The sequence below is a fragment of the Verrucomicrobiia bacterium genome, from assembly GCA_036405135.1.
Lineage (GTDB): Bacteria > Verrucomicrobiota > Verrucomicrobiia > Limisphaerales > JAEYXS01 > JAEYXS01.
This window is the reverse complement of sequence record DASWYF010000013.1, coordinates 115343-172570: the sequence shown is the minus strand read 5'-3', so window position 1 is coordinate 172570 and position 57228 is coordinate 115343. Positions and strand designations below refer to the sequence as shown.

The window sequence follows — 57228 nt, the reverse complement described above, 5'->3', positions numbered from 1 at the left end:
TTACCCGGATACCGGCGATCGCCTGGCCGCAAAGAAAATCAACGATGGTAGAAGTGGCCAACAAGGCGAGAAAACGCACATCCCAGACACCGTAAAAGAAACAGCTCGCGAGCAACAACAACAAGAGCCGGGCCCGATGGCCGATGGCCCAATACACAGCCAGTACTAGCGGCAGGAACAGTGCGTATTGCCAGGAGATGAAGGACATGGCAGCGGGTTGTCTTTTATTTGCTGCCCATGGATGAACCAGGGTAGATGCCTTGACGACGGGCCATGTCCGCGAAGCGCCCGCCAGAGGTCAGCAGCCCTTCAAAGGTCCCATCTTCCACGATCCGGCCTTCATCCATCACGATGATCCGGTCCATGCTGGCCAGCGTTGCTAAACGATGAGCCACGCAGATCACCGTGCGATTTTCTTCCAACCGGTCGATGGCCACCTGCACTTCACCCTCTACGCGGGGATCGAGGTTTCCGGTGGCTTCATCCAGCACCAGGATAGGTGCATTGCGGACGAATGCACGGGCGATGCAGATGCGGGCGCGTTGTCCGCCGGACAACGTCACGCCACGTTCTCCCAGGCGGGTGTCATAGCCTTGCTCCATCGCCATGATGAAATCGTGCGCATAAGCCGCTTTCGCTGCGGCTATGACTTCTTCCCGCGTCGCGCCTTGCTTGCCACAAGCGATATTTTCCGCCACCGATTGGTCGAAGATCACGACCTCCTGGCTCACCAAGGCCATCTGTTCACGCAAGCTGCTGATCGTCACGTCCCGGACATTATGACCATCGATCAACACCGCACCGCTGGTGGTATCGTAGAACCGACACACCAGATTCAGGAGCGTGCTCTTGCCGGAACCGCTCTCACCCGCGATGCCCAGTTTGGTGCCGCGCGGGATGGCCAGCGTCAGGTCATCGATTACAATTTTATCCTTATAGGCGAACCGAACGTGCTCAAACCGCATTTCATGGTTTAAGCCGGTCAGCTTCTTGCCCTCGGCCAGTTCCTTCACGCTTGGTTGCTCGGCGAAGAGTTGTTGCAGACGTTCAATGCCTACACTGGCCTGTTGGAAGAGCACATGCACCGCTGCCAGCTTTTTGACGGGAGTGAACATGAGGATGACACCCATCAAGAAAGCGACCAGTTGCGGCAGTTGCGTGCCGGAAACGAAGATCACCACGATGAGCAGGCCCAACCCCAGCATGGAAATGATCTCCACTAACGGATTCACCAGTTCGCGCGCCTGTACGCTCTTCATGTCGTGATGGATGATCTGTTTGCAGTAATCGCTGAATCGTTTCAGTGAATCTTTCTCCAAGCCGAAAGCCTTGATGACGCGGATGCTGGTGATGACTTCCACCAACTGGCTGGACTGGGAGATGTTCGCCGAGAGGCTGGCCTTCACCGCTTTGCGCACCTTCTTGCCCAAGATCACCAGCGGGATGATGCACAAAGGCAGGAACACGATCGCCACCAACGTCAGTTTCCAATCAAGCCACATCAAAGTGAGCAGGGCACCGACGATGGTGAAGGGCTCCTTGACGATGTCCGAAAGACCGTTGGTCATCGTCTTATGCAGCACACTGGTATCATTGTTGATGCGGGTAAGGAGATCGCCCGTGGTCGAGCGGTTGAAGAAATCAAGCGAGAGTTGGTAGAGCTTGGCCAGCACGTCATAGCGCAAGTCATTCATCATGCGCTCACTCACCCAGTTCATACAGTAACTGCTGAAGTAACCGAGAAAACTGCGGATGGCGACCAGGACCGGTAACAGCAAAAAACCGCCTAAAACCTGCCGCCAATCAATGGGGCGCCCGGCTAAAGGCAACCATGGGTCTAATGCTTTTTCAATCCGGGCAGATAATTTACCTGCCGCATCTTCCACATCCCCTTTTAGGTTTACCCCGCCTATCGCGCTCTTCTTTTCGGCAGCCGTTACTGCCAGGCTGGCGGCCTCCCCCGGAGGCAGCGTTCCGGTGGAAGGATTGATGTTAAACGAACTGTTCGTCCCTACAGACCAGTTCAATTTCGCCGGCCCTTCATTGGTCAGGACAATGGCGGATTTGCTGGAGTGATCCGCATCCAGCCGTTCAAAAATGGTCTTGGTGGCCCAGACAAAAGTACCATTCGACAGACCGAACAGCGCACCCAAAATGATACCTGCCAAAAAGCGGCCCCAATACCTTTGCAGGTAGGGCTGCCCAAAACGCAAGATCGAAAGGATACGACGAAACATTTCGGGGTTACTCTCCGTTGCAGGGCTTCACTCCGTCAAGGCTGTATGACTGTAAAGGAAAAAGGCGGCCAGGGCCCGGCCGCCTTCCACCTTAAATACTTAGGATAAGCTTACAGCGCCGCGTAAACGTGATGTACGTCATCGTGGTCGTCCAGCGTATGCAGGAATTCAATCACTTCCTTGCGATGCGCATCGGTCAGTTCGGTGGAATTCTTGGCCACATAACGCATTTCGCTCGCCGTGATCTTCCAGCCGGCCTTGGCCAGCCACTTGGAGACTGCTGCCAGCTCTTTCGGCTCGGTGGTGAAGCGGAAGCCGATATGGCCCTCATCCGCTTCCCCGGCTTCCAAAGGCTCGACGTTCTGGGCACCTGCCTCGATGGCATCTCCCTCGGCGTCCTTGGACTTGTCCGTATGGGTGGCTTCCACAATGCCGACATGCTCAAAGAAAAAGCCGACACTGCCCGGAGCGCCCAAGGCACCCGCGCGGAATAGATGGCGGATCTCAGGGGCGGTGCGGTTACGATTGTCCGTCAGGCACTCGACGATGACCGGCACCTTGTGCGGAGCGAAGCCCTCGTAAACCACCGTCTCGAACTCCACCTTTTCTTCCGTCTGGCCGGAACCCTTCTTGATGGCACGCTCGATGGTGTCCTTGGTCACAGAGTTCTTCTTGGCCTTATCGATGGCCGCAGCCAGACGGGCATTAGTCTCGGGCTCCGCACCGCCCAGCTTGGCGGCGACGATCAGTTCCCGGACGAGTTTGCCAACGACTTGGCCTTTTTTCTGCGCGGCGGCCTCGCGGCCAGCCTGTTTCCATTGAGCACCCATGGTTTATCTCTTTAACTAAAGGTTGAGGGGCAAAGATAATTCGGGTTTTCAAGGCAAACAAGTCTTTAGAAAAGCGTAACACATGCAGCTCAGAACGGTCTAATTTGTTGATAGTGTTGAAAGCAGATATCACCAGTAAGCTTACCGGATGCTTAATCGGACAAGCAGTCGGAGATGCCGTCGGCCTGCCTTGCGAACGGCTTTCCTTGGCACGCCAGAAACGGCTGTTCCCTGATCTGTCACGGATGCATTTCGTAATGGGTCGCGGCATGTGCTCGGATGATACGGAACACATGTGCCTCACTGCCCAAGCCCTGATTGTTTCCGGCGGAGATCCGACACGGTTCACCCGTGCCTTGGCCAAACGCCTGCGTTGGTGGCTGATCGGCCTTCCGGCAGGAACAGGCATGGCCACCTTGAAGGCAAGTGCCCGGCTATGGCTGGGAATTTCACCATCACACAACGGTGTTTACTCCGCTGGCAATGGTCCAGCCATGCGCGCTCCCGTATTAGGTGCAGCCATGGCGGATGACTTGGCGAGCATGCAAACGCTCTTACGCATCTCCACCCGGCTCACGCATACCGATCCCAAGGCAGAGCATGGTGCTGCCTTGGCCGCATTTGCCGCCGTCTGGTCGGTAAAAGGTGATTTTTCAGACGGCTGGCAGGCCCGCTTCATCGAGTTTTATCATACCCATCGCCTGACTCATGATTCGGAATTGGATGCCTTGCTGGAACATGTGTTCACCAGCGCTGGCAAAGGAGAAACGGTGCAGCAGTTCATGGCTTCACTCGGCATCAGCTATGGTGTGACAGGTTACATGTATCACACCGTGCCTGCTGTGTTGCATGTGTGGTTCCGTTATCCGCTGGATTACCGTCGTGCCATTGAAGAGATGGTGCGGGCGGGTGGCGATGCTGATACTACCGCTGCCATTCTAGGTGGCATCATCGGCACCGCTGTAGGCAAGGAAGGCATTCCTCTCGAATGGCGCACCGCTATCTGGGAATGGCCGCGTTCACTCATCTGGATGGAAGACCTGTCGCGCCGCTTGGCTGAATCACGCCAGCTCAAACAGGCATCAGCCCCCGCCCCTTACTTCTGGCCGGGTTTGATTGTGAGAAATCTCTTCTTCCTGCTGGTCGTCGTTTTCCATGGCTTCAGACGGATGCTTCCACCTTTTTAACCATTCCACGCTCCCACTGATTTGTTTCGTCTTTTTCCTGTTCTCCGTGCAATTTCAAGGGCGCAACAAGAAGATGAGCATGGAATTGGTAATCGATGGCCGTAAGGTCGGGCCGGGATATCCGGTGTATGTGATCGCGGAACTCTCCGCGAATCACGGGCAGGACTTTGACCAGGCGGTGCGGATCATCCGCGCGATGAAGGAATCTGGTGCGGACGCCGTGAAGGTGCAGACCTACACGGCGGATACGCTCACCATCCCATGCGATAACGAATACTTTCGCATCGGCGGTGGCACGCTTTGGGATGGGCGCACGCTGCATGATCTGTATCAGGAAGCCTACATGCCGTGGGATTGGCAGCCGAAGCTGCAAGCGGTGACGGAAGAGCTGGGCATGGATTTCTTCTCCACCCCGTTCGATGATTCCGCCGTGGATTTCCTCGAGGCGATGGATGTGCCGGCACACAAAGTCGCTTCGTTTGAACTGGTGGATATCCCTCTACTCAAAAAGATCGCCGCGACAAAAAAGCCCGTCATCGCGTCCACAGGCATGGCCACGCAGGAAGAGATTGCCGAAGCCGTGAAGACATTGCGTGAAGGCGGTTGCTCGCAACTGGCCCTCCTGAAATGCACCAGTGCCTACCCTGCCCTGCCGGAGGAGATGAATCTGCGGACGATCCCTGACATCAGTGCGCGTTATGGTGTACCTGCGGGATTATCTGATCATACGATGGGGTATACAGTGCCCGTTGCCGCAGTCGCTTTGGGTGCGTGCATCTTAGAGAAGCATTTCACGCTGGATCGCAAGGTGCCAGGACCGGATTCGAGCTTTTCCATGGAGCCGCAGGAGTTTCGCGCAATGGTGGATGCCATCCGCGTCACCGAACGCGCTCTCGGCAAGGTGAACTACGAGGTGAGCGCGAACGAGAGCAAGAGCCGGCAGTTCCGCCGTTCCCTGTTTGTGGTGGCGGATGTGAAGGCGGGTGAAATTTTCACAGCACAGAATATCCGCTCTATCCGGCCGGGGCATGGGCTGCATACCCGCCACCTGGCTGAAGTGATGGGCAAACAGGCGGCGAAAGATTTGAAGGCAGGCACGCCGCTGGATCGGGCTTTGATACGGTAAGATAATTGCATTGTCGCCCGCCAAGGCGCGGCAAATAATGAATCACATGCGAACTGTAAAAATTGGGAACCGCCTCGTGGGCGAAGGTCATCCGGTGTTCATCTCGTTCGAGGCCGGAGCGACTCATAGCGGCTTGGACAGCGCGAAAGCACTTTGCAAAGCCGCCGCCGAGGGCGGCGCGGATGCGGTGAAGTTCCAGACCGTGCGCGTAAAAGACTTGCTGGTGACGAAAGAGACACTGATCGAATTCGAGAACGCCCAAGGCAAGCAGAGCGAGACGGTTTATGATGCGCTGGAACGCCGCGAACTGTCCTTCGACGACTGGCGTCGTTTGAAAGAATATTGCGACAAGCTTGGGTTGCTCTTCGTCTCCACACCGAGCGGTCCTGAGACAGTGGATCTGCTCGCGGAGATCGGGGCGCATGCCATCAAGGTTTCTAAATCGGACATCAATCACCGCCAGCTCATCGAGCATATGGCCAGCAAGAAGCTGCCCATCATCCTCGATGGCCGTGAACGCTTTGAAGACGTGGAACAGGCCGCACGTATCTGCGAGGCCAAGGGGATGTATGACATCGTGATCATGCATTGCCCGTCCGGTTACCCGGCGGCGCATGCGGGCATCCATCTGAAGGCCATCCGCCATATCAAAGATATTTTCGGTTACCCGGTCGGTTACTCGGATCACTCGGTGGGCACGGCGATGAATTATGCCGCCATCGCGCTCGGTGCAGACTTCATCGAGAAGACCATCACACTGGACCGCAACACGAATGCGGTGGAGCATTACATGTCATTGGAGCCGCATGAACTGGCGGATTTCGTGAAACAGGTTCGCGCGGTGGAAGCCGCCATCGGCGATCCGCGCATCATCTTCAACTCCCGCGTGAAAGCGGAGCATCGTCGCAGCTTGATTATGCGTCGCCCAGTGCCAGCCGGTCAGGCCATCACGGCGGCGGATGTGGATTATCGCCGTCCCGGCACACACATCCCGGCGGATCGTTATGAAGAGGTGATCGGGCGCAAAGCGAAACGGAATCTGGCGACCGGTGAGTTCCCACAGTTCGGCGATATCGAGTAGCGATGAAGGAACCCGCTGACATATTGCGCGCGCACTATGCGCAACGATGCCAGGGGGAACTGTTCCTCGAAGCGGCCAAAGGTGGCGGGGTCAATTCGCAGAACTATTTGGTGCGGGTGGGCTCCACCAGCAGTACGCCAAGTTACGTGCTGAAAGCGGAGACGTTGGCGGTTAATGCGAGCGGCTGGAAAGACCGGCTCACGTTCCAGCAGCAAGTGGCTCTGCGTGAACCATTGGCTCCGCCCACCATCCCGGCGGATCGCGGAGCCTTGGGACTGGAAGTGGACGGCAAGGTTTGGCGGTTGTTGGAGTTCCGCACGGGCGAAGCTTTTACCGGCAGCCTGTCAGAACTCACCAGTGCGGCGGCGGGGCTGGCACAGTTACACAATCTCATCCGCAGTCTGCCCGGCACTAGAACCGTCTCGCCGTTGTATGATCATCTCACGGACGAGGAGACACAGGAGATTCTGGAAAAGTTGAAGGGTTCATTGGGTGCAACTCCCTTTGGTCAAACGGTAACACGGCTTCTCACGGAAGTTCTGCCCCCCATCACCGCCAAGATCAAGGAAATCGAGCAAAGCCAGTTCCTCCCGGTGGATTGGGTGCACCGGGATTTTCATCCGGGCAATGCGCTGTTCGCCCAAGGAAAATTAAGCGCGATCTTGGATCTGGATTCCTTGGCCACCGATTTCAGGATGCAAGCGGTCGCCTTTGCCGCAAGCCGGTTCGCCGGTCATGATCTTGAAAAAATTTGGAAGTTTCTCGCGGCTTATCACGCCATTGATCCGCTTATGGCGATGGAATTGAAGCGGGTGCCCGATTTTATCCGGCGCGAAGCGCTGAGACGCGCGAACTGGATCATCCGGGTGAATATCCTCCAAGAACAGGACTTGTGGTGTGGAGATCTGAACAAACAGGTGGGCATCTTAGAGCAGGCCCGGGAGCTAGACGCGGCCTTTGAGCCAAGTCACGGGGCTCTCCTCAAAACTATCAACCGGCAATCCTCAACCAGCCTTTCAGGAAAGCCTTGACCCTGCATGACGCTCCCCGTTTATTCCCCGCCTGTGGCAGCACGCGTGGCTATCATTGATTATGGCATGGGGAATATCTGGTCCGTGCAGAACGCTCTCGTGGAAGTCGGTGCGGTTTCCGAGGTGATTCAGCATCCGGACCAGCTCAAAGGCTTTGATAAGATCATTCTGCCCGGTGTCGGCGCGTTCGGTGATGCCATGCGCCTCCTCCGGCAGGACGGCATGGATCAGGCGCTGGGCGAGAAGGTCAAGCAAGGCGTGCCCACCCTCGGTGTCTGTCTGGGCATGCAACTCATGTGCAAAAGCTCGACAGAAGGCGGCCTGAACCAAGGTCTTGGCTGGTTCGATGCTGAGGTCGTGGCGCTCACCCCTGCTCCAGGAATCAAGATCCCGCACATGGGATGGAACGCAGTCACCTTCACGCGCGATATCCCGTTTACCAAAGGCATCCCCAGCGGCACGGACTTTTATTTCGTCCACAGCTATCATGTCGTCTGCCGTCAGGCCGCTGACATTCTCGGGACATGCCAGCATGGGCAGACGTTCACCGCCATGGTCGCGCGGGACAATCTCTTCGCCGCGCAATGTCACCCGGAGAAGAGCCAGCGCGGCGGGTTGCAACTGGTGAAGAATTTCGTGGAGATGCCCTGATGCTGAAGAAACGCCTCATAGCCGTCCTGATCATCCGCGATGGCGCGGTGGTGCAGAGCGTGCGCTTCAAGCACACGAACTCCATCCACTACGACCCAGTCCACGCCATCGAGTGTTTCAACAAATGGGCGGTGGATGAGATCGTCATCCTGAACGTCTCGCGCGACGCCGCTTCTCGTGAAGGCTTTGCCGACGTAGTGAAACGCATCTCGCGTAAATGCTTTGTGCCGGTGGCGGTGGGCGGTTGGGTGACGGATGCCGACTTCGCTCGCAGCCTGCTCAATGCGGGTGCAGACAAACTGGTGCTGAACACGGCCCTGGCCGACAACCCGCCTTTGGTGGAAGCGCTCTCCAGCCGTTTCGGCCGCCAGTGCATCGTCGCCTCCATGGATGTGAAACGTGATGAGAGCGGCAACCCGCTCGTCATCGTGGATCGCGCGCAACGCAGCACCGGGAAATCACCCGTAGAATGGGCCCAACACGCGGTAGCTTTGGGTGCCGGTGAAATCTTTTTTAACTCCGTAGACCATGATGGTGCCCGGCGCGGGTATGACCTGGAGTCACTCCGCCAAGTTTGCGCAGCCGTGGATGTGCCGGTCATCGCCTTCGGCGGGGTCTTCCAATGGAAGCATCTGGTGGAAGGTATTGAGGCTGGCGCGGAAGCCGTGGCTGCGGCTAATATCTTCCATTATACCGAGCACGCCACCATCAAGGCCAAGAAACATCTGACCGAGGCCGGGGTGGACGTCCGAACAGGAACTTTTAAATGAGATACTGCAAGCGCTGTCTTTACCCGGAAAACGCGAAACCGACGATCATCTTCGACGATGAATGCGTCTGCAGCGGCTGCCGCTACCACGAGAGCCGCCAAAAGCTGGAGATCAATTGGGAAGAACGCGAGAAGATGCTGGAGGAAATCGTGGATGAGGCCAAGAAGATGGCCAAGAAGCGCGGTAACAGCCATGATTGCATCATCCCCGTCAGCGGTGGCAAAGATTCTCATTTCCAAGTGTGGAAGCTGAAGCACAAGTATGGGATGAACCCCTTGCTGGTGTTCTTCAATCACGCCTTCAATCAACCCGCTGGCCTGCGTAACCTGGAAAACCTCGCTGCCAAATCCGGTTGCGATCTCATCACTTACAATGCCGGTCTGGACTCGGTGCGCCGTCTTTCCGGGCACATGCTCAAGACGGTGGGCGACCTGACGTGGCACTATCACGCGGGCATCCGCACGTTTCCTTTCCAAGTGGCGGTGCAACATAACATCCCGCTCATCGTATGGGGTGAGCATGGTTTCGCCGAATTGACGGGCATTGTTTCATTGGAAGACTTCGTGGAATTCACTCGCTGGACGCGCAAGGAGCATGACATGCGCGGGTATGAACCGGAGGATTTGATCGGCAAGGGCGGCATCACGCGCGGAGATATCCATCCCTATATTTATCCTACGGATGAACAGATCCAGCAGACCGAAGTGCGCGGCATTTATCTCAGCAACTTCTTCTATTGGGATGCGAAGCAGCAGGGTGAATTGATGATCAAGGAATGGGGTTTCAACACCGTTTCCTTCAAGCGTGACCGCACTTTCAACATCTACGCCAAGCTCGATGATCATGCCAATGATGTGCATGATTATCTGAAGTATCTGAAGTTCGGCTACGGCCGCACGACGGATGACGCCAGCATGGAGATCCGTCATGGCCGCCTCACGCGTGAAGAGGGCCAGGCTTTGGTGAAGGAATACGACGCCACAGAACCCAGTTCCCTCGGTTATTACTGCGATTTCCTCGGCATCACGAAAAAGCATTTCTACGACCTCGTGGAGCCGATGCGCGACCCGAAGATCTGGGAAAAGAAAAACGGCGAGTGGGTGGTGAAGGACGCTGTGTGGATGCAACCGACCGATGACGCCGTGGAAAAAGCGCGTCCGCCGCAATCCGCTGATCGAACCTTCGCTCCGCACAACCGGCATCTTTACTACAATCCCGCGCTGCCGCCGTTGCCCAAGGGTGATCCGGCGCTGGACCAGAAGAGCATTCACTTCAAGGTGATGTGAACATGAGCAACTCCGGCGAACTCGGTCCCGTCCTCGGCCTTATCCCGGCCAAGCGCGGCTCCACCCGACTGCCGGAAAAAAACATCCGCCCGCTGGCTGGCAAGCCCTTGCTCGGTTGGTCCATTGATGCGGCGAAAGCCAGTGGTGTGATTGATCGCCTTATGGTTTCCACGGAGGATGAACTCGTCGCCAAAGTGGCCCGCGATTGTGGCGCGGAGGTGCCCTTCTATCGTCCGATAGAATTGGCTCGCGATCCTGCTGGCGTGGTGCAGGTAGCCTTGCATGCCTTGCAGACATTTCGTGGGATGGGCGAGGAGTTCCGCACGCTGGTCATCCTGCTGCCCACTTGCCCTTTTCGCACGGGTGAAGATGTGCGTGAGGCGTTTGAACTGTTCCGCCGGAAGAAGGGCCAGTTCCTCATGAGCGTCAGTCCGTATTCTCATCCGCCCTTCTCCGCGATGAAGCTGGACGGTGAAGAACTGTTGCAACCGTTCTTTCCGGAATACATCGGTAAGAAATCGCAAGAATTACCGACCGCCTACCGCGCGAACGGCGCGGTGCATGTGCTGGACGTTGCTGCCTTTGAAAAAGCCAAATCTTACTATGCGCAACCGTTGATCGGTTACCCCATGCCGCGTGAGCGCTCGGTGGATATCGACAACGAGGAAGATTGGCAGGAAGCAGAGCAGATGCTGCGTAATCGGAAAAGCGTTTGAACCACGATGAGCACCACCATCACAGCCAAAGTCGCCCGTTTGCTTGGCCCACGGCAATTGGTGTTTGAGGAACAGGTGCTGGCGGCGGACAAGCTGGGACCACAAGAAGTTCTGGCAGAGACCATTTGCTCTGCCATCTCACCGGGCACCGAACTCTCCGCTTATCTCGGGGAACCGCCTTTGCGGCCCGGCCCGATTTATCCCCGCGTGGTGGGTTACTGCAATGTCGCCGAAGTCAAAGCCGTAGGCGCCGAGGTGAAAGAGTATCAGCCCGGCGATCGCATCCTCAGTTTTCAATCCCATCGCAGCGCGTTCATCTGCCCGGCGGAAAAAATCGTGTTGAAACTGCCAGCCACCGCGGATGCCGAACTGGCCGTCACGACGTATCTCTTTCACTTGGGCTACAACGCGCTACTCAAAGGCGGATTCACACCGGGCCACAAAGTTGCCATTGTCGGTTTGGGCATGTTGGGGCTTGGAGCCGTTGCTCTAGCTGCCAATTCCGGCGGACAAGTCAGCGCTTGTTCGGAACAGGCTGACGCCCGCGCCTTGGCTCAAGACTTGGGCGCACTGACGGTAAGTTCAAAAGCCGAAGCCACCCAGAACAACGCAGCTAACGTGGACCTCGTGATCTCCACATCGAATCGCTGGGACGACTGGCAGCTCTGCCTGCAACTCGCTCGTAAAGAAGGCACCATCGCTGTGCTGGGTTTCCCCGGACGCGGCCAAGCCCCCGCCCCGTTCAATCCGCTGGATTCACAATATTTTTACGACAAACAGTTGCGCATTATCGCCTGCGGCATGTCGCCAGACTTGCCGGTGGCACCGCATGAACTGCGCTTCACGGTGAAACGGAATTGCGAATTCCTGCTCGGCCAAATATTGAATGGCAAACTGCCTGCGGCGAAACTCATTGGGCAACGCTGCAACTGGGCTGAGTTACCCTCCGTTTACGAAGCGATGGCAGCCAGCCGGTCTACGCGCCTCACCGCCCTTCTCCGCTGGAAATGAGTTCTTACTCACCATCACGTTTGCGTGCCGCTCTCATCGGTTGCGGCCGCATCGGCGCGCACACACCGGACCGTTTGCGTCAGACCATTCCAGCGGGGTGGATCCCCGTCAACCATGCCGAAGCCATGCAGGCAAACTCCGGACTGGAACTGGTGGCCGTATGTGATGCGCGTCAGGAATCTGCGGAAACCACGGCCAAGGAAATGGGCGTGGCTGCGGCCTTCACCGATTACCGGCAGATGATCCAGACGGTTAAGCCGGATATTGTCAGCATCGCCACGCGCACCGAAGGCCGCTGCGAGATCGTCGCTTACGCCGCGCAACAAGGCGTACGCGGCATCCATGTGGACAAACCTTTGGGCCGTTCCATGGTCGAATGCCGGAAAGCGTTACAGTCCGTCGAACAACACGGCACGAAACTGAGCTATGGCACTACCCGCCGGTGCATGGATGTCTTCCGGCTCGTGAAAAGCCTGATCGCGGCGGGAGAGATCGGTGAATTGCGCCAGATCACCATCGAGCTAGGGCGCGCAGCTTTGCTTTGGAGTCATCCGCATTCGTTCGATCTGATGGTTTATTTTGCGACCGGACGCGAAGCACTAGGCGTGCAAGGTGCTTGCGAGATCGCTCCTGACGCCGTGAAAGATCACCTCATCGATGCCGACCCTATCATCGAGAATGCTTCGGTGCGGTTTTCCGGCGGCTTGAATGCGGTCATCACGACTGCGCCCGGATTGAATGTACGTTTTGCGGGTGACTTGGGATTGCTCACCGTCGGTGCGGATGGAAGCTGGCTCACGCGTGAAAAGCGCACGCACACGGACCGGCCTTATCACGGGCTGCCGGAACGCATTCCCTTCACACCGCAAGCCAGCGGCACACAGCGGGCCTTCGCTGAATTGATTGCCGCTGTGAATGGAACAGGTCAGCCGTCTATCACCCCCGCAGAAGTGCTGCTTTCCAATCAACTTAGCTTTGCCGTAGCATGGTCGGCTCTGAACGGGGGGCAGCAAATGACCTTGCGGGACATACCGGAAGATTTGACCATCACGGGTCGTCAGGGGCAGAATTACGCCTGAGCGAAATCTGGCAGGCAACTGCCGGTATCCTCTATTGCACATGAAGTCCGCTACATCGAAATCGGAACCGAAAAAAGTCGTCCTGCTGGTGGATGACCGCCGTCGTGACTTGCTCGTCGCCTCTTTGCTCGCCTTTCAATTGCGCGAACGCGGCGTGGAGTGCCTGCTGGAACCGCTCGAGGCCTATCAGGGCGTACTCGCGGCCCATCGTCCGGACATGATGATCTTCAACCACGTCACGGCCAGCCATCTCGTTGCCTACACGCAACGGCTCGGCAAGATGAACATCCTCACGGGCGTGGTGCTGAATGAAGGTCTCTGCTACGATGAAGAGGAACGCGCTTTCAACGCCCAAAAGCATCATAAGGGCGCGCATTTGGATTTCTTTTTCTGCTGGAACCAGCCCTTGAAGGATTCACTGCGGCAGGCGGGCTTCGAGGGCACGCAGATCGAAGTGGTCGGCAATCCACGACATGACTTCTATTTCCCTCCATGGTCGGAAGCTTTTTCAGGCTATCAAAAACCGGCCAATGGCAAACCGCTCGTCTTGCTCTGCACGAACTTCGGTCTGGCAGATTTCTATGATTTACCGCGCAGCGAGGTGGATAAGTTCTTCGCTCCTTGGAAGGACCGCATCCCCTATCTGAAAGATTACATGGGCATCGTTTCCGCCCATCATCGCTACCGCGAAGGTGTGCTGAAACATCTCGGAGCTCTGCTCGCTTCCGAGAAATTCAACGTCATCCTGCGGCCGCATCCGCGCGAACGTCTGGATTATTACGACTCTTGGATCTCAAAGCTGCCGGAGAAACAGCGCGAGCTGCTCGAAGTGGATGGCGAGACGAACATCACTTCCCTGCTCATGGCGTGCGATCTCGCCATCGGTTGCGAGAATTGCAATACCACGATGGAAGCCTGGATCGCGGGCAAACCGGCGGTGGAACTGATCTTCGAGAAGCACCCGGTGCTCTATACGGAGGAGGTCGCCAAACTCAGCCCGCATTGCGAAGACCCCGCCAAGCTCGTGGGCATGGTGGAAGAATATCTCCGTAACCCCGCCCAGAAGATTTACGCCGAAGGCCGCAAAGCCCATCTTACCAAGTGGTGCAACAACCCTTCCGGTCACACTACAGACCGCATCGCCGATCTGATCGCCGAGGCCGTGAAACGCAAGCCCGCGTCTGATTTCAGCCAGTTGACGCTCACGGATCATCGCCGGGCGATGAAGCTCAAGCTGGCCCAAGTCGTGGACGAGCCCTATCACTACAATCCGTTTCAGAAATTAAAAGCCAAGCTGGCCGGACGCCATAAGACGAAGCTGAAAGCCTATAACAAGGCCATCCGTCCTAGCGACGTGAAGAAGGCACGCAAGCAATTGGAAGAGTATTACGGCAAAGGCAAAGCCAAGTCGGCCAGCAAGGCCAAAGGCTAACCGATCAAGCCGTGTGCGCTTTCTCCTCGTCAAACTCAATCACCTCGGCGACACGCTGCTGCTGACGCCTACCACGCGTTTCTTACGGCAGCAATATCCGCAGGCGGAGATCGACGTGCTCGTGCGCGCTGGTTGCGAGGACATGCTGCGGGGTAATCCAGATATCACCCGCGTCATCCCTCTCGCCCGTCCGGAGAAACATCAGCGTTCCTTCGGCAATTCACTGGAAGAGTTTGGCCGCACATTTCCGAAGCTCTTCCTGCGTCGTTACGATTACGCCTTCGACCTTTCGGATTCTGATCGTGCAAAGACGTGGATTCTGCTCTCCGCTGCGAAAGTCCGCGGCATCAACAACGCCTACGCTTCCCTGAACTGGAAGGGCAAACTTTTCAACCGGTTCTCCGCCTTCAAGTGGGGCAGCGAACATCAGGTGTTACGCGATTTTCGCACCGTCACGGATGTGATCGGGACCGAGGCCAAGGCGGGTGCCTTACGGTTTGAACCACAGGCGACGTTTGCAGAATTGCAGGCTCTTTTTCTCAGCCTTACGCCGGAGACGAAGTATGCCGTGATTCACCCCACGAGCCGTTGGGCGTTCAAGCAATGGTTTCCCGAGCGCTGGGCCAAGGTGGCGGATGAACTGCATGAGCGCCACGGTTTGACGGTCATTTTCTCCTGCGGCCCGGATGCGCATGAGAAGGCTTATGTGCAAAGCATCATCGCACAATGCCGGACCAAACACCTCAGCAGTGATGGTCAGCTTTCCTTGCATCAGTTCGGCCTCCTGATCCAGAGAGCAAAAATATTCCTCGGTGTGGATACGGTGGCCATGCATCTCTCCGCCGCCGTGCAAACGCCCACGCTGGCTTTGTTCGGCCCCTCTTCCGAGTGGAGCTGGCATCCGTGGCAGGTGCGGCATGAACTGGTCTTGGGCGATTGCCCGTGCAAGCAGACGCGCCAGTTTACTTGCGACAAGAGCAAGCCCTATCCCTGCATGGGACGCATCACGGAAGAGCAAGTGCTGGCAAAGGCAGAACTGCTGCTGCGTCCGTCTTGATCAGGCCTTTCGTGCTGACGGCGTCAGCTCGAACATGACCGCACGGGCAGTCAGCTCCGGCCAGAATCCCAACGGCAGATATTTGGCATTCACACTACGGCGGGCCACCGGACGGGCGTCATAGCCCATGGCAGCACTCCAGACCACGAAGCTCTGCATGGTCCAGCGTTTGTTGAACCAGTTGGGCGAAAACTCCAAGTTACCCTTGGTCAAAGAACCCCGCGCATTCGGCAGTTCAGTATCGATTCCCCTTATAGCGCGCCAGCGATTACGGATGTGACCGGCATTGTTCAACGTCACAAAGATCCGTTGGCAGCGGTCGCTCAAAGCGGCCAACACCACGGAGGGACACCGCCAGTAAACTAACGTATCGATGATGATCACGGTATCCCACTGCTGGCTGCAGGCGTAGCGCAAGGCCGGGTCGCTCAAATCGTTAAAATCTGCGAGCAGCGCCTTGATCCCAACCGAATGACATGAAGCCAGATGGCCTGGATCACGCTCGAGACCGAGATACTTCACCTTACGCTCACGCTCCAAGAAATGGAGTATCTCGCCGCGTCCGCAGCCGAGATCCAGCAACCGGCTGCCGGCAGGGATCCGTTCCGCGAGCCATTGAATACGTTGTGTGTAGGCCGTGTCCGGCAAAGGCCGTCCATGGGACGTATTAGGCATCACCGGTTCGTAATTCTCCGGCGCAGTACGCAGCAGTTTGACAGCTGACTCGAAAGCCGCATCGCGGCTGAATTTGATGGTCTTCACTGAAGGAGGGAAGCGAACTCAGATCACGGATATCTGACTGGCCTCGATCTTGAACTGTTTGCCGCAACGCTCGCACATCACCTGGCCGTCGCGCTTGTTTTTATAGTCTACAGCGAGGCGTTTGCCACAGGCACAAACATAACCTATAACCCTCGCTGGATTCCCCACGACCAAGGCATAGTCGGGAACGTCTGTGGTCACCACGGAACCTGCGCCTACCATGCAATAGTTCCCGAGGGTGACGCCGCACACGATGGTGGCATTGGCACCGACCGAGGCGCCTTTTTTCACCAGTGTGGGTAAAATTTCATAACTGTCGTTGAACGCACGCGGATACAAGTCGTTCGTGAAGACCATGTGTGGCCCCAGCAGCACATCATCCTCCACGGTCACGCCCTTATAGACCGAGATGCCGTTCTGAATCTTGACGTTGCTGCCGATCTGCACCCCGGAGTCCACATACACGGACTTGCCCAGCTTGCAGTTATCTCCGATCCGCGCACCGCCCATGATCTGACTTTGATGCCAGATCTTTGTGCCCGTCCCGATGACAGCCGAAGTCGCCACCTCCGCCGTGGGGTGGACAAAGTAAGGCAGTTCAGCTTTTGGTTCGGACATAATCGTGCGATTACAACAGTTCGGTATAGATCTTCTGGATCGCTTCGCACATCGCCCGGGTGGAATAACGACTCAAAGCACGCTCCCGTGCCTTCCTGCCCATGGTCTCCCAATGCGAATACCGTGCCGTCAAATCCTGTAAACATTGCGACAAGGGGGTGTTCTTGTCATCAAAATTCAGGATGCGCCCCACTTCGCCATCCACCACCACTTCGGCCATGCCGGGAGTATTGGAGACGATCACAGGGCGGCCAGCGAACATGGCTTCCATGACCACGCGCGGAACACCTTCCACCGTGGAATAAGCCGCCAGCACATCAGCCGCACGCAAAAGACGCGGCACATCCTGTCGTGGCCCAAGGAATCTCACCTGTCGTTGCAACCCTTCAGTCGCCACCACCTGTTTCATCCGCTCGAAATATTCTGCATCCTGACGTGTACCTCCGATGAACAGGATGAAATGCTTGCGACTCGCTTTCAGCCAAGGAAGCGCCTGTTCAAGGATGATCGCCTGCCCTTTCACATGGTAGATCGCTCCGACATTGATGACGATGCGTGAACCACGTTGCGGATAATACTTCGGCTCATCTGGAAACGGCTCCACCCCATCTCGCACGACGGTCACCCGCTCTGGATGTTCGACATGCCGGACCAATTGATCTTTCAGCACCTCCGCCACCGCCAGCACACGATCAAACCGACTATAGAGATATTTGCGGATGCGGCCCGGAGTGAGGTCATCCAAACCTGTGCGGAAATGACAGATGGAGGGAATCCCGCATTGTTGTGCCGCCCAATAGCTCGGCGGCCCCACCCAATGCTCATTCGCATGCACGAGCCGGATGCCATGGGCGCGGATGTAACGCTTGATCTGGGCGATCAACATCAGATTACGCGGCAGGGAAAAAATGTTTCCCCAGTGACCGAACTTCGCGAGCGTCCAAGGTATCTGCAAGCGGTCCAACTCCTGCGTAAGCCAGCCCGTATTGGAAACCATCACATGCGGCTCGAACCGCTTCCGGTCCAGCAATTCAAGATGATAGACGAGGCTTTTCTGACCGCCACCGAGCGACGAAAACTTCTGGGTGATAAGCACCTTCTGCGGACTACCCGAGATTGGACGCGGTACACTCATCCTTGCTTTAAGGCAACTTGTGCTTGGCCAATATCTCACCGAAGCGCTCCACCATGAATGGATGATGAAGCAATTGTTCGCGCTTGGTTTGATAAGATTTCAGCAGTGCCGGATCAGTCATCTGCCCGGTGAGAATACTGGTGATGTTGCTCGTGTGCCACATCAGTCGGCTGATCTCGACCAGGCTCATAACTTCGACTGGCAAACCGGTTTTGGCAAAGTGCGCGGGTGTGATGTGCCCATCGCGCAGGAAGACAAAGCCCGACTGTTTCAACGTGCTGAGCCGGGTGAGAAAGAAAAACATCATCAGCTTGCCCTGCGCCTCATAGCCCGGCTGATGCACATGCCGCAGATCGTGCCACCAATCGCGGATGCGCTTGCGCAAAGGCCGAAGCGGATTTGCCTCCCGTTCAAATGTGCTCAGGACTGCCAGTTTCTTTGATTCCAAGCGACCGAAGCACTCGATGTCCCAACCCTTTTGCAGAAAAATCGTATCGCTATGGATAAGACCGACCAAGTCATGCGAGGCGTGTTGCAGACCGATATCAAGCGCTTCAAAATTGGCCGCCGAGCCGCGTAATTCTGTGCGGTTGTTGACCAGTTTGATGCCAGGAAATTCCTTCAGCATCGCAGATTCCGGGCTGTCGGGGGCATTATCCACCACGATCACCTCGGGATTCCCCTCACTGAACTTGAAGATGGAATACAGGCACAGCCGCGTGACTTCCGGCGTCTTGAAGTAAGGAACAATGAGGCTGTAGTTCATGATCCTGCGCCGTCGTCGTGACTAAGCGGTTTTCTTCACCCAATAGCCAAAAAAATTCGAGGTGATATAAGGCTCGATGTCCGTGGTCATCTCAAACTCCGGATGCTTGGGCATGTACTTCTGAATGGAGCGCAACGGCCCGCCATTCTCCCGGAACTTCTTGAAATCCAGCACGTCCACATGGGTGTCTTCCATGATGAGCGCCTGGCCGGGCGTGACCAAGGGGGCGTAAAGTTCCAGCTCCTTGTCCACATGTGCCGCATTGTGATCTGAATCAACCACGATGGAGCATGTGCGGCCACCGATAAACTCTTTGATCTTGTTAAAGACCTCCGGCGAAGTGTCATCACCGGTGAGAAACGTGGCGATGGGGATATTGGGCCGTTCTAAAGCCACGATGTCGGCAGTGACGATGGCCTCAATGCCTGCTTGTGCAGCAAAAGAGGAAAAAAACAAGGTGCTGCCGCCATATTGCGTGCCCAACTCCACCAAGACCTGCGGGCGGCAGCGGCAAAGCAGCTCTTGAATCGCGATACCATCTGAGGGAAATTTTCTAAAACGGAAACCGCCCCAAGTGCGGTTGTCATCCCGGCGGTCCAAGGCGGCCTTCACCGCACGTTTACGCCAGAAACTGACACTGAAGTTGTAATCCATATAAAATCTTACAGAGCAGGTTTGCCATTGAACTCGAGTATCTTGGGCGCGGGAATGGGGACGATGAAACGTCCACCCTTTTGCTGATACTCCACTTCGCGCCGGACGATCTCTGGGGCAAAATTCCACGCGAGCAAGAGCGCGTAATCCGGCTGGTCCTTGAGTAAAGTCTCCGGCGGCTTCACGGGAATCCATGAACCGGGCGCGACCTTGCCTTGTTTGAAAGGTGTGTTGTCGATGATGTAATCGAGGTCTTTGTCTGTCAGGCCGCAGGTGTTCAGCAGCGTGTTACCCTTCGCGGATGCGCCGTAGCCGATAACACGTTTACCCTCAGCTTTAAGCTTCCGCACAAGCTTCGGCAACTCGGTGCGGATGTGCTCCACCTTTTGCACGAACGGTTGCCACGTCGATGGTTCAGCCAGCTTCATATCTGCTTCCTTCTTCAAGAAGGCGGCCACGCTTTCATGCACCGGCACACCAGCAGACTTGCGACGGAACTGGAACAAAATAGAACCGCCGTGGATCGGATAATACTCGATACGCTCCAACTGGAACGGCGTGTTCTTCAGGAGCGCTTGCACGGAATGCACAGACACGTAGGAAAGATGCTCGTGATAGACGGTGTCGTATTCGGCCTTCTCATAGAAGTCCACCAAGTAAGGCACTTCAAAGCCAACCAACGTGCGTTCATGGGCCAGAACTTCGAGCCCCTTCACGAGGTCATTCAAATCATCAATGTGCGCAAAGACATGACGGCCGAGGATGACATCCGGGCTGCCCCATTCCTGGCGAACTTGCTCGGCATTATGGGCGTTGAAGAAATCCGTCCACGTCGGGATGCCATCGCGCTCAGCGATCTCGGCAATGTTGCGCGCTGGTTCCACGCCGATGACGTCGCAACCCTTGGCTTTGAACTTCTGCAGATAGAGGCCGGTATTGCTCGCGATCTCCAGCACTTTGGCTTTGCCGGTAACTCCTGCTGAGGCCAGCACATGTTCGCATTGTTTGGAGAGGTGTTCATCCATCGTCTTCGAATTGGATGTCACGTAAGCGTAACGCGAATAAAGCACTCCAGGGTCTACCACCTCGGCCAATTGCACGAGGGTGCAATCGCGGCACAAGCGGAGGCGGAGCGGCAAAAACGTTTTGTAGCTGAAGACCTCACCGGCATCGAGAAAGTCATTCGCCAGGGCGGTCTTGCCCAGATCAACTATCAGTTCGAGCCGGGCGGAACCACATGCGCGGCATTGCTTGCGTTCATGGATCATGTTGCAGGAAAACGATAAGGTGAAGATGGATCGCACTCGTGGCGAATCTCATCCACCGGTTCTTTGCGGCCCCAGCCGCGGAACAAAAGATTTGTGACGGTGACCACCAGTCCGTTGCTCTGGCCGATGTTGCGGTAGCCATGGATGACACCGCGCGGCACATAGATGCGCGTGGGCTTGGACTGGCCCACGTTCATGCGCCAGCCGACTTCCGGCCCGGCCGCACCGGGACGGGCATCCCACAGAACGACCAAAAATTCCGACGGTCCTACAAAAGTGAAATAGTCGTCCTGCCCGACATGCTGATGCGGTCCACGCTCGACACCGGGAGCAGACCAAGAGGAGCAAGCCATCTGAGGAGCGTAACCCTCGGGAATTTCATCCGCGCGCCAGAGTTCATGCAGGGAACCGCGGGTATCATGAAACACGGGAATGGCCTCCAGCCGGACACCCGGAAGTCCGGGAATCTCCGCCATGCCTTTTGCAGGCAAATCCACTGTGTGCCAAACCGCAGTCATTCGAAAGCGGCCAAATTATGCGTGAGAGGACGGGAGATTCGAGGATTTTGTTTTGGGGCGGAAAAATCAAACAATCTTGTCGAGAACCGAACGTCTGAACCACGCAGGCATCCCTCCCGTCTTCAATTCCAATTTCTTGCCGTCTGTAATTTCAGCCAGCCAAGTCTGAGTGCCTTCTTTGCTATCTCCTGAATTGTCAAAAACATAAGCCCTGTTCGTGTACCGGATGGCATCCATCAACAAATCCAGTGAACGTGCATACCGCAGGACTATTTTGTCCTCTGGAACGTTATGTCCATTCAGGGCCACTCGATTGCGAACGCGCGAAACATTGATTGCCGGATCGTCCGTAGCGACAAAATACAGATAAGTCCGATATCCCAACGCTTGCGCTTGAATTAAGATATCTATTTTACCCGGATGCGACATTACTGTCTCAAACGTGAAAGATATCTGATGTGCCAGCAGCTTTTGCCTGATAAAATCTACTGTTACCGAAGCCAAATAGGAGTTAATTTCAACTTCGCTAAAATCCAGGCGACTTCCAACCAAAACAAGTTTATCAGATATCCCTCCAAAGCCTTCGTCTTGCAAAAATTTGGAACTGGCGAAAAACGTGCGAATCTCTCGCTCATTCGCACTTACGCTATAGGAAGCAAAATCAAGGCACCCTTGTCTGCGAATCTCTTGCTCTATTTCGTCCGGGTTCAGATATACGCCAAGCAGGTTTTGCGGAAGATACGACTTCAATGTGCTTTTGCCTGAGCCATTTGGTCCGGCAAACATACGCAGCCGTGGAACTGATTGACTCACTTGATAGTAAAAATACTGCCAGTCACAAACTGAACAGGCGGTTCAATCCTTTTTACTTCCACCCGATGTCCATCAGGAAAAACTTCGTATATGACCCCATTCTCAGACTGCAAGACGCTTTGCCCGGATAACAAAACTTGCTCCCGTGCAGCAGCAAACGCCGAGCCAGAAACTGTCGGAAACTGGTTCTCAAGCTGTTGAATCTCTTGGTCAGACATGACGTAACTTTCTATTAAGAGAGTAAATCATCCACTGCTTTACAGCAAGCGAGCAAAACACCTGATCTACTCAAACATTTTCCGGCCAAAGCGGCTGGCGGAGCATCGTTTGCATGCCATTTTTCCATGAGCCGAGTGGGTGGCCCAAGGCTGCTGTCAGCTTGGCGTTACTCAGCCAGCTATAGGTGGAGCGGCGGATGGTGGAATTGAAGAAAGCGGTGGTCACAGGCTCGACTGACGGGATGGTGGCGATCAGGCCTTGGGCTTGGGCAGTGGCTAGGATTTCTTTAGTCCAGTCGTAACGGCTCAGGCCTTCGTCATTCACGGCGTGGTAGAGGCCGCTGGTCTTTTTAGTGGCCAGTTCGAAAGTCCACTGGGCTAAGTCACCTACGTAGGTCGGGACGGCTTGCTGATCGGTGGTGGCGCGGATGGGTTTGCCATCCAAGGCCTGCCGGATGATGGCGTGGATGTAGGAACGTTGCGGACGGATGGGGTTGATGCCAAAGAGCCAACTCGTGCGCAGGACCAGATGGTTCGGGCTGGCGGCCAGGACGGCTTGTTCACCGGCCAGTTTGCCTGCGGCGTAATGGTTGATGGCGTTGGGGGTATCCTCCTCCGTGTAAGGCACGCGCTGGGCACCATCGAAAACGTAATCGGTCCCGTAATGAATGAGCTTGATGCCGCGCTGAGTAGTGAGTTCCGCCATGATCTTTGGGCCGGCGGCATTGATCGCCCACGAGAGGTCGCGTTCCACCTCGCACTTATCCACCAAGTTATAGGCGGCGGTATTGATGACGATGGCGGGCTGGAGGGCATCCAACTGGCGGGCCATTTGGCCGGAATCTTGGAGGTCCAACTCGCTGCGGGTGCAGAAAATCAGGTCAAATCCCGCAGGATTCAGGGCTTTCATGGCTTGCGCCAGCAGGCCATCGGCACCGGTGATGAGGACTTTTTGAAGCGTTGGACCGCTCATGTTTCGTGCAGATTGACAGAGTCTGCGCTTGAATGCCAGTCGTCACCCCTTTTAGAACGTAAGGAACCGCAGGCAGTTCGGTTGCGGAGTTTGCCCGAAATCATCGTGAGCACAGAAATAATCTATTCAGCGGTATTGGACCTGGTGGCCGGCTATCACGCCAAAAAGCCTCTCAAGAAGCATCTTGATGTCGGCTCAGGACGCGGACAGTTGATCCAATTGATGAAGGAACGGTTCGGGGTGGAATCATCGGCGTGTGATTACACCGACAAGCTCATGAATGTACCGGGCCAAAAGGTGGATGTGGCCAACCTGAACCACGAAAAGCTGCCTTACGCGGATAACACGTTCGACATTGTGACGGCCACAGAGGTGATCGAGCATCTGGAACATTACCGCGAAACAATCCGGGAGTTTTATCGCATCCTGAAGCCAGGCGGCGTGTGCATCCTGAGCACACCGAACATCCTGAACATCAAGTCGCGGATGCGGTTCTTTTCCTGCGGTTACTGGAATCTCTTCGGTCCCCTGCCCGTGAAGAACAGCAATCTCTACACGACGGGCGGTCATATCAATCCGGTGTCCAGCTTCTACATCGGGCATACGATGATGGATGCGGGTTTTGAAGACGTGAAGTTCAGCGTGGACAAGTATCAGCGCTCGTCCATCCCGGCGTTCATCCTGTTTTATCTGCCCATCCAATTGTTCGGCACCTTGGCGCGGAACAAGGAAGTGAGCAAATACAAGACGATCGATGCGCACAACGCCCCTCTCGTAGACTCCATGAATCGCGCGGATATGCTGTTAGGGCGCACGGTGATCGTGTGTGCAGTCAAGCCGAGGTAGGAATGGCGCCTCAACCTCAACGCGTCTGGCGTATCGCACACTCGGAGGCTTCATTAGGCTGGGGTGGACAGGAACATCGCGTATTCGCAGAGTTGATGGGATTCAAACAGCGAGGGCATCCGGTATGGCTGATGGCTCCCTCACATGCCAATCTCTTCGGGCGCTGTCAGGAGGCAGGCATCGGCACTGCTGTAATCAGACCGGGCAAGCTGCGATTCCCGTTCGAAGCGATGCGGCTGGCGTCGTGGTTGAAGCGGGAAAAGATTGATGTCCTTAACACCCACAGCTCGGCGGATGGCTGGCTCGTGGGTGTGGCCGGTCGCATGGCAAAGGTTCCCCTGCTCATCCGCAGCCGTCACATCGATGTCAGCTATCCGAACCGGTGGTTGAGCCGGCATGCGTTCACGACGCTCGCAGATCATGTATTGACGACAAGCCAGAAAATCACAGCGCATTTTCAGGAAAATTTTCAACTGGCGGATGACCGCATCACGACGTTGCCGACCGGCATTGATGTGCGGAAATTTCATCCTGAAGGAGCAAAATCCGAAGCCATCACGAAGTATGGACGGTTGGATTTGCCAGCCATTGCGATGATCTCGGTGCTGCGATCATGGAAGGGCCATGACACGTTTTTGGATGCCATTCAACGGCTGCAGAAGGAAGGTTTTGCGGCGCGGTATTTCATCGTAGGCGATGGACCGCAGAAGGATGCATTGAACGGCAAAATCGCGAATGCGGGCTTAAGCGATGTCATCCACCTGTGCGGACATCGGGAAGATGTGGCGGATATTTTGCGCGCAATAGATGTGCTGGTGATCGCGTCCACTAAGCACGAAGGGGTGCCGCAAATCGGGTTGCAGGCGCTCGCGAGCAAGACGGCGGTGGTGGGCAGTGATGTGGGCGGGACGCCGGAGATCATCCGCCAAGGCGTGACAGGACGTAATTTTCCGGGTGGCAATGGGGAAGCGCTCGCCAAGGCTATCAAGGAGACGATTCAGCAGAAGGATGTCACGCAGCGATACCTCGACGCAGGGCGCAAGCAGGTGGAGACGGAGCACAGCCTCGAGGTGATGCTGGATAAGCTGGAAGCGATCTATCGCCGTTACTTGGGCTGAAGATCGTTGTCTTCCTTATCTTCTTTAGGAGCTGTTTTCGGCGGAGGCTTCGGGCCTTGCAACGGTTGCGGTGCGCCGAGGAGCTTCACATATACCCAGGTCTCCAAGGGACGCAAAGGACGGAGCCAGCCGTAGAAAGGCGAGTACACCAAGCGCAAACGGATGGCGGAGAGGAGCATGGTGAGCGAGGTCTTGCCCAGCACTACTTTCGAGCCGATCTGGTCGGTCCATTCGGTGGGCACTTCGAGGATGCGGTAGCCAGCACGTTTCAGAGCGAAGAGGAGATTGATATCAAAAGCCATGTCCGCGATACGGAGCATGCTATGAATCTTTTCCACAGCCTCACGCTTCATCACCTTGGCACCGCATTGCGTGTCGCGGATGTTCATCCAGAACAGGCATTGGACGATAAGGTGGAAGCAACGGCTGGCGAAGCGGCGTTTGCTGGTCTGGGCCTGATGCAGCACAGCGCCGTCAATCCAGCGAGAGCCGATGACACAGTCGGCCTTGTCCATCTGCTTCACCAAGTCATGAAAAGCTGCGGGGGGCGTGGCACCATCGGCATCCACGTAGCCGACGAGGTCGGCCAAGGGGGCTAGTTTAAGACCTTCGATGAGGGCGCCGCCTTTGCCGATTGGAGCCGGGAAATCGAGCGCACCGACCGAGGGGTAATCCATGGCGACGCGGTTCACTACGCCCAAGGTGTTGTCCCGACAGCCATTGAGGACCACGACGAGCTGGAATTTGCCGGGGTAATTGGCGGCGAAATATTCGCCGTAGGCACGCAAGACAGGCTCTATCCGGCCCTCTTCATTGTAGGCCGGAATAAGCAATAACAGACTCGGACTGGTCATGGACACGGCAGGCGTTTAGCAGAACCTCAGGGGAAAGCAATAGTCTGTCAACTTGGAAGGCGATTTCGTAAGAATGCTGGCCAAGAAAGAGTTAGATATGGCTTTTCCGTTCGCTGGGATGTCCAAAAGCGGAACAAAAGTGACACTTATTCGCTTGGCAGAACAGATAGAAAGCACCAGATTTAGCGCCGATGAATTCCCGTTTTCTTGCGCTTACTCTTCTCTCAGCGACGCTTTTCAACGCGGTCGCACAGCCTGCGCCTCCAGCACCGGGAGCCTCTTCCACTCCAGCGGCACCTGCGGTGGCACCGAAGCCGATCATTCAGCCGCCGGATATCGCGGCTCCGAAGCTGACAACTAACGGTGTCGTGAATGCAGGCTTTCAAAAATCGCACGAGAGTTTTGTAGCGGTTGCCAAGAAGGGTGATGTGGGTTTGCTCTTCCTCGGCGATTCCATCACGGCGGGTTGGAACGGGCAGAAGGCGATCTGGACGAATGCGTTCGGCGCTTATAAGCCGGCGAATTTCGGCATCGGGGGTGATCGCACGCAGCATGTGTTGTGGCGCATCGAGAATGGTGAATTGGAAGGCATCAAGCCGAAGGCGGCGGTGGTGATGATCGGCACGAACAATTCGGGCGTGGATTCAGCAGAAGGCATCGCGAAGGGTGTCACGAAGATCGTTGAGACCATCCGCGCGAAAACGCCGGATACGAAGATCCTTTTGCTGGCAGTGTTTCCGCGCGGTGAGAAGCCGAATTCCACACGCGACAAGCTCAAGGAAGTGAACAAGATCATCGCGAAGCTGGATGATGGCAAGAAGGTGTTCTTCCTGGATATCGGCGACAAGTTCCTCCAGCCGGATGGAACTTTGACGAAGGAGATCATGCATGATTACCTGCATCTGACGGCCAAGGGCTATCAGATCTGGGCGGATGCGATCACGCCGAAGCTGGCGGAGTTGATGAAGTAACGAACTGCTTTAACCACCATGGGTGCCTACCAATCATCGCCGGAGGATTTTCTGCTGCCGCTGAAGGCAGTGGATCCGGTCGTGGGCGTGCAGGTGGTGGTGCAGAGTTATTTCCGTGGGAATTTCATCGTGATGAAGGATGGCCAGGTGGGCCTCACGGAGGTGATGGATGATGCGTTCATCTTCGATTATGTGGCGGATGACATCCCGGGCCAGATCGCGGAGCTGAATGCGGAGACGGGTGATTATTGGATCGCCCTGCCGTTGAAGCCATCGGATGCGCTGGAGGTGTGCGATGGGTGTCACGAGCCTTTCGCGGTGCCGAGCATCTTCTGGGACGGTCAGAAACATTTCACATGCCGTGTGTGCCGACGGAAGGAAGAGACGCAGATCTATCAGAAGGCGTCGGGGGCGAGAAGCATCCGCCTCTAGCGGGTTGCCCCGCAGGCCTATTTTTTGGGGAAACGTTCAACGTCCACAGAAGAGCGGACTCTTTCAGGAATGATGCAACCCTTTCAGGGTAGGCATTTAAATTCACGCTAACCCAGGGTAGGCCAGCTCCTTCGTCGCAGTCCAACCCTGGGCTGATTGATTCAAACCCCGTTGGGGTTTTCTTGAAGTCACAACTTCAGAGGATCAGCCCGAAATTTTTCGGACATTTCGAAGAAGGAGACTTGGGCTTTGCGCCATTCGGGTTTGGCGGTGATCTCATCCATGCTAAGCGTGGTGTTGTTGCAGATGAGGTAGAGCCAGTCGCCTAGGACGAGGAAGGCGTCGAAGTGGGTGCCGTGGGCATCGCGGGCGAATTCGAATTCACCGGTTTGGTGCTTGGCGCTGAAGAGTTCTCCTTTGAGACGGTGGAGGTTCTCCGCGAAATCATTCTGCACGCGCTCTGGCCGGGGACCGACGTAGCCGACGACTTCCTCGCGTCCACCGGCAAAGGAGACGATGACGAGTTCATTGAATACCGCCGAGCCATAGGCACGGGTCATCTTGATGGCACAGTCACTGATGGTGTGGGAGGCGGTTTCGAAATTCATAAAGGCGGAAGCAAACTTCAAAGTTTAAGGATTACAATTCAAGGGTAAACGCAACTTCATCTAAGCGACTTCAAGTGTCAGCGCTTTATTCTGGATTTCCCATAAGCGGTTTTCGTGCCTATCTTACCCGTGATGGGCAATAAATTGGCTGATTGGTGGGCGAAGTGGCGCGCGGAGATCGAGGCGTTGCTGGATGAGCGCAGTCTCTTCGGCAAGGGCGAGCGCGGGGTCACTCCTTTGCAGCAGTTCTGCCATTTCTGGTTGATGGTGGGGCGCAACTTTTTGGATAACCGGTGTCCAGTGCGCGCGTCTGCCCTGGCTTATGCGACTTTGTTGGCACTCATTCCTCTATTGGCGGTGAGTATCGGTGTGTCAGCGACGTTTCTGAAGAGTGCGAAGTTTGAGAAGGAGACGAAGATCAGTCAGGCGACGAATACGGTGGATATCACGGGATCGACGAATGTGGTGATCATCGAGAACAAGGGGACGAATGAGGTGACGGTGCTGTCTGGTCCGGCCTCGGATGATCCGGTGCAGAAGATGGTGAATACGCTGGTGGATGAGATCGCGCCGCAACTGGGCCTGATCACGGATACGCGGGATAAGACGGCATCTGATGCGCGGGCGGAGGTGGTGAAGAAGATCAATGAGTTCATCTCGAACATTCACAGCGGCACTCTAGGTGTGACGGGCACGATCGCATTGATCGCGGTGGCGATCCTCCTACTGAGCAATATCGAGACGACGTTCAATGATATCTGGGGGGTGACGCATGGGCGGAATTGGGTATCGCGTGCGGTGCAGTATTGGGCGGTGATCACGTTGGGACCGCTTTTCATGGTGCTGGCACTAGGCGTGACGGTGTCGTCGCGGTTCGTGTTCATCCGGAGCAAGATGCAGGCGTGGCCCATCATGTCGGAGATGTTTTTCACATTGGTGCCGCTGATCGTATTGATCATCATTTTCACGGTGTTCTATCAATTGATCCCGAACACGAAGGTGAAGCCGAGTGCAGCGTTCATCGGTGGCTTAGTGGGTGGCGGGCTCTGGACGGCGAACAGCACGTTCAACGTATTGTTCGCGAGCAAGGTGATCACGGCGAGCAAGGTGTATGGGTCGCTGGGAGCGATCCCGGTGTTTTTGAGCGGTCTGTATTTTTCGTGGCTCATTCTGCTCTTTGGCGCGCAGGTGGCGTATGCGTTCCAGAATCGCCAGACGTATATGCAGGAGCGGCAGGCGGAGACGATCCATCAGCGCGGGCGGGAGTTTGTGGCGTTCCGGATCATGGAGCTGGTCGGGGAACGGTTCGCGCTGGGGTTGAAGGCGCCTTCCATCACGGTGCTGGCGCAGCATATGGAGGTGCCGACGCGGTTGGTGACGCAGTTGTTGCAACCATTGGTGGCGGCAAAGCTGGTGAACGAAGTGGGTAATGGTGAGACGGGTTACACCCCTGCCCGGCCGATCGAGCGGATCACGTGTGCGGATATTTTGGATGCGTTGCGGTCGGGGAACGGGCATGGCATCGAGACGAAGGATGATTACGCACGCGATCCGGTAAGGACGGATTTCGACATCATCCAGAACGCAGAGCAGAAGACGGCGAGCGAGATAACAGTCGCGGACCTGGTGAAGCACGCAGAGGTACGGCGTAAGGAGGAGGAAGCACGGATCGCGGCCAAGCCGAAGGATGAGAAAGCGTGGAAGGAAGGGGCGGAGGAGCGGGCGAAGAAATTGAAGGAGAAGGTGTAAGGGCGGATTGAGTGAAATTGCGGGTTGGCAGATGCGGGGATTTTTCCTAATCATTTGCGGGTGATTGCCTTCCTTAGATTCATCGGGCTGATGAATGCCGCGGTGTGGCTGGGAGCAGTCGTGGTTTATGCGGCGTTGATTTCACCGGCGCTGGTGTCTCCCGAGATGCTGGATGTGTTCGGCGGTGCGCGCAATCCCATGGCTCCCGCCTACCGGGGGCTGGCCGTGGAGATTGTAGCCGGGAAATTTTACTGGATGCATTTCATCTGCGGTGGTGTGGCAGCGTTTCACTTGTTGGTAGAGTGGCTGTTCACCGGCAAGGCGACGCGGTCATTGATGCTTTACCTCGCGATGACATTGATCGTATTGGGGTTGACGAACGGGGTCTTGCTGCACTTGAAGATGAAGGAGTTGCATCGCATCCGCTATGAGCGATTGCCACCACCAGTGACGCAACGGCAGGTGGATGAAAAGAACAAGGCGGCGAAGATGTTCGGCACATTGCAATCTGCCACGGAGATCATCCACTGGGTGATGCTGGCGGGATTGGTGGTTTATACGTGGAAGACGGCGACACCGGGCGAGCAACCGCGCTTCAACAGCGCGCGTAAATTCAAGAGTTGACAAACGGGGCTATCGGGCGAACTAGTTATGCTAAGTGAATAGCTAGAGCTGTCTGGGTAGTAGTTACGGGTATTCAGGCGGTCCAAAAGGAACATAAGGTCATTATGATTTCAAACGAACGCCCCTCGCCTTACGGTTACCGGCCGTCTCACGGGCACCATTCCCACTCGCATCATCATCACTCGCACTCCGGCCCCAAGCCGCCCTCCAACGAGGAAACGTTGCGCACGGAAAAGATCCAGATCGAGCGCAAGACGTTCATCATGACGTTGAAGGAAAATCCGCGTGGCCGTTTCCTGCGCATCACGGAAGATGTTGGCGGACGCCGTGATACGATCATCATCCCGGCGACCGGCCTGGAAGACTTCAAAAAAGTGGTGGAAGAGATGGTGAACACCTCGGCGGAAACGCCGCTGAAGACGGAAGCGCCAGAAGAAGGCGTCGATTAACCGGCACGGCACCAATGGAAACCGGCGTGAACACCTCCATTCACGCCAGCCGGAGGACTTTTCTTAAATCAAGTCCACGGGGTCGATATCCACAGCCACGGTAATATCATCCGGCCATTCTTGGTTCTCCAACATTTCCGCGAGCATCTTGCTCAGTTTGCTCATGGCCTTCGTCCGCAACATGATCTGGTAGCGATAAAATGTTTCGGCACGCGCCAACGGCGCAGGCGCTGGACCGGCGATGACGAGATCCGACCAGCCTTTGAATTTCGTCTCCAGTTGCTTCCGCAGATGATCGGCGGAGAACTGCACCTTGTCCTCATTCCGCCCTTTCATCGTCAGCAAGGCCACGCGGCTCAGCGGCGGGTATTTCAACTGCTCGCGGAACTCTATCTCCTGTTCGTAAAAGCCGATGTAATCGTGGCGGCGTGCATATTGGATGGCGGGATGAAACGGCGTGAAGGCTTGCACCACGACTTCGCCCTCCACATCACCGCGACCAGCGCGACCTGATACTTGGGTGAGCAATTGGAACGTCCGCTCACCCGCCCTGAAATCCGCAAGGTGTAATCCAAGGTCCGCGTAGATGATGCCCACGAGCGTGACATTCGGGAAATGCAGGCCCTTCGCGATCATCTGCGTGCCCACGAGGATATCGATCTTTCCACGACGGAACTCTCCAAGGATGGTGCGGTAATCTTCCTTACGCTTCAACGTATCCGAGTCCATGCGACGGATGCTCGCATTGGGAAAAAGTTTACCGAGCGTCTCTTCCACCTTCTCTGTACCAAGACCCGCGTAACGGATGGCCGGATCACGGCACTCATTATTCGGGCAACGCGCTGGCGCAGGTGCAAAGTGACCGCAGATGTGACAGCGCAATTCCTGAGCCCGCCGATGATACGTGAGTGAAACGCTGCAATGCGGACATTGCGCCACGTAACCGCACTTCGGACATTGCAGCGAGGAAGAGTAACCACGGCGATTGAGGAAAAGAATCGTTTGCTCTTTTTTCTCGAGCCGCTGATGCATCGCTTCTTTCAAGCGATTCGAAAAGATCGGTATCCCCTTCTCCTTCTTCGCTTCGGAGCGCATGTCGATGACGCGCACGATGGGCATCTTCTTATCGTCCGCGCGCGTGGGCATCTCCAGGAGCTGATACTTGCCACGCTTCACATTGTAGTAACTCTCCATCGAAGGGGTGGCGGAACCTAGCACGACAACGGCACCTTCCATCTGGCCGCGATAGACAGCGACATCGCGTGCGTGATAACGCGGTGCTTCTTCCTGTTTATATGAATACTCGTGCTCCTCATCCACGATGATGAGTCCGAGTGGATCAACGGGTGCGAAAATGGCGGAGCGTGCGCCGATCACGATACGTGCCCTGCCCTGACGAATCTTATGCCACTCATCATGACGCTCACCGGAGGAGAGATGACTGTGCAACACGGCTACAAGTGTCTGGCACTTACCAGAACTGAAGCGCGCTTTGAAACGCTCGACCGTTTGCGGCGTGAGCGAGATTTCCGGAACGAGAACGATCGCGCCCTTCCCCTGCTCCAAGGTGTGGGCAAGGGCTTGAAGATAAACCTCTGTCTTACCGCTACCCGTCACGCCGTGCAGGAGGAAAGTGGTTGGTCCTTGGTTCGACGAAGCAGGAAGCCCCGTGCTGCCGGATTCCAGCCGGCAGTCCGCGACGTTCGCCGAATCACGTGACTCTTGGACTGTCTTTCCGCCTTTGGGCTTCGGACCAACTAAAAGTTCCCCCTCTGTTTCTTTGGGTAACGCTTGGTTTCGGCCACCAGTCCCGACTGCCGGCTGGAATCCGGCAGCACTTTGCTTCGCGGCTCCTTTATTCTCGGTCAACTGGATAACATCCCCGATATCTACCAGATTGCCTTTGCCAATTTTGAAGCCCGATTTTAGCCGTGCCTTGACTGGGTTGTCTTGGATATATCGTTTAAATTTAGCCCATTGTGCTCCGCTCCTGACGATGTGATCGAACGATTCATCCCGCCAAAACATACCTTTGCGGTTTAAAATTCGGTTGATCTCTTTGGCTGTAAAAGATTTCCAAGAGTATAAAATATCACTGAGTTCCACTCCATCACCCGGCTGCAATAACACATGCACATGATTCGGCATCACTACGTAATCACCTAAGCTGTAACGATCCCCATCAAAGTGCTTAAGCGCATTTTCCACCACCTCTCCAACGCGTGATTCAGCCAACGCGCAAGAGCCATAACCTGCGTCCAAAAGATCCTCCATTCTAGACGTGAAGCGGCGGCTATACTCAGCTTGAGTTTTCTCACTCCACGGTTTGGGGTGGAATGATTCCCAAACCGTTTTCTCTTCCTGCCATACCTGCAATTGCTGCTGCGCCACTGAATCTTCCAGACGAAAGGTGACGAAATAAAGTTTTGCTCCCTGCCGCCAGTGCGGCAATGCACCACGATGCCCCCCTTTCTCCGCCTTGGGATCAAAAAAAAGGGATTCAGTGTCTTCATTTTGAGCCTCCGACGAAGCACGCGACCCCGTGCTGCCGGATTCCAGCCGGCAGTCCGCGGCGTCCGCAGAAGCACACGACTCTTGAACTGAATTCCCACCTTTGAGCTTCGAACCAACTAAAAGTTCCTCCTCTGTTTCCTTGGGTAACGCTTGGCTTCGGCCACCCGCCCCTACTGCCGGCTGGAATCCGGCAGCACATTGGTCCAATGCCCCATTGATTGCCGCTAATGCTTTCTCCTGTTCGGCATTTAGCGTCAGCTTGTCGGTGGGCAGGATGTTTTCGTGCTCGTAGGGATCGCGTTCGGAGATCTGGTTTTCGATGACGACCAAGCCTTTGTCTTCAAGGCGACGGATGGTGTCGGGCGTAGTGCCAGCAAGTTCCACCAGCTTTTGTAACGGGATTTCACGCCATTCTTCGATGACATTGATGAGGTCTTGCTGACGCTTGGAGAGTTTTGGTGGTTCTCCGTGGATTTGCAGCAGGCGCACCACTAAGCGTTCGCGCCAACCTTCCTGCTCCTTGCGAACAGCTTCAGGCAACACGCTCTTAAGCGCGATCTCGGGGGCGCAGCAGTAGTATTCACCGATCCAGCGAGCGAGCTGGAGAACCTTCGGCGTCACGAGGGATTGCTTGCCTATGACCTTGGCGATGGCGCGCAGATTCGTGTGCGGAGAGTCATCCAGAACCAATGTCACAACTCCCATGACTTGGCGCGGGCCAAAGGGGACCTTTACGCGCGTGCCGACTTCCACTTGCCCTTCCATCTCGGAAGGGACGAGGTAGTCAAACTCGCGCCGCAAGGCGATTTCCAATGTGACCCGGGCGATCATGAAATTCTTCAACCCTTGCCAAATCCTTTGATCAAAAATTCACGGATGAACGGAAGTTCACCTTCTGGCAGGATAGTATGATCTTTCGGGAACTCGGCCCAGTCCATCTTCACCCCGGCGGTTTGCAGGGTATGCAGATGACCACGGGTGCGGGCGACTGGCAAAAGAGAATCGTAGGTGCCGTGGGTGATCAGGAAGTTCTGCTCTTTGGCGACGAGGGACATTTCTTTGGCAAGGAGTTCGGCGTCGTTCACGTAGCCGCTGATGCCGACGAGAGGACCGAGTTTGTGCGGATAGCGGCAGCCGGTCTCGATGGTCATGAGGCAGCCTTGGGAGAAGCCGAAGAACCCCATGTCTTCGCTGGGGAATCCAGCGGCGCGCATGGAGTCGAGGAGGGAGGCGATGAGCTTGTAGCTGCTGCCCACGCCGATGCGTTCTTCACCAGTGAAATCATACCAGGAGTAGCCGCCGTAGTAGGCATCCGGCGCGTTGACGAGAAGGTAGTTTAACCAAGGGAGACGGAGTTCACCGGGAAGCCAGCGATAGCCTTCCATGCTGTCGCCGAGGCCGTGGAGGACGACGAGGAGTTTCTTGGAATCGCGTTCCACTGCGGGGATTAAATCCGTCTCAAGCATGGGTGGAAGATAAAGAGGATTTACGATTTTCGAAGTACGATTTACGAGGGGCGGATAGAGCTTTGAGAGGTCCGGTGAGTTCTTGGGGCTGCTGGTGTGCGGGAGTTTAGGCGGCTTAAAAGCCGCGCTCCTTTACTCCACTGGTTCTTCGAGGGGTAGCTTCTTGGCGGTGCGGAGGCGTTGGGTCATTTGGATGAGGGTGGTCTGTTCCGCAGGGGTGATGCCGGGTTGATCGAGGAGGCGGTTGGCAGCGGCCATCTGTTTGTCGATGTAGGCGTTGCGGAGCTTCAGCAGGTAATCGTGCAGTTGCCTGGTGATCTCTGGCAGTGCGCGTTTATCCATCATCGCTTCGGTGACGAGGGATTGCTCGAAATCGTTTTCGAGCGCGGTCATGAAGGCTGTCGGGCTTTGCCACTGCTGCTCTTGTTCGAGGCGTTGGATCTGTTCGGCGAGTTTGCGTATGGTGGCGTTGGGAATCCATTCCGGGCGCATGTGATGAATCCAACCGCGGCCATCGTTCTCGACGATGAGTAGCAATTTTAGAAAGGTCATCTCTTGCGCGTTGGGGCGCTCGAGGAGGACTTCTTCCTCCGGCGGCACGTCATCGTATTCGCGTTGTTGCGGAGCGGGTTGACGACCTTTGCGGGAGAATTCCTTGCGGACGGCATCGGTGGAGACGCCGAGGCGGAAGGCGGTCTTCTGCGCATACTTGTCCGTAGTAACGGCGTTATTCGCTTTACCCAAAGCTTCGCTCATCGCGCGCAGGACGGCGAGCTGGCCGGGGTCCGTGCTGATGTCGTTCTGCTTGCAGAGACGTTCGAGGTAGAAATCGAAGAAGCTCGGGGCTTTCTCGATGAGCTGGCGGTAGGCATCGGCACCGTTCTCGCGGATGAAGCTATCGGGATCGTGCGGGGCGGGAACGACGGCGACGCGTACGGCGAGTTCCGCACCGAGCAAGTGATCGAGCGCGCGGACGGCGGCGTTTTGACCGGCGTTATCAGAATCGAAGCACAGGACGATGTCGTTCACATAACGCTTAAGGATGCGCGCGTGATCGTTGGTGAAGGCGGTACCTTGCGGGGCGACGATGTTCTTCACGCCGGCCATGAAGCACTGGATCATGTCGATCTGGCCTTCACAGATGATGGCGTAACCGGCATCGAGGATGGCGCGCTTCGATTTATCTAGGCCGAAGAAAATCTTGCTCTTGTGGAAGAGCAGCGTCTCGGGCGAGTTCACGTACTTGGCGGTCTTCTCGTCGCCGGAGAGGACGCGACCGCTGAAGCCGATGACGCGGCCCTGTTCATCGCAGATGGGGAACATCAGGCGGCCACGGAAGCGGTCGTAATAGCCATCGCCCTGATCGCGCTTGATGACGAGGCCGGATTGCTCAAGGACTTCCTCGGTGAAGCCCTTGGACTTGGCGAAGTTTACCGTATCATCCCACTTGTCCGGGGAATAACCGATGCGGAAGACTTGCTGCGCTTCCGCAGAGATCTGGCGCTTGGCGATGTAATCGCGGCCGATCTGCCCGGCGGCGTCATTCACGAGTGCTTGCTGCCAGCGCTTGGTGATCTGTTCGTGGAGGTCGAAGAGCGCCTCCTTCATCCCGCGCGTGGCAGCGGCACCGGGGCCTTCGATGACATCGAGGGGAATCTTGGCGCGTTCGGCGAGGCGGCGGACCGCCTCCATGAAAGAAAGGTTCTCGTATTCCTGGACGAACTTGAAGACATCGCCACCCTTGTGGCAGCCGAAGCAATGGAAGCCTTGCCGGGTAGAACTGACGTTGAAGCTGGGGGACTTCTCTTTGTGAAAGGGACAGAGCGCGGTGAAGTTCGCTCCGGCGCGTTTTAAGGGGATGTAACTGCCGATGACTTCGACGATGTCACTGGCAGCGCGTATCTGCTCCAGCAGTGCGGGAGGGATGACTGCCATGAGCGCTATTTAGCCTTCTCGACGGCTTTCTCGCCACCTTTTTCGCCCTTTTCACCCGTGGCATCCCAGACAGCTTTTTCACGCTGCTTGTTGCCCACGGGTTTCTTAGGAACGGCGGTAGCATAAGGATCGACCGGCTTAATAAGCTGTTCTTCGAGCCTTTCCCGGAAGAACTGGCCGCTGGTGGAATCGAACAGGACATCGCTCTGAATCTTGGCGTATGTCGGAAAAAATGAGCTGCCATATTCGGCTTCTTGGGCCTTGATCTGGGCTTGGACCATCGCTTTGGTGATGAATTTGGCATTCATGATGGCCACCAGCATGATGACCATGCAGAAGAAGCGCAGCCCTCCAGCCAGGGCACCCAGATAGAATTCTCCACGACCGAAGATGTCACTGCCCACGAGTTTTTCCCCCACCGCGCGCTTGATGTAGGAGAAGGCAAATTTGATCACCAAGGCGATGAACAGGTAGCAGATGATATTTGACCAGTAGAGGGACATCGAGGTGGCATTGGAGAGCAGCTTGCCCGATGGCTCATAATACAACGCCGACACGACTACCATCATGAGCCAGCACATCAGGTCCAAGAGTTCATTGGACATGCCACGTTTTTTGCCGACGAAGAGACCCGTGCCCACCATGATGATCACGAGGGCATCAAACCAAGTCACACTAAACGAGGACATGTCCATAAACTAGCCAGCTTTTCTGTCTCGGGATTATGTTATCCCTTGGCAATCCGTTAACCAAGTCTCAAATATGCCGCTGTTTAATACTATAGCAATGGGCGTGCCGAGTTAAGTATTATTGATTGGCGCGCAACCAATAGCGTATCTCGGCAGCCTTGGGATGATCAGGTTCCAGCTCCAACACCTTCTGGTAGTGCTGACGCGCGGCTACCTTGTCCCGCAACTTGGTGGAAAGCAGGCTGGCCATCATGAGATGTGGCTGCGCCCGGCCGGGAAAACGGTTGGTCAGGGTCTGTAACTCTTCTGCCGCATCTTGCGGATAACCTGCCTGTTGGAGTGTGAGAGCAAAGTTATAACGGGCATCAAACGAATCTGGGGCCACCGCAAGGGCGTGCTCATAAGCCACTAACGCTTGGCGCAGGTCCTTCGCCTCGTAGGCCGTCCAGCCCAAGTTGTAATAAGCCTCAAAATAGGCGGGGTCGGCAATGGCAGCTCGGCGATACCCGGCTATGGCTTCCGGCAAGTTCCGCACCTTTTGAGCGGCCAATGCCGAGTCAAACGCTGCTTGCGCCTCTTTCTTGTCGCCGGCGAGAAAGGGACCGGGCTTGAGATAGGGATAGCGTGGGATGGGTGCTGGTTTGATAACGGGGGGCGACGCGATGACAGGCGTCGGCGCGGGAGCAGGCAATTCAACGGCCGGAGCCGGTCTCGATTTCGGCTCTGTCTTGGCCACTTCTTTAGGCTTCGCATTGGTCACCAGCATCGTAGGAGGCAGACCGGAAAGCGGCGTGGGAGGCTTGGGTTTGCTACGGAAAAGATTCACCGGATTGATGCGTTGGAAGAACCCGGGCCTCTCTTCTGGCATGGTTGCAGCAACTGCAGGAGCAGCAGAGGCCACAGAAACTTTCTCAGCGGGTGTAACGGGAATCGGCACGTTCACAGGAGGTGGTGCCTGAGTCACCACTGTCGGGGGCTTGACGACAGGCGGAGCCACAGGTCTAGGTGCAGGCGCAGGTGTGACGGCGGCAGACTTGCTCTCCACACGGACAGGCTCGGCTTTTGCCATCTGTTTGGTGGCTTCCGGTTTAACGGCTGCCGGAGGCGGAAGATTCACCGGATTTTCAATGACAGAAACTGGTGCCGGAACGGCGGCGACTTCCACGGGCTTCGACGGATCGACGGGTTTTACCGGTTCAGTTTTTGCCGCCAGGGCATTGCTACGGGCGGCAGCAGCGGCGGCAGCGATGTTTACCGGACCTGCATTGCTCGTGGTTTGGGCACCGGGCACCAGCGATTCCAACTGTTTTACCACCGAGCTGACCTCCGCCATGTCCGCGGGCGGCGGCTGGCTGGCGAGGTAGGCCCGATATTGGGTGAGTGCAAGGGGATAATTGGTAAGGTGCTGATGATAGATGACGGCCAGGTTCAGTCGTGCGGCGGCGAACTTGGGGTCTTGTTGGATGGCGGCATTGAAGTAGGTGGCGGCATCCCGCACGCGTTGACGCTGGAGCAGCACCAGCCCCAAGCCGTTCAATGCTTCGGGATTGCTCTTGTCCAGTTTTTGCGCGGTGACGAAAGCGGATTCCGCCTCACTCCACTGGCGTAGACGCAAATGAGCGGTGCCTTGCTGAACGTGGCCTTCCACTGACTCCGGCTTGAGCAGAGTAAAGGTCTTGAACTCGTTCAGAGCACGGGCAGGATCGCCGTGATCCAGCATGAGTGTGCCGAGATTGTAACGGACGGCCACAAGATCCCGGTCCAACCGCAGCGCCTGGTTGTAGGCCTGCGCGGCATCCTCCAGTTTGCCGGTCTGGTGATAGGCGAGGCCCAGATGATTCCATGCCTGCGCGTTTTGCGGCAGGAGTTCGGTGGCCTGCTTTAACAGGACCAAAGCCTCGGCGGGCTTGCCCGCTTGCAGCAGTTTTTCGCCCTCGAGCAACGCTTTCGGTCCTTTGGGTGCGCAGGCGGCCAAGCCCACCAGCAATATCAGGAACAGCGCTGAATAACAGGAGGTTGCGACCGTCTTTAGAGTGGTCAGCATCAGGTCAAGCTGTTAACATTCGCAGGTGTTAGTGTCAAGAAACGCACGGTATTTGATTGATTTCCAGCCCCTAAAAAGTGTGCTGACGGGATTTTTCTGCCTTTTCGCCATGGGTCTGGCTCTCGCGGGAGATAAGTCGGCAGCCCCGGCCAAACCCGCCTCAGGGCCGGAAAAGAATGGCCGCGTAGTAGTAGCCTCCACGGATGGCGCGTTGGAATCTTTCAACCCCAACGCTGAAGCAGTCCGCAAACTCGTCCGCGAAGGCCTCCTCAAGCTGACTGGGAAAAAGGATGACCGCAGCGCTTGGCTCAGTCTCGTCTCCACGCAAGACACCATCGGCATCAAGGTGCTGACAGCGCCGGGCCGTTACAGCGGCACGCGCAAGGAAGTCGTCGCTGGCGTCATCGAGGGTTTGCGCGAGGCAGGAATCGCACCGGGCAATATCGTGCTCTGGGATCGCACCTTGGTGGAGATGCAGGTTGCTGGTTACGGGGAATTGGCAAGCAAGTATGGCGTGCGGCTGGAGGGCGCCCAATCAGCGGGCTGGGATGACAAGACGTTCTACGAATCGTCCATCATCGGCAAACCGGTCTTCGGCGATTTCGAGTTCGACAAGAAGGGCGAGGACGTGGGCCGTAATTCTTTCATGTCCAAGCTGGTCTCCAAAAGGATCACCAAGATCATCAGCATCGCGCCGCTGCTGAACCACAACACCGTGGGTGTCTCCGGCCATCTCTACAGCCTGGCGATAGGCAGCATGGACAACACGATACGCTTCGAGAATGAGACATCGCGCATGGCCGTGGCCGTGCCGGAGATCTATAACATGCCGCAACTCGCCGACCGGATGGTGCTGGCGATCACCGACGCCCTGCTCTGCCAGTATCAAGGCGAATCCCGAACCCTGCTCCACTATTCTGCCGTATTGAATGAATTACGGTTCAGCCGCGATCCGGTGGCCCTCGATGCCTTGAGCGTGGAAGAACTGGAGCGTCAGCGTGAACTGGCGAACGTGCCGTCCAAGAAAGAGAAGCTGGAGATTTACGGGAATGCGGCATTGCTGGAATTGGGCGTGGCTGACACCAAACAGATCAAGATCGAGCGGGTGATGAAGTAAATTTACGATTTACGAGACGGCGAGGTAATCCCAGCGCGAAATCGTTTCTGGTTTCGAGTCGTGCTGTCCGTTGGGAATAGACAGCTCGTAAATTGAAAATCCAAAATCGTAAATCGATCTTAACCCATCCCCGCGTATTCCTCGTCCGTGATGAGATCAAGGCCCATGACTATGTAATCGTGAGTGATGCCTTGCATGTCTTTCACGTAGTCGGGGAGTTTTATCAGGTCGCTGAAACCGAGCAGTTGGAAGGTCTTGATGGCACCTGCCTGCTGGCCGATGAATTCCGCCTCCACTTTTTCAAGGCCCAGCATGCTGGAGATCTCGATCAGGTTCGTTACCAAAGCACGGGCGATGCCGATACCGCGAAACTGCGGATGCACGAGCACGCTCACCCGGCCGATGTGGCGTTTCCAACCGCCCTGATGCTGGTGCAACGTCGCACTGCCGACGATCTTGCCATCAACCAGCGCGAGCAGTGGCAAGTTCACCTGGTAGTCGATATTCTTGCACCACCTCTGGATGACGGCAAGATCGGTGACGTGATGTTTGATGAAGAGGCGCTCTTCACCCGGGACAGCCAGGAAGAATTCGTGAAAGACAATTTCATCGTCCTTTTTTAAAGGCCGGACCTTGCACTTCTTCTCGGTCTTTAATTTGATTTCCTTGGGGTACTTCTGGAGCGCAAACTCGAGCGACATAATTTCTCCTGGTTGAGATGATTGTTCTGTCATTACCCGGCCCCAAGCCGGAGAAGCCGGAGGGGTCAGCCATTTTGTCATTTATCCGTCATGCCCATCAATCCGCCTTCTCAAAAGCAGATTGTGTTCCTCCCGGATACGACTAGGAGGTTGAGGAAACTTCCCCGGCGAGTCCCTGCCCCAGGCGCAACGCGCGCTGGTCCACCGTCAAAGGATCGATGCTCCAGTGCGCCGCGAGGGTGACGACCTTGTCGGTATTCATCTGGATGAAGGAAGCGGGCGGAAAGGTATCCATCCCCGCAGGGTCGCCATAGTCCAGGCAGTGGAGACCGAGCTCATTTTCAGCCACGGTTAGCGCGCCTTGGTTCCAGAGTGTTTCACCCGCCCAGGAGTAGGCACGCAGGATGCGGCCATCTTCAGCCCGGGCCCAGGTGTGATGATAGAGCACACGGTCCGCCTGGAAGTATTGCACGTGACCGAGCTTGTGGCTGAGGTCCAGCAGGAAGCGGAAGCAGCGGTCTACATCGTCATATGGGTCCGGCAGGCACGTGCCCATGACCAATATCCACGGGCCTACGGGCGGCGAGATGAAAAGTTTGCGCTGGCTGGCCTCGGCCAGGCCTTCCTCCCAAGTGCAGGTGCGGGCCTTGTGCAGGCCGAAGGCATCCCGAACGGCTTGCTGGTTCGTGCTGCGGATGGCGACCCACCGTTTCGGCAAACCATAGATGGAACGCATGCCGAGAGGCACGGCCGTACCGGCATTGGTCCGGAGGAATTGTTCCATGCGGGCTTCTTCCTCCTGACGTTTGCGCACATGATATTTGGACAACATCACAAAGCCGGTGCCCACCATGAAAATAAAGGCGAGAAGAAATATGAGTGCGATAGCCAGCCATTGAAGCCATTGCGTGCTGGCGTCGGATGCTCCTGAGCCGTCGGCAACGGCCAAAATCTGAGGGAGCGGGTTCACGGATGAAAATCTATCCCGAGTATTGTTCCACGCAATAGAAAATCTTCTGGCAGACGTGTTTTTCGCGGGCAAGAAAAGTTGGGCTGCATAGGTTCCCCGCCCCACTCCATCTGGAGGGCAACAGCCAAAAACTTTTTCACGCGGATTGCTTTTTGCCCTGCTCATGATTTCTTAATGCGCTCTGCATGGAAACCGCTGTGAACTATTCGCCGCCGTCGCTGGGACGCACGCTCCTGATCTTGGGGCGGGTGTCCAATCTGCCGACCGTGTGGTCGAACTGTGCGGCGGGCTGGTTGCTGGGCGGGGGCAATGTTAATGATTTGCGCACATTGTTGCTGTTGTGCTTGGGGGCGACGTTCTTCTACGTGGGCGGGATGTATCTGAATGATGCCTGCGATGCGGAGTATGATCGGCAATATCGCAAGGAACGTCCCATCCCGGCCGGAGCCATCAGTGTGCGGACTGTTTACGCGTTGGGTTTCGGCGGGCTGGTGATCGGCGGGGTCTTATTTTTATTACTTGGGAAAAATGTGGCGATATTGGGGTTGCTCCTGGGCATCTGCATTCTGGTTTATGATCTGGTGCACAAGTTCACGGTGTTCTCGCCGGTGTTGATGGCGTTCTGCCGGTTGTTTCTTTTTCTCGCAGCGGTGGCGGCTGGTGATTACGGCATCAACGGATTTGCGGTCTGGTGCGCGGTGGTGCTTGCGTGCTACATCATCGGACTCAGTTATATCGCGAAACAGGAGAGTTCACTGGGCATCTTGCGATTTTGGCCCGCGCTGTTCATGGCTGCGCCCGTGGTGCTGGCTTACATAGTCAACGGAAACGATTTCCGTCTGGCAGCATGGTGGTTCTCGGCGTTACTGATCGGCTGGGTGGTGTGGTGTCTGCAATTCACATTTTGGGCGAAGGAACGGAACATCGGACGCACGGTGTCAGGGCTGCTGGCGGGGATTGTGCTGGTGGATTTGCTGGCGATCGCAGGCGGTTCGCCAGTGATGACGGCGGTGTTCTTGGTCCTGTTCGGGCTGGCGCTGGTGTTTCAGAAGTTTATTCCGGCAACATAGGGGGATTTACGATTTTTGAAGGACGATTACGAGCCTATGTTCGTCATCTCGTGCGGGTAGAATGACTGTCGCTTTCCTCTTCTTTGAACCAATCTTTTCCGTTTTGGTCCAAACACGATATGACAACACGTCAGGTCATTGTGCCATGGAAGAAGGGGTTGCACTTGCGTGTAGCGACGAGGCTGGTTCGGCTGGCGCAGACGTTTCGTTCTACCATCCGTGTCAGGTGTGGCGATCAGGTGGCCAATCTTGGGAGCATCATCAGCGTCATAAGTCTATGCGCGGTGATGGGGTCAGCGTTGGTGGTGGAGGTTTCAGGCGATGATGAGCAGGAAGCGGTGCGGGCAGTGGAACAGGTTTTCTCGCTGGATGATGAGGCCGGATCGACCTAAGGCGCTTTCTCGGCCTTGATGAACTCTTTCAGGCGCAGGTCGTGGCCAGTGTAGTTCATGGGGAAACCAGTCACGATCCGCAAGGTGGTTTTATCCAAGTAGGCGCGGCTGATCATGGAGCGGACGGTGATTTTGCCACCTTCGCGTGTTTCTTTCAGCGCGGTGTAGCCCAGGAGCAATTTATCCCCGTCAGTGATTTCCAGGCTGACGTGCTGAAAATCTTTAAAACGGCCTTCGGGTTTGAATTCGAGTTCCACCCAGACGGCGTTTGGGCCGCTGTCTTTGATGCGGAGGTCAAGGCCGAGTTCCTTGGCTTCTTTCGGTGAAACGATGGCGAGGCCCATCATGGCGAAACACGGAGCGATGAGGGCGAACATCAGAAAGGCGAATATGGACAGGCGGAGGACGTGTTTCATATAGATATGACACGCGAGCAGCGTTTTCCTTAGAGCTTTTCCCATTGTTCCATCAGCATCATTTCACCGACTTCAAGCTCACCTGCTGAAATCCGGCGGTTTTGCAGGCATCCATCACTTCTTTCACTTTGCTATGAGGAGCGCGCTCATCCGCTTCAATCACGACGGGTCTCACCCGTGAATCTGGAAGTTTGGCGAGACGGGAGGAAAACTGATCTGCGGGACAAGGCTGTTTCGCGATGGCCAAACTGCCGTCGCCGTCGATATTGATCACCAAGGGCATCTGGACGGCTTTATGGCTGGTAGCACTTTTATTTTTATCATGGGCACAACCCCAAGTGGTGAGGACGATGAGCAGAGAGACGACCAAGTTTCGCAGATGATATTTCATAGACTGGCGGGATGATACGCTATGAAGCGTGGCGAAGCAAAATGCACACTCAAAACATTTGTCCTACAAGCATCGAGCCGGGCCGGAGGCCGGCACTCCAACTTAGCTGATGAGCAGGAGACGGGTTTGGCCGGGAATCATCTCAGGGGCACGGTGGATGCAGGGTAATACAGGGCTTTCGGGGTGTTGGATGGCGATGCGCCAGAGGTTGCCTAGGCCGAAGGGATAGGGCTGGGCACCGGGCTTGGCGAGGTAGTGGAGATCGTAGCAGTTTTCGTGGAGGTGTTCGCGGAAGGACCCGTCGTCGGTGCCGCCGAATTCTTGGAGGAGGGCAGCGCGGGTTTCGGGGATGTCCACGCGACGGAGGGATTCTTCATTGAGCAGGCCCTCGCTGGTGGCGCCGTAGTAGGTGCAGAGGTAAGTGTCGGCTTCCACGGGTGCGCTATCGACGTGCCAGGAATAGACGTGGGTGGGGACGATCTCGTTCTCGTCATCGCGCGGATAGCCGGGGAAGCAATCGAGAATGGGGGCGAGGCCGTGGGTGGTGAGGAGGTCGAGGTCGGCAAGCAAGACATCCACGGCGGCTTTGCCAGCGGGGCTGAGCGTGAGGGAGCGAAGCAAAGAGGCATCGTCGGTGGTGAGGCCTTGATGTTCGCCGAGGGCGCGGACGACTTCCGCGAAGTCACCGGACAAGTTGCGCTGCCAGCAGAGGGCGTTCACTTCACCGGAGAAACGGGTGGTGACGAGTTCGTGGAAGCTGTGGACGATTTTGATGCGGGAGGAGGCAAAAGTTAGCATGTATTACTCGTAAGCTTTTCAACCCACTGCCTCAGGTCAACCAATCGAATTGTATGCTCGTCAATTTTGACAGAGCGAGCCTTTGTTCTTCCGTCGAAAAACCGATGAGACAGTCTTGGCCGCCGAGGTTGCCGTAAGTAAAATGAGCAGTGGAAGGCGTTTCCCGGAACAACTTGCTGAAGTTGGACAACACACTGGCATCCACCCAATCATCCTGCACCGTGAAGTCCCAATGCACCCGTTTGCCGTGGAAGTCGAATTCCAACCAAGCGACAGACTCCTCCGTGCTGACGTAGTCCTTGATATTGGAAATGGCTAGTGCGCCTTTTGACAGGCGGAAGAGCTGTTCGGCAATCCGAGTGTAGTCTCCATGATCGACGATGCATTCGGTGTCGAAGTGCCACACATCATCTGATATGGGCTGGAAATCACCCCGCTCTACTTCTCCGCCGAGAATGCAGAGCAGACTGCTATATTCGGTAGGTTCATCCGCTGTGCCGCCTGTGGAATGGAGCAAATCATCGATAGTGACATCAGCACGCTTGCGAATACCAAGGCTTTCGAGAGCGGCGAGACCTTCGGCAAGGGTGGGTAATTGAACTTTTTTTGATTTATCTGATTTACCAAAAGGCCACATAGAGCGAACAAACGGTTATAGTCCTGCGATCCAGTTCGCAAGGGGAAACGAACATGTGCGACTCGGTATCCAGAATCACCATTCATGGGTCTTCGTTGCGGATGATGCATTTGGCTACGTAGATGAGGCCGAAACCGCCGCTGATACCTGCGCCGAGCCAGAATTTGAATTTCAGATTGTCGGCAGCGTCGTCTTTCTTGAGGCGTTCAGCACGTTGCGTTGAGGAAACGCCGCGCCCGGTCATGTCTAGCGCGGTGATAGCTGCGGGAGGGTATTCAGCCGTCACTGCGTGACGAAAATTTCAGGAATGAAGCACCAAAGTTTTCCTACACGCTCACCATCATGGCGTGCCTCTGGCACTACATGCTTTCAACGGAGTTGGGGATTTAAGATTTCAAAGCCGGAGGTTCTGGTGCTGTGGCACAATGGGTGGGCGCGTGAAGGAAATAAAGAAAATGTCCAACGTTCAAAATAGGCCTCAAGAAAACTAAAGGCGCAAAAAGAGGATGGAGAGTTTTAAGTTTTCCGTTTCGCTCTGAAAACTGAGCACTGAGAGCTTGAAACTCACAATCAATGCTTTTCCGGCTGGCAACTGTCTCACAGCTCTATTAAATACCCGACTGATGAACCGATTGAAGCGAGTGCTGGCGTATTTCCGGCCTGACCTTGGCCGGGTCATCCTGGCTTTCTCCCTGCTGGTCCTCGCGATCGCTGCCAATCTGCTCAAACCTTGGCCCATCGCTTTGCTCGCCGACAGCGTCTTGGGCGACAAACCCCTGCCCGACTGGCTGGCAGGCCAGTCCGTGGCCAGCAACCAGATCGCGCTGCTCTCGTTTCTGGGCATCAGTGTGCTGGCTCTTCATGCCATGCATGGCGGGCTGAAGGCGCTGCAAAATTATTGGATCATCAGCACAGGCCTGTGCGGACTGGCACGGGTTCGGGAAGCGGTTTACGAACGGTTGCTGCTCCTTTCCCAACGGTTTCACCAGAACAAATCGAGTGGTGACACACTCTACCGTGCCACGTGGGACACCTACGCCTTCCAGACGTTGTTCCAACAGGGCATGATGACGTTCGTGGAGGCAAGCATCACACTCCTGCTCATGGTCATCATCATGTGGCAGGTGGATGATGTGCTGACAATTTATGCGCTGCTCGTCATGCCGTTGCTGGTCGTCTCCATCCGCATCTTCAGCCGGGTGATGAACAAATGGGGAGCACAGGCGCAACAGGCGGAAAGCCAGGTGGCGGCGCGCTTGCAGCAAAGCCTCGCAAACCTGCCGCTCATCCAGGGCTACGCCACGGAGAAACCGGAAGCGCAACGGTTCTCAAATCTTACGCAAGATACCCGTGCCAAACGGCTAAGACAGCATATCTGGGAGCTGATGTATGGTTTGGGTGTGGCGCTGGTGTTCGGCATTGGCACGGCACTTATCGTGTGGCTGGGCGGGCAACGCGTGTTGGAAGGCGAGATCACCATCGGTGACCTGCTCGTTTTTCTCGCTTATCTGGCGATGCTTTATGAACCGCTAAACCAGCTCTCACATGTGGGCGCCACCGTATCCACGGCCAGCGCCAGCGCCCAACGGGTGTTCGATCTTTTGGATGCGAATGAAACGGTAGCGGAAAAATTTAATGCCCGCTCGGTGATCACTGAAGAAGAAGCCCAGATCGATGGGAAATCACTTTGCAAGCCGTTGGTGGTGGAAGGTGGATTGGAATTTGAAAACGTGAGCTTTGAATATGTGAGCGGGCGGCCGATCCTTAAAGGGTTAAGATTTCAAGTGAAGCCAGGTGAATTTGTGGCGATCATCGGTCCTAGTGGTGCAGGCAAGAGCACGATGTTGCAACTGGTCACCCGGTTTTTCGATCCAACTGCGGGCAAGATCAAACTGGATGGCGTGGACCTGCGCGAACTGAAGCTGGCGGACCTGCGGAAGAACATCGCGTTCGTCCTGCAGGAACCGTTGCTGCTGCCCGCAACGGTGGCGGAGAACATCGGCTACGGCTTGCGTGAAGTCACCCGCGCAGAGATCGAGGCGGCGGCAAAGACCGCGCATGCGCATGAGTTCATCATGAGCCTGCCGCTGGGCTATGACACGATCGTAGGTGAAGGGGCAGCACGCTTGAGCGTGGGTGAAAAACAGCGGCTAAATCTGGCGCGCGCATATCTGAAGGATGCTCCGGTGCTGTTACTGGATGAGCCGACGAGTTCGCTCGATATCGAGAACGAGACGCAGATCGCAGCGAGCTTGCAGGAGTTGCGCAAAGGACGCACGACACTGGTGGTGGCGCATCGCCTGAACACGATCCGTAATGCGGACCGGGTGATCGTAGTGGTGAATGGCAAGGTATTCGAACAAGGGAGACCGGAAGAACTGATCGGCAGCAAAGGTTATCTGGCAGATCACTGGGCGAAGTTCCGGGTCACGATGTGACCCGTCTCCCTGACCTCTACGGGGAAGGCTTCGCCGCAGCAACCTTGGCCTGCTGGAACATACGCTCGGCGTTGAGGTGGTAGATTTTCTCCAAGATGTCATCCGGCAGCTTCAACCCGGAGATCCGCCAGCGGCCTTGGTTGGGATAACTGTAGTAGTCGAAATGGTCGTCATCCGTCTCCAGCCAGCGGAAGTAATGAGGATAGATGTCCTCCGTATTGCCATCGCAACCGAAGAGGACTCGGTCAGAAAACTCCGTGAAGAACTTGCGGGTGCGATTGGGCTGACGACCAAGCTCGGCCTGGCGTGCGCCGAACTCCACCACCACGTTCGGGCAGAGACGCAGCATTTCAGATACATAATCCAGATTCTCCGGCCAGTTACCGACGTGTAAGGAGATGAACGTGGTACCGTGATGTTTCAAGAACACGTTCTCCAAGTCTTTGACCACTTCACTGTGTTTCGGGAAATCGCCGCCGGAGAAGCGATACTCCGGTCGCTTCACGAGCTGATCATAGCGTTCATTCTTCCCATCGATGGGATCATAGAACGCCTCGGGATCACCCACGTGGATGGCCACGGGAATGCCCAGCTTGCCGCACTCTGCCCAGATAGGGTCGAGCTTGGGGTCGTTCACGCGGATGAGCTTGCCATCCGCCCCCCCGCGCCATGAGGCCAAGCTGTTTGGTAACTTTCAGACCGCGGGCTCCGCGTTTTACAGCATCGCGGATCTGAGCGGCCATGGTATTGCCGAAATCGGGCTCAGCAGAGCGGGTGTAATCAAGCTGAGTGAAGACGATAAAGCGTTCAGGGTAAGGCTTCACCATTTCATCAAGCACGCGTTGGAGCTTGTCTCCCCAAGCGCCGCTGAGAATGACGATCTGCTTGATATTCCGACGGTCCATCCAATTCACGACATCCTCTGGCTTTGGATGCGGACGCATGATCATGCCTGCATCGTTCAGATGACTATGGATGTCGATCACAGGGAACTTGGCGCGTTCAACGGGATGTTCGATAAGGCGCAGCTTGGATTGCGGGCGATAGTCACGGAGAAACAGGTCATTGGTGACGACCGTAGGTGAAGATGTTTGAGCAGTCGCCCCAGTGAGGCTGGCGATCAGGCAAACCGATGAGAGCAGTTTCATAGCGCTACACGCGGCTCTTTCCTGGAAAGACGGGCAGCTGCCCTATCTATCCGGCCCTCAAGGTAAGTCAGGTTTGCATTCTATGATAGTCAAAGTGTGAATATGACTATGAAGGTATAATGGCTGTCCCTCAATTCCCCGCGATGCAATACAAACTCTGATGCCCGCGCAGGAATAGCTCCTTGCCTGCCGCCGCCGGTGAAGCATCGATCGGTTCATCCAGCTTGTTCGTCGCCAGCACTTCCAGCGTGCCGCTGTTCTTCAACACCAGCGATGTCCCATTCCGCCCGATCACATACACCTTGTCTGCCGCACCGAGTGGTGAAGCATAAACTCCCACCGGCCCGGTCAATCGTTGCTCCACATAATGCTGCGCGCCCTTGATCGCATCGAAGCAGGAGAGGAATGCATCGTTGCCTTTGTGGAAATACAGCTTGTCGCCGTAGAGTAGGGGAGAGGGCACATACGGTGTGCCGCGATCAAAGCTCCATGCAATGGCATCCGTGCCCGTCAAATCTCCCGTCTTGCCGATCTTGATCGCATGCAAAGCCGCCCCACGAAATCCGCTCATGATATAGATCAAGCCATTGCCCGTGACCGGTGATGGAATCACATTCGTCGTCTGCCCACCGCTCTCCCACACGATCTCGCCCGTTTTCAGATCATACGCGCGCACCTTCGTCGTCGCACTGATGATCGCCTGCGGCTTGCCATTCACCTCGATGATAAGCGGCGTGGCCCAAGACGTCACCTCTTCACGCGACTTGCGCCAGAGTTCCTTGCCCGTGTTCTTGTCCAGCGCCACGACAAATGAATTTGCCTCTTGATCCCACGTCTGGATCAGCACATCGCCATAAACCGCCGGTGAACTTCCCTCGCCGAAACCATTGCGCGTGCGCATATCGCCCAAGTCCACCTCCCACTTCACGTTCCCATCGAGGTCGAGGCAGTAGAGGCCACGCGAACCGAATGATGCATACAGGTGCTTCCCATCCGTGATGGGTGAAGCCGAAGCATACCCGTGATCCTTGTGATGCCCCTCATGCGGCACCTCTTCCCTCACCGTCTTCTGCCAGATCGTCTTGCCATTGGAACGATCAAGGCACAACACCACAAATTGATACTTCTCCGTCGGCTTCTCTCCGCCACCAAAACCACCGCCACGCTTGCCCTTCTGCCCCGGTCCACCCGGAGGCGGTCCGCCCGGTCCCGGTCCTTTCGGTTGCGCGACTTGTGCCGTCGGTGCCGCGCTCGGTATCGCGTAAGACACCGCTTTGTTCTCCGTCTTGATCGCCGTCAGCAGAAAAATTTTGTTCCCCCAGATGATCGGTGTGGATGTGCCGAAGCCCGGCGTCTTCACCTTCCACTTCACATTCTTCGTCTCGCTCCATTCCGTCGGCGGAGTCGCCTTCGGCGCGACCCCGTCTGCCTTCGGTCCACGCCATTGATGCCAGTTCTGTTCGATCTCCGCCGGAGTCGCCGCGAAGAGAGAGCTGATGCCACAAGTCAGGCCAAGGGCCAATAGCGAGCGCAAAGCAGTGGTTTTCATGGTAGAGATTTGTCCGCTATTGGACCGCCCCACGCAAGAAATGTTCTAACATTAAGAAATAAATTTCATCACCCCCACACTGGCGAAAGCGCCATCACTTAGCTATAGTCTCACCAACCCCAAGCATTCTATGAAATCTAACGGCAAGGCAGTCCGTTCTGAGGTGGCCAAGTTCATGCGCGGTCTGGTGCGCCGCAATCCCGGCGAACCTGAATTCCATCAAGCCGTGCAAGAGGTCGTGGAATCTGTCATGCCGCATGTCCTCGAGAATAAAAAATATCAGGACGCCCAGATCCTCGAGCGCATGACTGAGCCGGACCGCATCATCATCTTCCGCGTCACGTGGGAGGATGATCAGGGGAACTTCCGCGCGAACCGCGCCTGGCGCGTGCAGTTCAACAACTCCATCGGACCATACAAGGGTGGCCTGCGCTTTCATCCGAACGTCACGCTCAGTGTGCTGAAATTCCTCGGCTTCGAGCAGGTGTATAAGAACAGCCTTACCGGCCTGCCGATGGGCGGCGGCAAAGGCGGCTCCAATTTCAATCCCAAGGGCAAGAGTGAGCACGAGGTCATGCGCTTCTGCCAGTCCCTGATGATCGAACTGCACCGTCACATCGGCGAGGACACGGATGTGCCTGCTGGCGACATCGGTGTAGGCCGACGCGAGATCAGCTACATGTTCGGCCAATACAAACGTCTCGCCAATCGCTTCACCGGCACGCTCACCGGCAAGGGCCTCTCCTTCGGCGGCAGCCTCATCCGCACGGAAGCCACCGGTTACGGTGCCGTCTATTTCATGCAGAACATGCTCGGCGTGCGTGGGGAAAGCGTCGCGGGCAAAACTGCAGTCGTTTCCGGCTCTGGCAACGTCGCGCTCTACTGCATCCAGAAGCTCATCCAGGAAGGAGCGAATGTCGTCACCGCCTCCGATTCAAAAGGTTTCATCCATGATCCGACCGGCATCACGCCCGAGAAATTCAAATGGCTGAAGGAACTGAAAGAAGAACGACGCGGTCGCATCCACGAATACACTGAGAAGTTTCCCGAAGCGAAATTCTACGCCGGTGACACGCCATGGGGCATCAAGTGCGATCTCGCCTTCCCGTGCGCCACCCAGAACGAGCTGGACGGCGACGATGCCAAGAAACTCATCAGCAACGGCGTCAAAGCTGTCGCCGAAGGCGCGAACATGCCGTGCAATCTCGACGCCACGCGCCTCTTCCTCGAGAACAAGATCATCTTCGCCCCAGGCAAAGCCGCAAATGCCGGTGGTGTGGCCGTCTCAGGTCTCGAACAAAGCCAGAACGCCATGCGTATCGCGTGGACGCGTGATGAAGTGGATGCCCGCCTCAAGGACATCATGAAAGGCGTGCACGACCGTAGCCGCCAGTTCGGTGATGACGGCAAAGGCTACGTGAACTATGTCCAAGGCGCGAACATCGCCGGCTTCGTGAAAGTAGCGGATGCGATGGTGGCGTATGGGGCGGTGTGAGTTCGTTGAAAAAGGTTAAATCGTTAAATGGTGAAACCGTTTTAACGATTCACCTTTTTAACCCTTATAACGCCTCATCACTCCTCATTCGTAAAGATCGCCTGCAACGTGTTCAGATCATGCCGTGAACTGAATTGCAGGAACGTCTCCCCTTCCTCACGCCGCCGCAGATAACCCTTCAGCATTTTCTCCAACAGCGGCTTGAGGTCATCGAAGGAGATGCCTTGGAAGATCTGGCGACCCACAGTCTGTTGCTTGCCGAAGCCGCCGCCGATGAACACGTGATACCCTTCCACTGTTTCGCCCGACACCTTCACCTTTGCGCCGAGCAAACCGATATCACCCATGTAATGCTGCGCGCAGGAGTTCGGGCAGCCGGTCAGGTGCACATTTACCGGCACATCCAGCTTCACACGCTTGTCCAGATACTCCATGAGTTCCAGTGCATGGCCCTTGGTATTCGCGCCAGCGAACTTGCAGTAGCTGTTCCCCGTGCACGCCACGAAGCCGCTCTTCAGATTCGATTGCTGCCAGCCGAAGCCCATGCCCACGAGCGCCTTCTTCAACGTCTCCACGTAAGCATCCGGCACATTCGGGATGATGAGATTCTGCCAGACCGTCATGCGCACTTCACCCGAGCCGTAAGCATCCGCGAGCTCTGCGATGCGCAGCATCTGCTTCGGCGTGATCTGGCCGACGGGGATCACTACGCCCACCCAATTCAACCCCCGTTGCTTCTGCGGATACACCCCGATCTGCGGATGCGCAGGCCCTGCCGCCTTCACCGGAGCCGCCTCCAGCTTCGGTGCGCGCAGCAGCGTGTAGCCCAGCACCTTCTCCGTCTCCGCGAGGTATTGCTCCAGCGTCCACGTCTCCAGCAGATGCTTAAGGCGCGCCTTCTTGCGATCACCGCGATTACCATTCGCGATGAACACGCGCAGCATCGCCGAAGTCGCCTTCACCACTTCTTCCGGCTTCGCATAGATGCCGAGGTCTTTGGCGAAAGCCTTATGCCCTGTCGCACCACCTAAAGCGCAGCGGAAATAAACACCCGCCTTCACCTCACCGTTGTCCTGCTCCACCCGCACCGCCGTCCAGCCGATGTCGTTCGTGTCTTCCACGCTGCTGATGAGACCGCCACCGTTGAACGCGATGTTGAACTTGCGCGGTAGATCGTAGAACTCGCGCGTGTTCAAGATCACCTGCCCCATCTCATGCGTCAGCGGCAGCGTCTCAATGATCTCATTCGGATCGATGCCGCTCGTCGGATCGCACGTAAGGTTGCGGATATTGTCCGCACCGGAACCACGCGTATGCAGGCCCACGCCTTGGATACGGCGCAGCACTTCCGGTGCATTCTTCATCTCGATCAAGCGGATCTGCAGATTCGCCCGCGTGGTGATCTGCACGTAACCCGTCGTCAATTCCTTCGCCACGTTCGCGATCTCGCGCAGTTGAAACGTCTTCAATTGGCCGCCGGGAATGCGCAGGCGGGCCATGAATGCTTCCTTGTTCGGCGTGAGGTAGAACAGGCCGTGCCACTTGAAGCGGAACGTGTTCTCCTTGTCCGGCGCCTGGTTCGCCGCCGCGTGCTGGAGCATGAGCGGGTAGGCATCCAGCGGGAACAGCTCGTGCTTGATGCGCTCCTCCGGGATGAGGTCTTCCAGATTTGGCTTCGCAGGACCAGACGGTTGCGCCGCCGGATTTGGCATAACATCGCCGAAGGATACGCCGCGATTCTTCAGACCGGAGAAAAAGCCGTCGAGATACGCGGTCTGCTCATTCGAGAGCTTTTGCCCCGAGATCTCTTTGATGGGAACAGTGGAGTTGCTCATAGGTGTTCCTGTTTGAAAATCAATACACGTCACGTTGATACCGCTTGTCGGACTTCAGCTTGGCCACGTAATCCGCCGCCGCTTCTTTCGTCAGGCCACCGAACTTCTCCGCCACTTCATGCAGAGCTACATCCACGTCCTTCGCCATGCGCTTGGCGTCACCACACACGTAGAAATGCGCGCCTTCCTCCAGCCACTTCCACAGCTCCGCGCCGCTTTCCAACATGCGCGTCTGCACGTAGATCTTTTCTTTTTGATCGCGACTGAACGCGAGATCGAGGCGCGTGAGCAAACCTTCCGCCTGCATCGCGCTCAATTCATCGTCATAGAGGAAGTCCGTGGCACGTGCTTGATCACCGAAGAAGAGCCAGTTCTTGCCCTTGGCACCCGTTGCCTTGCGCTCTTCCAGGAATGCACGGAACGGGGCGATGCCGGTGCCGGGGCCGACCATGATGACCGGCTTGTTCATGTTATCTGGCAAACGGAAGCCGTGGCTCGTCTGGATGAAGACCGGCACTTGCGTGTCATTCAGGATCACGCGATCCGCCAGCCAGCAGGAGGCCACACCCTTCTTCGCACGACCGCCGCCTTCATAACGCACCGCACCGATGGTCAGGTGTACTTCGCCCGGATGCGCCTTGGGCGAGGAAGAGATCGAGTAAAGGCGCGGCTGCATCTTGCGCAGGAAGCCGGTGAACTCTGACACGGTGAACTTTGCACCCCCACAGGCGCGCAGCACATCCACGATGTCCTTGCCCCAGAGCCACGCATCCAACTCCTTCTTCTTGTCCGCCGCGAGCAAGGCCAGTAATTCCGTATTATTCCCCTTCTCCGCTGCCGCCTTGATGAATGAGGGTGGCGCTTGCGTGATAACATACGTGCTCACCAACGCTTCATGCAACGTGCTGTCTTTGCCGTTCGCATCCTTCACTTGCTCGTCGCCATTGAAGCCCAAGGTCGCCAGCAGTTCTTCCACCAGCACTGGATCATTCTTCGGCATCACCCCGAGTGCATCACCCACTTCGTAGCTCAGGCCGGAACCTTCCAGCACAATCTCGAAATGGCGCGTGTCTTTCGCCGACCCAGCTTTGTTCAGACGGCGATTCGTCTTGAGCAACGCCGGGAACGGATTATTGCGCGACCACTTGGTGGGAGCATCCTCATGCGCCTTCACTTTCTTTTCTTCCACTACCGGAGCAGCGGCTGGAGCAGTCGGAGCCGCGCTTTCCAGCAACTGCCATACAGTTTCAGTCCAGGCTTTCGCAGAGGCTTCATAATCCACATCGCACTCACCGCGAGCGACAAGGCGCTTGGCGCCGAGACCAGCGAGACGCTCGTCAAACTTCTTACCCGCACCGCAGAAATCGCTGTAATTCTTATCGCCCAAGCCCAGCACGGCGTAGGAAAGATTCTCCAGCTTTGGAGCCGTCTCGGCACTGATGGCCGTCCAGAAATTCATCGCGTTATCCGGCGCATCGCCATCACCCCACGTGCTCGTGATGATGACAAAGTTCGATTCCTTCGCGAGATCGGCGGGCGAGATTTTGTTCAGTTCCGCGACCTTGGGTAGGAAGCCGCGCTTCTCGGCCTCTTTGCCAAGCTTCTTGGCGAGACCTTCCGCCGAACCGGTCTGCGAACCGAAACCGATGAGCAACGGCTGTTTCGGTTTCGCTTCAGTGGGCGCACCCATCGGCGCTGTCGCACCGCTCGCGAGCAGGCCCGCGAGGTAGCCATTGAGCCACGCGCGTTGTTCGGGCGTGAAAGGAGCGTTTTCGGGAAGTGTAGGGATCAAGTTCATGCTTCAGCCTTTGCCCAACCGATTTCGGGAACGGAATAAATGGAGATAAATACAGCGTCCTCAGTGCCTTCATTCACAGCACCGTGGATTTCATCGTGACTGGCCACATCGAGTTCACCCGCGCGGATAACCGTGCGTTCGCCGTTACCCATGAGATACGTCAGTTCACCGCGCATCATCACCCAGGTGTCCTGCCCGCTGGGATGCGTATGCGTAGGCACCTTCTGCCCCGGACGCACACACCAGACCGCAATGCGTGAGTGATCCGTCACCACGATCTCTTTCACGACCGCCTTGTTATCAGCGAAGCGGACGAAGTCATTGATATTGAAGATGCGATTAGTGCTCACACAGCCACCGCCTGTTTGAGGGTTGGGGACGACGTGACAGCTGATTCAGAACCGCCGACTGGCTCGATCCGCACTGCGCAATGCTTGTAGCTCGGCTGGCGCGAATAAGGATCGAAGTCCGCCTTCGTAAGCTTGTTCGTCACCCCGTAGTGCATCGGGATGAACGCCTGACAGGCTTGCACAGAAGTGGTGATGAACGCTGTGCATTGTATACGCGCGCGCCGTGAACTGACGCTCACCATCGAGTTCGGCTTGATGCCCAAGCGGGCGGCGTCTTGCGGATTGATCTCCACATACGCGTTCGCCGGATACAGCGTTTTCAGCACAGCGGATTTCCCCGTGCGCGTTTGCGTGTGCCATTGCGCCGAAGTGCCGCGTCCCGTGAGCAGGACGAACGGATACTCCACACTGGTTGGCTCAGTGACCGGACGCGGAGCTTCGTAGAGGAACTTCGCACGACCATCCGGCGTGAAATATTTTCCATCCTCGAACAAACGACGCTCGGCAAGGTGCGAGGTCTGAAATGCGAGGGGCGAAGCGCCAGCAGCTTCATTCGCACCTCGCACTTCCAACTTCGCCCCTTGAACAAAGGGCCATTGGATACC

At 56.3% G+C, this 57228-nt stretch carries 58 protein-coding genes (2 of these 58 only partly in view); 24 read left to right on the top strand and 34 right to left on the bottom strand.

The features are described 5' to 3' along the window. The 3 genes from VGH19_06215 to VGH19_06205 form a co-directional block, all read right to left on the bottom strand. Positions 1-208, bottom strand: partial view of an MBOAT family O-acyltransferase gene (locus VGH19_06215; protein HEY1170948.1) — the start only. The gene continues 1367 nt to the left of window position 1, outside the view; only the first 208 of its 1575 coding nucleotides appear in the window; its start codon is at positions 206-208; the stop codon falls past the left edge of the window. Positions 209-224: 16 nt separating this feature from the next. Next, positions 225-2237 (bottom strand): ABC transporter ATP-binding protein, encoded by a 2013-nt coding sequence (locus VGH19_06210; protein HEY1170947.1) that lies wholly within the window; start codon positions 2235-2237, stop codon positions 225-227. 110 nt (positions 2238-2347) lie between these two features. Continuing rightward, on the bottom strand, positions 2348-3067 hold the full coding sequence (locus tag VGH19_06205) for a YebC/PmpR family DNA-binding transcriptional regulator (GenBank protein HEY1170946.1): 720 nt from the start codon (positions 3065-3067) through the stop codon (positions 2348-2350). Positions 3068-3180: 113 nt separating this feature from the next. Between VGH19_06205 and VGH19_06200 the strand changes: the two genes are divergently transcribed. The 12 genes from VGH19_06200 to rfaQ all read left to right on the top strand — a co-directional run bounded on the left by VGH19_06200 (position 3181) and on the right by rfaQ (position 15494). After that, entirely contained in the window at positions 3181-4254 is a 1074-nt protein-coding gene (locus VGH19_06200; GenBank protein ID HEY1170945.1) for an ADP-ribosylglycohydrolase family protein, read from the top strand. A 73-nt stretch (positions 4255-4327) separates the two neighbouring features. Further along, on the top strand, positions 4328-5380 hold the full coding sequence (gene pseI / locus VGH19_06195) for a pseudaminic acid synthase (GenBank protein ID HEY1170944.1): 1053 nt from the start codon (positions 4328-4330) through the stop codon (positions 5378-5380). A 46-nt stretch (positions 5381-5426) separates the two neighbouring features. Then, positions 5427-6461: an N-acetylneuraminate synthase family protein gene (locus VGH19_06190; protein ID HEY1170943.1), complete on the top strand. Its 1035-nt coding sequence runs from the start codon at positions 5427-5429 to the stop codon at positions 6459-6461. Positions 6462-6463: 2 nt separating this feature from the next. Then, positions 6464-7492 carry a phosphotransferase gene (locus VGH19_06185; protein HEY1170942.1) on the top strand — a complete coding sequence of 343 codons (1029 nt, stop codon included), beginning with the start codon at positions 6464-6466 and terminating at the stop codon, positions 7490-7492. A 33-nt stretch (positions 7493-7525) separates the two neighbouring features. Next, the gene (hisH, locus tag VGH19_06180; protein HEY1170941.1) at positions 7526-8143 is read left to right on the top strand and encodes an imidazole glycerol phosphate synthase subunit HisH; all 618 of its coding nucleotides are present in this window, start codon (positions 7526-7528) and stop codon (positions 8141-8143) included. After that, positions 8143-8913 carry a HisA/HisF-related TIM barrel protein gene (locus VGH19_06175; protein HEY1170940.1) on the top strand — a complete coding sequence of 257 codons (771 nt, stop codon included), beginning with the start codon at positions 8143-8145 and terminating at the stop codon, positions 8911-8913. The genes hisH and VGH19_06175 overlap by 1 nt, the downstream gene beginning before the upstream one ends. Continuing rightward, complete coding sequence (locus VGH19_06170) at positions 8910-10199, top strand: N-acetyl sugar amidotransferase (protein ID HEY1170939.1); 1290 nt, start codon at positions 8910-8912, stop codon at positions 10197-10199. The genes VGH19_06175 and VGH19_06170 overlap by 4 nt, the downstream gene beginning before the upstream one ends. A 2-nt stretch (positions 10200-10201) precedes the next feature. After that, positions 10202-10915 carry an acylneuraminate cytidylyltransferase family protein gene (locus VGH19_06165; GenBank protein HEY1170938.1) on the top strand — a complete coding sequence of 238 codons (714 nt, stop codon included), beginning with the start codon at positions 10202-10204 and terminating at the stop codon, positions 10913-10915. Between the two features lie 6 nt (positions 10916-10921). Beyond that, entirely contained in the window at positions 10922-11926 is a 1005-nt protein-coding gene (locus VGH19_06160) for a zinc-binding alcohol dehydrogenase (GenBank protein HEY1170937.1), read from the top strand. Next, on the top strand, positions 11923-13005 hold the full coding sequence (locus tag VGH19_06155) for a Gfo/Idh/MocA family oxidoreductase (protein HEY1170936.1): 1083 nt from the start codon (positions 11923-11925) through the stop codon (positions 13003-13005). The genes VGH19_06160 and VGH19_06155 overlap by 4 nt, the downstream gene beginning before the upstream one ends. Positions 13006-13045: 40 nt before the next feature. After that, positions 13046-14437, top strand: a complete 1392-nt coding sequence (locus VGH19_06150) for a surface carbohydrate biosynthesis protein (protein ID HEY1170935.1) — start codon at positions 13046-13048, stop codon at positions 14435-14437. A 13-nt stretch (positions 14438-14450) separates the two neighbouring features. Further along, entirely contained in the window at positions 14451-15494 is a 1044-nt protein-coding gene (rfaQ, locus tag VGH19_06145; GenBank protein ID HEY1170934.1) for a putative lipopolysaccharide heptosyltransferase III, read from the top strand. On the opposite strand, the gene VGH19_06140 is transcribed toward rfaQ, so the two are convergent. From VGH19_06140 to rfbD, 10 genes are all read right to left on the bottom strand, one after another. Continuing rightward, positions 15495-16256, bottom strand: coding sequence for a methionine biosynthesis protein MetW (locus tag VGH19_06140; protein HEY1170933.1), 762 nt, complete (start codon positions 16254-16256; stop codon positions 15495-15497). It lies immediately after the preceding gene. A gap of 18 nt (positions 16257-16274) precedes the next feature. Next, entirely contained in the window at positions 16275-16874 is a 600-nt protein-coding gene (locus VGH19_06135) for a DapH/DapD/GlmU-related protein (protein HEY1170932.1), read from the bottom strand. Between the two features lie 10 nt (positions 16875-16884). Next, on the bottom strand, positions 16885-18009 hold the full coding sequence (locus VGH19_06130; GenBank protein HEY1170931.1) for a glycosyltransferase family 4 protein: 1125 nt from the start codon (positions 18007-18009) through the stop codon (positions 16885-16887). A 7-nt stretch (positions 18010-18016) separates the two neighbouring features. After that, positions 18017-18775: a glycosyltransferase gene (locus VGH19_06125; GenBank protein HEY1170930.1), complete on the bottom strand. Its 759-nt coding sequence runs from the start codon at positions 18773-18775 to the stop codon at positions 18017-18019. Between the two features lie 21 nt (positions 18776-18796). Next, a complete protein-coding gene (locus VGH19_06120; GenBank protein ID HEY1170929.1) occupies positions 18797-19429 on the bottom strand; it encodes a CmcI family methyltransferase in 633 nt (210 codons plus the stop codon). Positions 19430-19437: 8 nt separating this feature from the next. Further along, positions 19438-20697, bottom strand: coding sequence for a class I SAM-dependent methyltransferase (locus tag VGH19_06115; GenBank protein ID HEY1170928.1), 1260 nt, complete (start codon positions 20695-20697; stop codon positions 19438-19440). Next, positions 20694-21215, bottom strand: coding sequence for a dTDP-4-dehydrorhamnose 3,5-epimerase family protein (locus VGH19_06110; protein ID HEY1170927.1), 522 nt, complete (start codon positions 21213-21215; stop codon positions 20694-20696). The genes VGH19_06115 and VGH19_06110 overlap by 4 nt, the downstream gene beginning before the upstream one ends. A 66-nt stretch (positions 21216-21281) precedes the next feature. After that, on the bottom strand, positions 21282-22001 hold the full coding sequence (locus VGH19_06105; GenBank protein HEY1170926.1) for a hypothetical protein: 720 nt from the start codon (positions 21999-22001) through the stop codon (positions 21282-21284). Positions 22002-22024: 23 nt separating this feature from the next. Then, positions 22025-22246, bottom strand: coding sequence for a hypothetical protein (locus VGH19_06100; GenBank protein HEY1170925.1), 222 nt, complete (start codon positions 22244-22246; stop codon positions 22025-22027). A gap of 70 nt (positions 22247-22316) precedes the next feature. Then, complete coding sequence (rfbD, locus tag VGH19_06095; GenBank protein HEY1170924.1) at positions 22317-23219, bottom strand: dTDP-4-dehydrorhamnose reductase; 903 nt, start codon at positions 23217-23219, stop codon at positions 22317-22319. A gap of 105 nt (positions 23220-23324) precedes the next feature. On the opposite strand from rfbD, the gene VGH19_06090 reads away from it, so the two are divergent. Both VGH19_06090 and VGH19_06085 read left to right on the top strand, forming a co-directional pair. Next, on the top strand, positions 23325-24065 hold the full coding sequence (locus VGH19_06090; protein HEY1170923.1) for a class I SAM-dependent methyltransferase: 741 nt from the start codon (positions 23325-23327) through the stop codon (positions 24063-24065). Positions 24066-24067: 2 nt separating this feature from the next. Further along, positions 24068-25183 (top strand): glycosyltransferase family 4 protein, encoded by a 1116-nt coding sequence (locus VGH19_06085; protein ID HEY1170922.1) that lies wholly within the window; start codon positions 24068-24070, stop codon positions 25181-25183. On the opposite strand, the gene VGH19_06080 is transcribed toward VGH19_06085, so the two are convergent. Continuing rightward, on the bottom strand, positions 25171-26037 hold the full coding sequence (locus VGH19_06080) for a glycosyltransferase (protein HEY1170921.1): 867 nt from the start codon (positions 26035-26037) through the stop codon (positions 25171-25173). The two genes, VGH19_06085 and VGH19_06080, sit on opposite strands and share 13 nt — an antisense overlap. Positions 26038-26228: 191 nt before the next feature. Between VGH19_06080 and VGH19_06075 the strand changes: the two genes are divergently transcribed. Together VGH19_06075 and VGH19_06070 are read left to right on the top strand one after the other, a co-directional pair. Next, positions 26229-27008, top strand: a complete 780-nt coding sequence (locus VGH19_06075; protein HEY1170920.1) for a platelet-activating factor acetylhydrolase IB subunit — start codon at positions 26229-26231, stop codon at positions 27006-27008. 18 nt (positions 27009-27026) lie between these two features. Next, positions 27027-27440, top strand: coding sequence for a hypothetical protein (locus VGH19_06070; protein ID HEY1170919.1), 414 nt, complete (start codon positions 27027-27029; stop codon positions 27438-27440). A gap of 188 nt (positions 27441-27628) precedes the next feature. On the opposite strand, the gene VGH19_06065 is transcribed toward VGH19_06070, so the two are convergent. Next, the gene (locus VGH19_06065; GenBank protein HEY1170918.1) at positions 27629-28048 is read right to left on the bottom strand and encodes a hypothetical protein; all 420 of its coding nucleotides are present in this window, start codon (positions 28046-28048) and stop codon (positions 27629-27631) included. 132 nt (positions 28049-28180) lie between these two features. Here VGH19_06065 and VGH19_06060 point away from each other — a divergent pair, with 132 nt between their 5' ends. The 3 genes from VGH19_06060 to VGH19_06050 all read left to right on the top strand — a co-directional run bounded on the left by VGH19_06060 (position 28181) and on the right by VGH19_06050 (position 30870). Continuing rightward, on the top strand, positions 28181-29797 hold the full coding sequence (locus tag VGH19_06060; protein HEY1170917.1) for a YhjD/YihY/BrkB family envelope integrity protein: 1617 nt from the start codon (positions 28181-28183) through the stop codon (positions 29795-29797). A gap of 60 nt (positions 29798-29857) precedes the next feature. Beyond that, positions 29858-30421 carry a hypothetical protein gene (locus VGH19_06055; GenBank protein HEY1170916.1) on the top strand — a complete coding sequence of 188 codons (564 nt, stop codon included), beginning with the start codon at positions 29858-29860 and terminating at the stop codon, positions 30419-30421. A gap of 104 nt (positions 30422-30525) precedes the next feature. Beyond that, complete coding sequence (locus VGH19_06050) at positions 30526-30870, top strand: RNA-binding protein (GenBank protein ID HEY1170915.1); 345 nt, start codon at positions 30526-30528, stop codon at positions 30868-30870. Positions 30871-30933: 63 nt separating this feature from the next. On the opposite strand, the gene priA is transcribed toward VGH19_06050, so the two are convergent. The 5 genes from priA to VGH19_06025 all read right to left on the bottom strand — a co-directional run bounded on the left by priA (position 30934) and on the right by VGH19_06025 (position 39518). Continuing rightward, positions 30934-34215, bottom strand: a complete 3282-nt coding sequence (gene priA / locus VGH19_06045) for a primosomal protein N' (GenBank protein ID HEY1170914.1) — start codon at positions 34213-34215, stop codon at positions 30934-30936. Positions 34216-34223: 8 nt separating this feature from the next. Then, complete coding sequence (locus VGH19_06040) at positions 34224-34850, bottom strand: serine esterase (protein ID HEY1170913.1); 627 nt, start codon at positions 34848-34850, stop codon at positions 34224-34226. Between the two features lie 132 nt (positions 34851-34982). Next, positions 34983-36785 carry a DNA primase gene (dnaG, locus tag VGH19_06035; protein HEY1170912.1) on the bottom strand — a complete coding sequence of 601 codons (1803 nt, stop codon included), beginning with the start codon at positions 36783-36785 and terminating at the stop codon, positions 34983-34985. Positions 36786-36790: 5 nt separating this feature from the next. Then, positions 36791-37474, bottom strand: a complete 684-nt coding sequence (locus VGH19_06030) for a CvpA family protein (GenBank protein HEY1170911.1) — start codon at positions 37472-37474, stop codon at positions 36791-36793. Positions 37475-37592: 118 nt separating this feature from the next. Next, complete coding sequence (locus VGH19_06025) at positions 37593-39518, bottom strand: tetratricopeptide repeat protein (protein ID HEY1170910.1); 1926 nt, start codon at positions 39516-39518, stop codon at positions 37593-37595. 109 nt (positions 39519-39627) lie between these two features. On the opposite strand from VGH19_06025, the gene VGH19_06020 reads away from it, so the two are divergent. Then, the gene (locus tag VGH19_06020) at positions 39628-40635 is read left to right on the top strand and encodes a hypothetical protein (protein ID HEY1170909.1); all 1008 of its coding nucleotides are present in this window, start codon (positions 39628-39630) and stop codon (positions 40633-40635) included. Between the two features lie 119 nt (positions 40636-40754). On the opposite strand, the gene VGH19_06015 is transcribed toward VGH19_06020, so the two are convergent. Together VGH19_06015 and VGH19_06010 are read right to left on the bottom strand one after the other, a co-directional pair. Beyond that, complete coding sequence (locus VGH19_06015; GenBank protein ID HEY1170908.1) at positions 40755-41336, bottom strand: GNAT family N-acetyltransferase; 582 nt, start codon at positions 41334-41336, stop codon at positions 40755-40757. Positions 41337-41478: 142 nt separating this feature from the next. Continuing rightward, positions 41479-42306 carry a hypothetical protein gene (locus VGH19_06010; GenBank protein ID HEY1170907.1) on the bottom strand — a complete coding sequence of 276 codons (828 nt, stop codon included), beginning with the start codon at positions 42304-42306 and terminating at the stop codon, positions 41479-41481. Positions 42307-42491: 185 nt separating this feature from the next. Between VGH19_06010 and VGH19_06005 the strand changes: the two genes are divergently transcribed. Next, positions 42492-43376: a UbiA family prenyltransferase gene (locus VGH19_06005; GenBank protein ID HEY1170906.1), complete on the top strand. Its 885-nt coding sequence runs from the start codon at positions 42492-42494 to the stop codon at positions 43374-43376. 119 nt (positions 43377-43495) lie between these two features. Further along, on the top strand, positions 43496-43768 hold the full coding sequence (locus tag VGH19_06000; protein HEY1170905.1) for an HPr family phosphocarrier protein: 273 nt from the start codon (positions 43496-43498) through the stop codon (positions 43766-43768). Here VGH19_06000 and VGH19_05995 read toward each other — a convergent pair. The 5 genes from VGH19_05995 to VGH19_05975 form a co-directional block, all read right to left on the bottom strand. Beyond that, complete coding sequence (locus tag VGH19_05995; GenBank protein ID HEY1170904.1) at positions 43765-44184, bottom strand: hypothetical protein; 420 nt, start codon at positions 44182-44184, stop codon at positions 43765-43767. The two genes, VGH19_06000 and VGH19_05995, sit on opposite strands and share 4 nt — an antisense overlap. A gap of 58 nt (positions 44185-44242) precedes the next feature. After that, on the bottom strand, positions 44243-44575 hold the full coding sequence (locus VGH19_05990) for a biopolymer transporter ExbD (protein HEY1170903.1): 333 nt from the start codon (positions 44573-44575) through the stop codon (positions 44243-44245). 102 nt (positions 44576-44677) lie between these two features. Then, on the bottom strand, positions 44678-45373 hold the full coding sequence (locus VGH19_05985; protein ID HEY1170902.1) for a hypothetical protein: 696 nt from the start codon (positions 45371-45373) through the stop codon (positions 44678-44680). A gap of 31 nt (positions 45374-45404) precedes the next feature. Then, on the bottom strand, positions 45405-46010 hold the full coding sequence (locus VGH19_05980) for a hypothetical protein (protein HEY1170901.1): 606 nt from the start codon (positions 46008-46010) through the stop codon (positions 45405-45407). Positions 46011-46092: 82 nt separating this feature from the next. Continuing rightward, positions 46093-46296 (bottom strand): hypothetical protein, encoded by a 204-nt coding sequence (locus tag VGH19_05975; GenBank protein HEY1170900.1) that lies wholly within the window; start codon positions 46294-46296, stop codon positions 46093-46095. Positions 46297-46633: 337 nt separating this feature from the next. On the opposite strand from VGH19_05975, the gene VGH19_05970 reads away from it, so the two are divergent. After that, complete coding sequence (locus tag VGH19_05970; GenBank protein ID HEY1170899.1) at positions 46634-48448, top strand: ABC transporter ATP-binding protein; 1815 nt, start codon at positions 46634-46636, stop codon at positions 48446-48448. Positions 48449-48464: 16 nt separating this feature from the next. Here the strand turns inward: VGH19_05970 and VGH19_05965 are convergent, their stop codons facing one another. The 3 genes from VGH19_05965 to VGH19_05955 form a co-directional block, all read right to left on the bottom strand. After that, a complete protein-coding gene (locus tag VGH19_05965; GenBank protein ID HEY1170898.1) occupies positions 48465-49085 on the bottom strand; it encodes an amidohydrolase family protein in 621 nt (206 codons plus the stop codon). Then, a complete protein-coding gene (locus tag VGH19_05960; protein HEY1170897.1) occupies positions 49009-49596 on the bottom strand; it encodes a hypothetical protein in 588 nt (195 codons plus the stop codon). The genes VGH19_05965 and VGH19_05960 overlap by 77 nt, the downstream gene beginning before the upstream one ends. Positions 49597-49726: 130 nt before the next feature. Next, complete coding sequence (locus tag VGH19_05955) at positions 49727-51145, bottom strand: PQQ-binding-like beta-propeller repeat protein (GenBank protein ID HEY1170896.1); 1419 nt, start codon at positions 51143-51145, stop codon at positions 49727-49729. Positions 51146-51275: 130 nt separating this feature from the next. On the opposite strand from VGH19_05955, the gene gdhA reads away from it, so the two are divergent. Then, complete coding sequence (gene gdhA / locus VGH19_05950; protein ID HEY1170895.1) at positions 51276-52640, top strand: NADP-specific glutamate dehydrogenase; 1365 nt, start codon at positions 51276-51278, stop codon at positions 52638-52640. A gap of 77 nt (positions 52641-52717) precedes the next feature. On the opposite strand, the gene VGH19_05945 is transcribed toward gdhA, so the two are convergent. The 4 genes in view from VGH19_05945 to VGH19_05930 are tightly spaced (at most 19 nt apart) and all read right to left on the bottom strand, a layout consistent with a single transcriptional unit that may run on beyond the window. Then, positions 52718-54475 (bottom strand): NirA family protein, encoded by a 1758-nt coding sequence (locus tag VGH19_05945; GenBank protein HEY1170894.1) that lies wholly within the window; start codon positions 54473-54475, stop codon positions 52718-52720. A 19-nt stretch (positions 54476-54494) separates the two neighbouring features. Next, positions 54495-56273 carry a sulfite reductase subunit alpha gene (locus VGH19_05940; protein HEY1170893.1) on the bottom strand — a complete coding sequence of 593 codons (1779 nt, stop codon included), beginning with the start codon at positions 56271-56273 and terminating at the stop codon, positions 54495-54497. Further along, complete coding sequence (locus tag VGH19_05935) at positions 56270-56623, bottom strand: cupin domain-containing protein (protein ID HEY1170892.1); 354 nt, start codon at positions 56621-56623, stop codon at positions 56270-56272. The genes VGH19_05940 and VGH19_05935 overlap by 4 nt, the downstream gene beginning before the upstream one ends. Beyond that, positions 56620-57228, bottom strand: partial view of a nitrate reductase gene (locus tag VGH19_05930; GenBank protein HEY1170891.1) — the final stretch only. The gene runs 1698 nt beyond the window's last position; the window shows 609 of its 2307 coding nt (coding positions 1699-2307); its start codon lies off the right edge, out of view; the stop codon is at positions 56620-56622. The genes VGH19_05935 and VGH19_05930 overlap by 4 nt, the downstream gene beginning before the upstream one ends.

Coding starts and splice junctions, on each gene's coding strand:
- VGH19_06210 (HEY1170947.1), bottom strand. CDS start 2,237: ATGTTTCGTCGTATCCTTTCGATCTTGCGTTTTGGGCAGCCCTACCTG.
- VGH19_06205 (HEY1170946.1), bottom strand. CDS start 3,067: ATGGGTGCTCAATGGAAACAGGCTGGCCGCGAGGCCGCCGCGCAGAAA.
- pseI (HEY1170944.1), top strand. CDS start 4,328: ATGAGCATGGAATTGGTAATCGATGGCCGTAAGGTCGGGCCGGGATAT.
- VGH19_06190 (HEY1170943.1), top strand. CDS start 5,427: ATGCGAACTGTAAAAATTGGGAACCGCCTCGTGGGCGAAGGTCATCCG.
- VGH19_06185 (HEY1170942.1), top strand. CDS start 6,464: ATGAAGGAACCCGCTGACATATTGCGCGCGCACTATGCGCAACGATGC.
- VGH19_06175 (HEY1170940.1), top strand. CDS start 8,143: ATGCTGAAGAAACGCCTCATAGCCGTCCTGATCATCCGCGATGGCGCG.
- VGH19_06170 (HEY1170939.1), top strand. CDS start 8,910: ATGAGATACTGCAAGCGCTGTCTTTACCCGGAAAACGCGAAACCGACG.
- VGH19_06165 (HEY1170938.1), top strand. CDS start 10,202: ATGAGCAACTCCGGCGAACTCGGTCCCGTCCTCGGCCTTATCCCGGCC.
- VGH19_06160 (HEY1170937.1), top strand. CDS start 10,922: ATGAGCACCACCATCACAGCCAAAGTCGCCCGTTTGCTTGGCCCACGG.
- VGH19_06155 (HEY1170936.1), top strand. CDS start 11,923: ATGAGTTCTTACTCACCATCACGTTTGCGTGCCGCTCTCATCGGTTGC.
- VGH19_06150 (HEY1170935.1), top strand. CDS start 13,046: ATGAAGTCCGCTACATCGAAATCGGAACCGAAAAAAGTCGTCCTGCTG.
- VGH19_06135 (HEY1170932.1), bottom strand. CDS start 16,874: ATGTCCGAACCAAAAGCTGAACTGCCTTACTTTGTCCACCCCACGGCG.
- VGH19_06130 (HEY1170931.1), bottom strand. CDS start 18,009: ATGAGTGTACCGCGTCCAATCTCGGGTAGTCCGCAGAAGGTGCTTATC.
- VGH19_06125 (HEY1170930.1), bottom strand. CDS start 18,775: ATGAACTACAGCCTCATTGTTCCTTACTTCAAGACGCCGGAAGTCACG.
- VGH19_06120 (HEY1170929.1), bottom strand. CDS start 19,429: ATGGATTACAACTTCAGTGTCAGTTTCTGGCGTAAACGTGCGGTGAAG.
- VGH19_06115 (HEY1170928.1), bottom strand. CDS start 20,697: ATGATCCATGAACGCAAGCAATGCCGCGCATGTGGTTCCGCCCGGCTC.
- VGH19_06110 (HEY1170927.1), bottom strand. CDS start 21,215: ATGACTGCGGTTTGGCACACAGTGGATTTGCCTGCAAAAGGCATGGCG.
- VGH19_06105 (HEY1170926.1), bottom strand. CDS start 22,001: ATGTTTGCCGGACCAAATGGCTCAGGCAAAAGCACATTGAAGTCGTAT.
- VGH19_06100 (HEY1170925.1), bottom strand. CDS start 22,246: ATGTCTGACCAAGAGATTCAACAGCTTGAGAACCAGTTTCCGACAGTT.
- rfbD (HEY1170924.1), bottom strand. CDS start 23,219: ATGAGCGGTCCAACGCTTCAAAAAGTCCTCATCACCGGTGCCGATGGC.
- VGH19_06085 (HEY1170922.1), top strand. CDS start 24,068: ATGGCGCCTCAACCTCAACGCGTCTGGCGTATCGCACACTCGGAGGCT.
- VGH19_06080 (HEY1170921.1), bottom strand. CDS start 26,037: ATGACCAGTCCGAGTCTGTTATTGCTTATTCCGGCCTACAATGAAGAG.
- VGH19_06075 (HEY1170920.1), top strand. CDS start 26,229: ATGAATTCCCGTTTTCTTGCGCTTACTCTTCTCTCAGCGACGCTTTTC.
- VGH19_06070 (HEY1170919.1), top strand. CDS start 27,027: ATGGGTGCCTACCAATCATCGCCGGAGGATTTTCTGCTGCCGCTGAAG.
- VGH19_06065 (HEY1170918.1), bottom strand. CDS start 28,048: ATGAATTTCGAAACCGCCTCCCACACCATCAGTGACTGTGCCATCAAG.
- VGH19_06060 (HEY1170917.1), top strand. CDS start 28,181: ATGGGCAATAAATTGGCTGATTGGTGGGCGAAGTGGCGCGCGGAGATC.
- VGH19_06050 (HEY1170915.1), top strand. CDS start 30,526: ATGATTTCAAACGAACGCCCCTCGCCTTACGGTTACCGGCCGTCTCAC.
- priA (HEY1170914.1), bottom strand. CDS start 34,215: ATGATCGCCCGGGTCACATTGGAAATCGCCTTGCGGCGCGAGTTTGAC.
- VGH19_06040 (HEY1170913.1), bottom strand. CDS start 34,850: ATGCTTGAGACGGATTTAATCCCCGCAGTGGAACGCGATTCCAAGAAA.
- dnaG (HEY1170912.1), bottom strand. CDS start 36,785: ATGGCAGTCATCCCTCCCGCACTGCTGGAGCAGATACGCGCTGCCAGT.
- VGH19_06030 (HEY1170911.1), bottom strand. CDS start 37,474: ATGTCCTCGTTTAGTGTGACTTGGTTTGATGCCCTCGTGATCATCATG.
- VGH19_06025 (HEY1170910.1), bottom strand. CDS start 39,518: ATGCTGACCACTCTAAAGACGGTCGCAACCTCCTGTTATTCAGCGCTG.
- VGH19_06020 (HEY1170909.1), top strand. CDS start 39,628: ATGGGTCTGGCTCTCGCGGGAGATAAGTCGGCAGCCCCGGCCAAACCC.
- VGH19_06015 (HEY1170908.1), bottom strand. CDS start 41,336: ATGTCGCTCGAGTTTGCGCTCCAGAAGTACCCCAAGGAAATCAAATTA.
- VGH19_06005 (HEY1170906.1), top strand. CDS start 42,492: ATGGAAACCGCTGTGAACTATTCGCCGCCGTCGCTGGGACGCACGCTC.
- VGH19_06000 (HEY1170905.1), top strand. CDS start 43,496: ATGACAACACGTCAGGTCATTGTGCCATGGAAGAAGGGGTTGCACTTG.
- VGH19_05995 (HEY1170904.1), bottom strand. CDS start 44,184: ATGAAACACGTCCTCCGCCTGTCCATATTCGCCTTTCTGATGTTCGCC.
- VGH19_05990 (HEY1170903.1), bottom strand. CDS start 44,575: ATGAAATATCATCTGCGAAACTTGGTCGTCTCTCTGCTCATCGTCCTC.
- VGH19_05985 (HEY1170902.1), bottom strand. CDS start 45,373: ATGCTAACTTTTGCCTCCTCCCGCATCAAAATCGTCCACAGCTTCCAC.
- VGH19_05980 (HEY1170901.1), bottom strand. CDS start 46,010: ATGTGGCCTTTTGGTAAATCAGATAAATCAAAAAAAGTTCAATTACCC.
- VGH19_05970 (HEY1170899.1), top strand. CDS start 46,634: ATGAACCGATTGAAGCGAGTGCTGGCGTATTTCCGGCCTGACCTTGGC.
- VGH19_05960 (HEY1170897.1), bottom strand. CDS start 49,596: ATGAAACTGCTCTCATCGGTTTGCCTGATCGCCAGCCTCACTGGGGCG.
- VGH19_05955 (HEY1170896.1), bottom strand. CDS start 51,145: ATGAAAACCACTGCTTTGCGCTCGCTATTGGCCCTTGGCCTGACTTGT.
- gdhA (HEY1170895.1), top strand. CDS start 51,276: ATGAAATCTAACGGCAAGGCAGTCCGTTCTGAGGTGGCCAAGTTCATG.
- VGH19_05945 (HEY1170894.1), bottom strand. CDS start 54,475: ATGAGCAACTCCACTGTTCCCATCAAAGAGATCTCGGGGCAAAAGCTC.
- VGH19_05940 (HEY1170893.1), bottom strand. CDS start 56,273: ATGAACTTGATCCCTACACTTCCCGAAAACGCTCCTTTCACGCCCGAA.